The 56,078-nt window shown below is 50.0% G+C and carries 54 protein-coding genes, 2 tRNA genes, 1 pseudogene and 1 riboswitch (2 of these 58 cut by a window edge); of the genes and pseudogenes, 28 read left to right on the top strand and 29 right to left on the bottom strand.

Translation table 11 applies throughout. The features are described from left to right. From parC to CYJ98_RS07405, 5 genes are all read left to right on the top strand, one after another. A protein-coding gene (gene parC / locus CYJ98_RS07425; RefSeq protein ID WP_101756001.1) for a DNA topoisomerase IV subunit A crosses the window boundary here: on the top strand, positions 1-1,095 show its 3' portion. Its footprint begins 1,209 nt before the window's first position; only the last 1,095 of its 2,304 coding nucleotides appear in the window; its start codon lies off the left edge, out of view; its stop codon occupies positions 1,093-1,095. A 70-nt stretch (positions 1,096-1,165) separates the two neighbouring features. Continuing rightward, on the top strand, positions 1,166-2,752 hold the full coding sequence (locus CYJ98_RS07420) for a two-component system sensor histidine kinase NtrB (protein ID WP_101756000.1): 1,587 nt from the start codon (positions 1,166-1,168) through the stop codon (positions 2,750-2,752). After that, a complete protein-coding gene (locus CYJ98_RS07415) occupies positions 2,745-4,373 on the top strand; it encodes a sigma-54-dependent transcriptional regulator (protein ID WP_101755999.1) in 1,629 nt (542 codons plus the stop codon). The genes CYJ98_RS07420 and CYJ98_RS07415 overlap by 8 nt, the downstream gene beginning before the upstream one ends. Positions 4,374-4,421: 48 nt before the next feature. Further along, on the top strand, positions 4,422-5,174 hold the full coding sequence (locus CYJ98_RS07410; protein ID WP_101756095.1) for a class I SAM-dependent methyltransferase: 753 nt from the start codon (positions 4,422-4,424) through the stop codon (positions 5,172-5,174). A 102-nt stretch (positions 5,175-5,276) separates the two neighbouring features. Continuing rightward, a complete protein-coding gene (locus CYJ98_RS07405) occupies positions 5,277-5,960 on the top strand; it encodes a 2,3-diphosphoglycerate-dependent phosphoglycerate mutase (protein ID WP_101755998.1) in 684 nt (227 codons plus the stop codon). Between the two features lie 136 nt (positions 5,961-6,096). Here the strand turns inward: CYJ98_RS07405 and CYJ98_RS07400 are convergent, their stop codons facing one another. Further along, on the bottom strand, positions 6,097-6,888 hold the full coding sequence (locus CYJ98_RS07400) for a DsbC family protein (protein ID WP_101755997.1): 792 nt from the start codon (positions 6,886-6,888) through the stop codon (positions 6,097-6,099). A 135-nt stretch (positions 6,889-7,023) separates the two neighbouring features. Here CYJ98_RS07400 and CYJ98_RS07395 point away from each other — a divergent pair, with 135 nt between their 5' ends. Then, the gene (locus CYJ98_RS07395; protein ID WP_101755996.1) at positions 7,024-9,213 is read left to right on the top strand and encodes a primosomal protein N'; all 2,190 of its coding nucleotides are present in this window, start codon (positions 7,024-7,026) and stop codon (positions 9,211-9,213) included. A gap of 80 nt (positions 9,214-9,293) precedes the next feature. On the opposite strand, the gene CYJ98_RS07390 is transcribed toward CYJ98_RS07395, so the two are convergent. The 3 genes from CYJ98_RS07390 to CYJ98_RS07380 all read right to left on the bottom strand — a co-directional run bounded on the left by CYJ98_RS07390 (position 9,294) and on the right by CYJ98_RS07380 (position 11,461). Further along, positions 9,294-9,968, bottom strand: a complete 675-nt coding sequence (locus CYJ98_RS07390; RefSeq protein WP_101755995.1) for a hypothetical protein — start codon at positions 9,966-9,968, stop codon at positions 9,294-9,296. 336 nt (positions 9,969-10,304) lie between these two features. Further along, positions 10,305-10,643: an iron-sulfur cluster insertion protein ErpA gene (gene erpA / locus CYJ98_RS07385; protein ID WP_003680162.1), complete on the bottom strand. Its 339-nt coding sequence runs from the start codon at positions 10,641-10,643 to the stop codon at positions 10,305-10,307. Positions 10,644-10,774: 131 nt separating this feature from the next. Then, positions 10,775-11,461, bottom strand: coding sequence for a S24 family peptidase (locus tag CYJ98_RS07380; protein ID WP_101755994.1), 687 nt, complete (start codon positions 11,459-11,461; stop codon positions 10,775-10,777). Positions 11,462-11,722: 261 nt separating this feature from the next. Between CYJ98_RS07380 and CYJ98_RS07375 the strand changes: the two genes are divergently transcribed. Then, the gene (locus CYJ98_RS07375) at positions 11,723-11,998 is read left to right on the top strand and encodes a hypothetical protein (protein ID WP_003748371.1); all 276 of its coding nucleotides are present in this window, start codon (positions 11,723-11,725) and stop codon (positions 11,996-11,998) included. Between the two features lie 77 nt (positions 11,999-12,075). On the opposite strand, the gene argC is transcribed toward CYJ98_RS07375, so the two are convergent. Both argC and CYJ98_RS07365 read right to left on the bottom strand, forming a co-directional pair. Further along, the gene (gene argC / locus CYJ98_RS07370) at positions 12,076-13,122 is read right to left on the bottom strand and encodes an N-acetyl-gamma-glutamyl-phosphate reductase (protein WP_101755993.1); all 1,047 of its coding nucleotides are present in this window, start codon (positions 13,120-13,122) and stop codon (positions 12,076-12,078) included. Between the two features lie 47 nt (positions 13,123-13,169). Then, positions 13,170-13,355 carry a hypothetical protein gene (locus CYJ98_RS07365; RefSeq protein WP_143485308.1) on the bottom strand — a complete coding sequence of 62 codons (186 nt, stop codon included), beginning with the start codon at positions 13,353-13,355 and terminating at the stop codon, positions 13,170-13,172. Between the two features lie 899 nt (positions 13,356-14,254). On the opposite strand from CYJ98_RS07365, the gene serB reads away from it, so the two are divergent. Next, complete coding sequence (gene serB, locus CYJ98_RS07360; RefSeq protein ID WP_079454243.1) at positions 14,255-15,085, top strand: phosphoserine phosphatase SerB; 831 nt, start codon at positions 14,255-14,257, stop codon at positions 15,083-15,085. 70 nt (positions 15,086-15,155) lie between these two features. On the opposite strand, the gene lpxH is transcribed toward serB, so the two are convergent. The 6 genes from lpxH to rpsT form a co-directional block, all read right to left on the bottom strand. Next, positions 15,156-15,866, bottom strand: a complete 711-nt coding sequence (gene lpxH / locus CYJ98_RS07355) for a UDP-2,3-diacylglucosamine diphosphatase (RefSeq protein WP_199903538.1) — start codon at positions 15,864-15,866, stop codon at positions 15,156-15,158. Between the two features lie 153 nt (positions 15,867-16,019). Next, a complete protein-coding gene (locus CYJ98_RS07350; protein ID WP_101755991.1) occupies positions 16,020-17,405 on the bottom strand; it encodes a PIG-L deacetylase family protein in 1,386 nt (461 codons plus the stop codon). A gap of 239 nt (positions 17,406-17,644) precedes the next feature. Further along, positions 17,645-19,453, bottom strand: coding sequence for an aspartate--tRNA ligase (gene aspS, locus CYJ98_RS07345; protein WP_101755990.1), 1,809 nt, complete (start codon positions 19,451-19,453; stop codon positions 17,645-17,647). A gap of 65 nt (positions 19,454-19,518) precedes the next feature. After that, positions 19,519-20,220: a DUF502 domain-containing protein gene (locus tag CYJ98_RS07340; protein WP_101756094.1), complete on the bottom strand. Its 702-nt coding sequence runs from the start codon at positions 20,218-20,220 to the stop codon at positions 19,519-19,521. Between the two features lie 152 nt (positions 20,221-20,372). Next, positions 20,373-21,512 (bottom strand): phospholipase A, encoded by a 1,140-nt coding sequence (locus CYJ98_RS07335; RefSeq protein WP_101755989.1) that lies wholly within the window; start codon positions 21,510-21,512, stop codon positions 20,373-20,375. Positions 21,513-21,680: 168 nt separating this feature from the next. Next, entirely contained in the window at positions 21,681-21,944 is a 264-nt protein-coding gene (rpsT, locus tag CYJ98_RS07330; protein ID WP_002212556.1) for a 30S ribosomal protein S20, read from the bottom strand. Positions 21,945-22,252: 308 nt separating this feature from the next. On the opposite strand from rpsT, the gene CYJ98_RS07325 reads away from it, so the two are divergent. Further along, complete coding sequence (locus tag CYJ98_RS07325) at positions 22,253-23,395, top strand: extracellular solute-binding protein (protein WP_101755988.1); 1,143 nt, start codon at positions 22,253-22,255, stop codon at positions 23,393-23,395. A gap of 74 nt (positions 23,396-23,469) precedes the next feature. Here CYJ98_RS07325 and CYJ98_RS07320 read toward each other — a convergent pair. The 3 genes and pseudogenes from CYJ98_RS07320 to CYJ98_RS07310 form a co-directional block, all read right to left on the bottom strand. After that, positions 23,470-23,586 (bottom strand): annotated as a pseudogene (locus CYJ98_RS07320) (EamA family transporter); the annotation flags it as partial. Between the two features lie 20 nt (positions 23,587-23,606). After that, positions 23,607-24,485, bottom strand: a complete 879-nt coding sequence (locus CYJ98_RS07315) for a hypothetical protein (protein ID WP_101755986.1) — start codon at positions 24,483-24,485, stop codon at positions 23,607-23,609. Positions 24,486-24,646: 161 nt separating this feature from the next. Then, positions 24,647-25,078, bottom strand: a complete 432-nt coding sequence (locus CYJ98_RS07310) for an EamA family transporter (protein WP_003680126.1) — start codon at positions 25,076-25,078, stop codon at positions 24,647-24,649. Between the two features lie 178 nt (positions 25,079-25,256). On the opposite strand from CYJ98_RS07310, the gene CYJ98_RS07305 reads away from it, so the two are divergent. Further along, positions 25,257-26,933 carry a formate--tetrahydrofolate ligase gene (locus tag CYJ98_RS07305; protein WP_101755984.1) on the top strand — a complete coding sequence of 559 codons (1,677 nt, stop codon included), beginning with the start codon at positions 25,257-25,259 and terminating at the stop codon, positions 26,931-26,933. A gap of 65 nt (positions 26,934-26,998) precedes the next feature. Here CYJ98_RS07305 and CYJ98_RS07300 read toward each other — a convergent pair whose 3' ends face one another. Together CYJ98_RS07300 and fba are read right to left on the bottom strand one after the other, a co-directional pair. Continuing rightward, positions 26,999-27,928, bottom strand: coding sequence for a glycosyltransferase family 2 protein (locus CYJ98_RS07300; protein WP_101755983.1), 930 nt, complete (start codon positions 27,926-27,928; stop codon positions 26,999-27,001). 128 nt (positions 27,929-28,056) lie between these two features. Continuing rightward, complete coding sequence (gene fba / locus CYJ98_RS07295) at positions 28,057-29,121, bottom strand: class II fructose-bisphosphate aldolase (protein WP_003686828.1); 1,065 nt, start codon at positions 29,119-29,121, stop codon at positions 28,057-28,059. Between the two features lie 150 nt (positions 29,122-29,271). Between fba and CYJ98_RS07290 the strand changes: the two genes are divergently transcribed. The 8 genes from CYJ98_RS07290 (at position 29,272) to CYJ98_RS07255 (ending at position 35,969) form a co-directional block, all read left to right on the top strand. Further along, positions 29,272-29,700 carry an acyl-CoA thioesterase gene (locus CYJ98_RS07290; RefSeq protein WP_101755982.1) on the top strand — a complete coding sequence of 143 codons (429 nt, stop codon included), beginning with the start codon at positions 29,272-29,274 and terminating at the stop codon, positions 29,698-29,700. A gap of 1 nt (position 29,701) precedes the next feature. Then, positions 29,702-30,598: a tyrosine recombinase XerC gene (locus CYJ98_RS07285; RefSeq protein WP_101755981.1), complete on the top strand. Its 897-nt coding sequence runs from the start codon at positions 29,702-29,704 to the stop codon at positions 30,596-30,598. Between the two features lie 352 nt (positions 30,599-30,950). After that, positions 30,951-31,886: an energy transducer TonB gene (locus CYJ98_RS07280; RefSeq protein ID WP_101755980.1), complete on the top strand. Its 936-nt coding sequence runs from the start codon at positions 30,951-30,953 to the stop codon at positions 31,884-31,886. 83 nt (positions 31,887-31,969) lie between these two features. After that, the gene (locus CYJ98_RS07275) at positions 31,970-32,629 is read left to right on the top strand and encodes a MotA/TolQ/ExbB proton channel family protein (RefSeq protein ID WP_049321979.1); all 660 of its coding nucleotides are present in this window, start codon (positions 31,970-31,972) and stop codon (positions 32,627-32,629) included. A gap of 3 nt (positions 32,630-32,632) precedes the next feature. Beyond that, positions 32,633-33,070: an ExbD/TolR family protein gene (locus tag CYJ98_RS07270; RefSeq protein ID WP_101755979.1), complete on the top strand. Its 438-nt coding sequence runs from the start codon at positions 32,633-32,635 to the stop codon at positions 33,068-33,070. Between the two features lie 132 nt (positions 33,071-33,202). Continuing rightward, complete coding sequence (locus tag CYJ98_RS07265; RefSeq protein ID WP_101755978.1) at positions 33,203-34,864, top strand: electron transfer flavoprotein-ubiquinone oxidoreductase; 1,662 nt, start codon at positions 33,203-33,205, stop codon at positions 34,862-34,864. Positions 34,865-34,948: 84 nt separating this feature from the next. Then, positions 34,949-35,800, top strand: a complete 852-nt coding sequence (gene folP, locus CYJ98_RS07260; RefSeq protein WP_101755977.1) for a dihydropteroate synthase — start codon at positions 34,949-34,951, stop codon at positions 35,798-35,800. 93 nt (positions 35,801-35,893) lie between these two features. Further along, positions 35,894-35,969: transfer RNA gene (locus CYJ98_RS07255), tRNA-Ile, on the top strand. 597 nt (positions 35,970-36,566) lie between these two features. Here the strand turns inward: CYJ98_RS07255 and CYJ98_RS07250 are convergent. Next, positions 36,567-37,025, bottom strand: coding sequence for an RrF2 family transcriptional regulator (locus tag CYJ98_RS07250; RefSeq protein ID WP_101755975.1), 459 nt, complete (start codon positions 37,023-37,025; stop codon positions 36,567-36,569). Positions 37,026-37,171: 146 nt separating this feature from the next. On the opposite strand from CYJ98_RS07250, the gene CYJ98_RS07245 reads away from it, so the two are divergent. Beyond that, on the top strand, positions 37,172-37,552 hold the full coding sequence (locus CYJ98_RS07245; RefSeq protein WP_101755974.1) for a hemerythrin domain-containing protein: 381 nt from the start codon (positions 37,172-37,174) through the stop codon (positions 37,550-37,552). Positions 37,553-37,638: 86 nt separating this feature from the next. Further along, positions 37,639-38,850, top strand: a complete 1,212-nt coding sequence (locus CYJ98_RS07240; RefSeq protein WP_101755973.1) for an NnrS family protein — start codon at positions 37,639-37,641, stop codon at positions 38,848-38,850. Positions 38,851-38,951: 101 nt separating this feature from the next. On the opposite strand, the gene CYJ98_RS07235 is transcribed toward CYJ98_RS07240, so the two are convergent. The 3 genes from CYJ98_RS07235 to ispB form a co-directional block, all read right to left on the bottom strand. Then, a tRNA-Arg gene (locus CYJ98_RS07235) sits at positions 38,952-39,026 on the bottom strand. 18 nt (positions 39,027-39,044) lie between these two features. Continuing rightward, positions 39,045-39,491: a DUF441 domain-containing protein gene (locus tag CYJ98_RS07230; protein ID WP_101755972.1), complete on the bottom strand. Its 447-nt coding sequence runs from the start codon at positions 39,489-39,491 to the stop codon at positions 39,045-39,047. A 4-nt stretch (positions 39,492-39,495) separates the two neighbouring features. Then, entirely contained in the window at positions 39,496-40,470 is a 975-nt protein-coding gene (gene ispB, locus CYJ98_RS07225) for an octaprenyl diphosphate synthase (protein WP_101755971.1), read from the bottom strand. Between the two features lie 262 nt (positions 40,471-40,732). Between ispB and rplU the strand changes: the two genes are divergently transcribed. The 3 genes from rplU to ubiM all read left to right on the top strand — a co-directional run bounded on the left by rplU (position 40,733) and on the right by ubiM (position 42,800). Beyond that, a complete protein-coding gene (rplU, locus tag CYJ98_RS07220; protein ID WP_002216394.1) occupies positions 40,733-41,041 on the top strand; it encodes a 50S ribosomal protein L21 in 309 nt (102 codons plus the stop codon). A 27-nt stretch (positions 41,042-41,068) separates the two neighbouring features. Further along, positions 41,069-41,341, top strand: a complete 273-nt coding sequence (rpmA, locus tag CYJ98_RS07215) for a 50S ribosomal protein L27 (RefSeq protein WP_002212328.1) — start codon at positions 41,069-41,071, stop codon at positions 41,339-41,341. Between the two features lie 274 nt (positions 41,342-41,615). Further along, a complete protein-coding gene (gene ubiM / locus CYJ98_RS07210; protein WP_101755970.1) occupies positions 41,616-42,800 on the top strand; it encodes a 5-demethoxyubiquinol-8 5-hydroxylase UbiM in 1,185 nt (394 codons plus the stop codon). Between the two features lie 167 nt (positions 42,801-42,967). Here the strand turns inward: ubiM and CYJ98_RS07205 are convergent, their stop codons facing one another. From CYJ98_RS07205 to CYJ98_RS07195, 3 genes are all read right to left on the bottom strand, one after another. After that, positions 42,968-43,948 (bottom strand): alpha/beta hydrolase-fold protein, encoded by a 981-nt coding sequence (locus CYJ98_RS07205; RefSeq protein WP_101755969.1) that lies wholly within the window; start codon positions 43,946-43,948, stop codon positions 42,968-42,970. Positions 43,949-43,978: 30 nt separating this feature from the next. Next, positions 43,979-44,425 carry a tetratricopeptide repeat protein gene (locus CYJ98_RS07200; RefSeq protein ID WP_101755968.1) on the bottom strand — a complete coding sequence of 149 codons (447 nt, stop codon included), beginning with the start codon at positions 44,423-44,425 and terminating at the stop codon, positions 43,979-43,981. An 87-nt stretch (positions 44,426-44,512) separates the two neighbouring features. After that, complete coding sequence (locus tag CYJ98_RS07195) at positions 44,513-45,391, bottom strand: LysR family transcriptional regulator (RefSeq protein ID WP_101755967.1); 879 nt, start codon at positions 45,389-45,391, stop codon at positions 44,513-44,515. Between the two features lie 213 nt (positions 45,392-45,604). Here CYJ98_RS07195 and CYJ98_RS07190 point away from each other — a divergent pair, with 213 nt between their 5' ends. After that, on the top strand, positions 45,605-46,693 hold the full coding sequence (locus CYJ98_RS07190; RefSeq protein ID WP_180947877.1) for an alkene reductase: 1,089 nt from the start codon (positions 45,605-45,607) through the stop codon (positions 46,691-46,693). 165 nt (positions 46,694-46,858) lie between these two features. On the opposite strand, the gene CYJ98_RS07185 is transcribed toward CYJ98_RS07190, so the two are convergent. Both CYJ98_RS07185 and queF read right to left on the bottom strand, forming a co-directional pair. Further along, the gene (locus CYJ98_RS07185) at positions 46,859-47,536 is read right to left on the bottom strand and encodes a 7-cyano-7-deazaguanine/7-aminomethyl-7-deazaguanine transporter (RefSeq protein ID WP_101755965.1); all 678 of its coding nucleotides are present in this window, start codon (positions 47,534-47,536) and stop codon (positions 46,859-46,861) included. Between the two features lie 101 nt (positions 47,537-47,637). Next, complete coding sequence (gene queF, locus CYJ98_RS07180; protein ID WP_003748427.1) at positions 47,638-48,111, bottom strand: preQ(1) synthase; 474 nt, start codon at positions 48,109-48,111, stop codon at positions 47,638-47,640. Between the two features lie 3 nt (positions 48,112-48,114). Further along, a riboswitch (PreQ1 riboswitch) is annotated at positions 48,115-48,159 on the bottom strand. A gap of 147 nt (positions 48,160-48,306) precedes the next feature. Here queF and rfaQ point away from each other — a divergent pair. Beyond that, on the top strand, positions 48,307-49,389 hold the full coding sequence (rfaQ, locus tag CYJ98_RS07175) for a putative lipopolysaccharide heptosyltransferase III (RefSeq protein ID WP_101755964.1): 1,083 nt from the start codon (positions 48,307-48,309) through the stop codon (positions 49,387-49,389). A gap of 6 nt (positions 49,390-49,395) precedes the next feature. On the opposite strand, the gene CYJ98_RS07170 is transcribed toward rfaQ, so the two are convergent. After that, on the bottom strand, positions 49,396-50,376 hold the full coding sequence (locus CYJ98_RS07170) for a hypothetical protein (protein ID WP_101755963.1): 981 nt from the start codon (positions 50,374-50,376) through the stop codon (positions 49,396-49,398). A 362-nt stretch (positions 50,377-50,738) separates the two neighbouring features. Here CYJ98_RS07170 and CYJ98_RS07165 point away from each other — a divergent pair, with 362 nt between their 5' ends. Together CYJ98_RS07165 and pncB are read left to right on the top strand one after the other, a co-directional pair. Next, entirely contained in the window at positions 50,739-52,034 is a 1,296-nt protein-coding gene (locus CYJ98_RS07165) for a M23 family metallopeptidase (protein WP_003748435.1), read from the top strand. A gap of 94 nt (positions 52,035-52,128) precedes the next feature. Next, the gene (gene pncB / locus CYJ98_RS07160) at positions 52,129-53,349 is read left to right on the top strand and encodes a nicotinate phosphoribosyltransferase (RefSeq protein WP_101755962.1); all 1,221 of its coding nucleotides are present in this window, start codon (positions 52,129-52,131) and stop codon (positions 53,347-53,349) included. 39 nt (positions 53,350-53,388) lie between these two features. Here the strand turns inward: pncB and mtgA are convergent, their stop codons facing one another. Both mtgA and aroE read right to left on the bottom strand, forming a co-directional pair. Then, positions 53,389-54,090, bottom strand: coding sequence for a monofunctional biosynthetic peptidoglycan transglycosylase (gene mtgA, locus CYJ98_RS07155; RefSeq protein ID WP_003684244.1), 702 nt, complete (start codon positions 54,088-54,090; stop codon positions 53,389-53,391). Positions 54,091-54,092: 2 nt separating this feature from the next. Further along, the gene (gene aroE / locus CYJ98_RS07150) at positions 54,093-54,902 is read right to left on the bottom strand and encodes a shikimate dehydrogenase (protein WP_101755961.1); all 810 of its coding nucleotides are present in this window, start codon (positions 54,900-54,902) and stop codon (positions 54,093-54,095) included. Between the two features lie 197 nt (positions 54,903-55,099). Between aroE and glnA the strand changes: the two genes are divergently transcribed. Next, positions 55,100-56,078, top strand: the 5' portion of a protein-coding gene (gene glnA / locus CYJ98_RS07145; protein WP_101755960.1) for a type I glutamate--ammonia ligase. It continues 440 nt past the right edge of the window; 979 of the gene's 1,419 nt are visible here — the first part of the coding sequence; it begins with the start codon at positions 55,100-55,102; its stop codon lies off the right edge, out of view.

Genomic DNA, 56,078 nt, shown 5'->3' with positions numbered 1-56,078 from the left:
CGGCTGCACATCCTCGAAGGCCGTCTGAAAGTCTTTCTGCACATTGATGAAGTGATTAAAGTCATCCGCGAATCAGACGACCCGAAAGCTGATTTGATGGCGGCGTTCGGGCTGACCGAAATCCAAGCGGAAGACATTTTGGAAATCCGCCTGCGCCAGTTGGCGCGTTTGGAAGGGTTCAAACTCGAAAAAGAATTGAACGAATTGCGAGAAGAACAAGGCTGTCTGAATATCCTTTTGGGCGACGAAAATGAAAAACGCAAGCTGATCATCAAAGAGATGCAGGCGGACATGAAGCAGTTTGGTGATGTGCGCCGCACGCTGGTGGAAGAAGCCGGACGCGCCGTGCTGACGCAGACCACCGCCGATGAGCCGATCACCCTGATTCTGTCGGAAAAAGGCTGGATACGCAGCCGTGCCGGACACAACCTTGATTTGAGCCAGACCGCGTTCAAAGAAGGCGACCGCCTCAAACAAACCCTTGAAGGCCGCACCGTTTTGCCTGTCGTCATCTTGGATTCATTGGGCAGAACCTACACGCTCGATGCCGCCGAAATCCCCGGCGGACGCGGCGACGGTGTACCGGTTTCATCGTTAATCGAGTTGCAAAACGGCGCGAAACCCGTCGCCATGCTCACCGGCCAGCCCGAACAACATTACCTGCTCTCAGGCAGCGGCGGCTACGGCTTCATTACCAAGTTGGCCGATATGGTCGGACGCGTGAAAGCGGGTAAAGTGGTCATGACCGTGGATAGCGGCGAAACCGTCCTGCCGCCGGTTGCCGTCTATGCCTCCTCGCTCATCAATCCCGACTGCAAAGTCGTACTGGCCAGCAGCGACCACCGTCTCTTGGCGTTTTCCATCGGCGAACTTAAAGTCATGCCTAAAGGACGCGGTTTGCAGTTGATGTCGCTGACCGACGGCGCGTCTTTGGAACACGTCCTCGTGACCACGGCTGCGGAATTTATCGTTGAAACCGTCGGCAAGCGCGGCGCCGCACATCAGGAAAAATTGCGCATTTGCGACATTGACGGCAAGCGCGGCAAAAAAGGGAAGGTATTGGAAATATCAGGCCGTCTGAAAAGTTTGTCCTGAAACAAAAACAAATATATCTAAATAAATTAAATTTATACGACATTGCATGATAATAAAAAAAGGTTCACTTATGAACAGAGCCAATCTTCAAGAACTGGGTAATCTGAGGGAGCGGATTCCCGGTGTAATCAACATTGCCCGAATAGCCATCGTCTTACCGCTTTTGGTTTTGCACGCTTTCGGCAGCTACACGGGCGGCAACCTGATTGGTGTTTCGTTGCCGGACATTGAGTTTTATATCTGGGTAACGCTGTATTTCTTCCTAATTATGCTCTCTGTGTTCCGCCCGGGCTGGCAGTGGCAGTCTTTGGATTTGCCCAATGCCAGTGCCGTGGTCGACATCACCATGATGATGGTTTTGGTGTATATCTCCGGCGGTACTGCTTCCGGTTTCGGGATTTTGGTTTTGCCGTTTGTTGCAACCTCGTGTCTGCTCAGTTATGGACATTATCCCATGCTGTATGCAGGTTATACGGCAATGTTGTTTATTTTGAACCTGTTTTTAGACGGCAGTATGCGTTTCGATTCGTTTAATTGGGACGCGAAATCAATGTTGAATTCTTTGATGCTGATCGGCGCAGGCTATCTGGTGGCGATGCTGACATCGTTTGCCGCCCGTTATCTGGAGCAGGCCACGGAGTCCGCCAGCCGCCATCAACTGGCTTACCGCCGTATCAGCGGCTTGAACCATTTGGTTTTGAACCGCGTGCAGGAAGCGGTTGTGGTGATTGATGCGACCCAACGCGTGTGGCTGTTTAACAAACAGGCAAAAATCTATTTCCCCAGCTTGATTATCGATCAGCAGGAAATCGTGTTTGGCGAACTGGTGGCACGCTGGCAGCGTCAACCCGACAAACCTTTTGAAACCGATATCCATATTTTCCAACACGCCATGCACGTCCGTGCCGTTCCGCTGATTCAGGAGCAAACCGAGCTGCTGATGTTATACGTCCGCTCATTGCGTGAAGTGGCTGCGGAGGCCATGTCCACCAAGCTGACTTCGCTCGGACAGTTGACTGCCAACCTTGCCCACGAAATCCGTAACCCGATGTCCGCCATCCGTCATGCCAGCGATTTGTTGCAAGAGGGCGACGAGGCAGATCCGCTCAAGGCCAAGCTCTACAACATCATCGACAGCAATATCCAACGTATCGACAAGATGTTGGAAGACGTATCCCTGCTTAACAAACGAGACAACATCAGCCGCCAGCCGATTAACCTGATGAAATTCTGGTTGGAGTTCAAGCAGGAATTTACCTTGAACAATCCCGATGCCATCGGCTGTCTGCGCATGAATATGGACGGCAACAACCTGACCGTATTGGTTGACCCCATGCACTTGCAGCAAGTGATGTGGAACTTGTGCAACAATGCTTGGCGACACAGCCGTCAGGACGAAAACGCCATTACCGTCCTTATCCGCTCTAGCGGCAGGATGCACATTTCTATCGTAGTGGCGGACAACGGCAAAGGCGTGCCGCCCGATGTACGAAATCATCTGTTTGAGCCGTTTTACACCACCGAAAAACAAGGCACCGGCTTGGGGCTTTACGTCGCCCGCGAGTTGGCACACGCCAATATGGGGCAGCTGCATTATCACCCTGAAATGAACGGGTTTGAACTGATTTTACCGAAGGAGCAAGCGCAGGATGAATAAATTGCAAGAGCCGGTTTTGGTTGTCGATGACGAGGCAGACATCCGCGACCTAATGGAAATGACCCTGATGAAAATGGGTCTGCGCGTCGATACTGCGGCTGGTGTTGAAGAAGCCAAAGACAAGCTGGACAACAACGATTATTCGCTGGTGTTGACCGATATGCGTATGCCAGACGGCTCGGGTCTCGAGGTTGTCCAATACATTGATGAACTGATGCTCGACACGCCTGTCGCCGTGATTACGGCTTTCGGCAATGCCGACCAAGCCGTTGAAGCTTTGAAAGCAGGGGCGTTTGATTATTTGCAAAAACCGATTACGCTGTCTCAGTTGCGTTCATTGGTTAAATCGGCAGTATCGGTTTCCGATAATACTGCCGAACCCACGCCGTCTGAAAAAGTCAAATCACAGCCTGCGCCTGTTTCTGCCGCCCTGTATAAACCCGAACCTCAGCCGGCCAAGCCTGTCGTTACGCCTCCTAAGAGCGTACAGAGCGAATTTAACCGGCCTTTGACTGTTCCGGAAGGGCTCAATTCCTTAAAAGAGCGTTTTTCAGCCGGCAGCATCAATCCTGCTCTGCAACAAGATGCACCTATATTGGAAGGCGAGGACGATATGCCGCGCCTGTTGGGTACTTCGCCGCAAATGGTCGAAGTACGCCACCTGATTCGCAGATTGGCCCGCAGCCTTGTTCCCGTTTATATCTCCGGCGAGTCCGGTACGGGTAAAGAGCAGGCGGCGCGCACAATTCATGAGCTGTCCGACCGCGCCGACAAACCGTTTATTGCCGTCAACTGCGGTGCCATTCCTGAAAACCTGATGGAAAGCGAATTTTTCGGTTATAAAAAAGGCAGCTTTACCGGCGCGGATCAAGACCGTTTAGGTTTTTTCCAACACGCTGACGGCGGCACTTTGTTCCTTGACGAAGTTGCCGATTTGCCGCTTGCCATGCAGGTCAAACTTCTGCGCGCCATTCAAGAAAAAGCCGTGCGCCGTATCGGCGATGCGCGGGAAACTCCTGTGGATGTGCGCATTATTTGTGCGACCCACAAAAACCTCGAAGCTTTGGTTGAAAGCGGCGCATTCCGTCAGGACTTGTATTACCGCCTCAACGTTGTCTCCCTGCACATGCCGCCTTTGCGCGAAATGCGCGAAGACTTGGGCGCGCTGATTTTGTATCTGCTGTATAAACACCGTCACGGCAATCAAACCTACAAACTCAGCCCGAAAGCCCAAGAAGCCCTGTTGCATTACAGCTATCCCGGCAACTTCCGCGAGTTGGAGAATATCCTCGAACGCGCCGTCGCACTGACGGTCGGCCAAGTGATACAAGTGGATGATTTGCAGATTCAAAATACCCCACAGGTTAAGGCTGAACGCAGCGGCTTCTCTTTTGATGATATTGCTGAACCTGACACGCGCGAAACTACGCTCAATCACAGCCCCATTCCACCGTTTGATCCGCGTACCATGCAGATACAGGATTACCTTGACCAAGTGGAGCGCAGTATCATCGAGCAGGCTTTGCAGCAAACCCGTTACAACCGTACCCAAGCCGCCAAACTTTTGGGCATCAGCTTCCGCTCTATGCGCTACCGCATGGAACGCTTGGACATCAATTAAAACGTTCAGACGGCCTGAGTTTTCAAGGCCGTCTGAAACATGGGCATCATGTACAAGATTTATTTTGACGAAACCGCATCTGTCGAACTTCGCAGCATTGCCGCGCCTTTCGGGCTGACCGTTATCGACCGGCAGCCTGAAGAAGGCAGTTTCCTTATCGCTGACGAAAGCGGCATCAGTTTGTGCCGCGCCGGTGAAAAAGGCTGTGTCCGCGTTGATTTTGATGGCGGTGCCGCCCATTACCGGCGCACTAAAGGCGGCGGCGAGTTGATTGCCAAAGCCGTCAACCACACTGCGCAACCGACTGTCTGGGACGCTACCGGCGGACTGGGACGCGACAGCTTCGTGCTTGCCTCGTTGGGTTTGAATGTACACACTTTTGAACAAAATCCTGCGGTTGCCTGTCTACTTTCAGACGGCCTCAATAGGGCGGGGCAAAGTGAAGAGACACGGGAGATTGCCCAACGCATTATTTTGCATTTCGGCAATTCCGTTGATTTGATGCAGAAATTGGCTACTCAAAACGGCAGGCCCGATGTGGTGTACCTCGACCCGATGTATCCGGAGCGTCGCAAAACCGCCGCTGTGAAAAAAGAAATGGCTTACTTTCACGACTTGGTCGGCTCGGCACAAGACGAAGCCGAGTTATTGGACGCAGCATTGAATACCGCCAAAAAACGCATTGTCGTCAAACGTCCGCGCTTGGGTGAGTTTCTCGACGGGCGCAAACCTGCTTATCAATACACCGGCAAAAGCACGCGGTTTGATGTTTACCTTCCGACAAGGCCGTCTGAAGATTAGAAGCAAACTTGCAACATATCAAAAGAAACCGCCGACGTTATCAGCGCGGTGGCAAAGTGTGCTATAAATACCTTTTCCCAAACTTCATTGGAGCAAACTATCATGGAATTAGTATTCATCCGTCACGGACAAAGCGAATGGAACGCGAAAAACCTTTTCACCGGCTGGCGCGACGTCAAGCTGAGTGAGCAAGGTTTGGCAGAAGCCGCGGCAGCAGGTAAAAAGCTGAAAGAGAAGGGCTACGAGTTTGACATCGCCTTTACTTCCGTTCTGACCCGTGCCATCAAAACCTGTAACATCGTTTTGGAAGAATCCGACCAACTGTTTGTTCCACAAATCAAATCATGGCGTTTGAACGAACGCCACTACGGCCAGCTGCAAGGTATGGATAAAAAACAAACCGCAGAAAAATACGGCGACGAACAAGTCCACATCTGGCGCCGCAGCTACGACACCCTGCCTCCGCTGCTTGATCCTAAAGACCCTCACTCCGCCCACAATGACCGCCGCTATGCCAACCTGCCTAGCGATGTTATTCCCGATGGCGAAAACCTTAAAGTTACCCTCGAGCGCGTCCTGCCTTTCTGGGAAGACCAAATCGCTCCGGCTATCTTGAGCGGCAAACGTGTATTGGTTGCGGCACATGGCAACTCCCTGCGCGCTTTGGCCAAACACATCGAAGGCATTTCCGACGAAGACATCATGGGCTTGGAAATCCCAACCGGTCAGCCGCTGGTGTACAAATTGGACGAAAACCTGAAAGTAATTGAAAAATTCTACCTGTAAGGTAAAGGGAAAAAAGGACGTGTTGGACACGTCCTTTTTTATCTTTGTCTGTATCGAGGCCGTCTGAAGGCAGTTGATGGCGGGCGACATGAAAAAAGGACGCGTAAAGCGTCCTTGATGGAGATTAAACCCTGTATTACTGGTTTTTCTCGATGATTTCTTTGAGGTGGGGCATAGGGCTGTAACCGCTTTGGCTGCGGCCGTTAGGAAAGACCAGGGTCGGCGTGCCGTTGAAGCCGAATTGTTCGCCCAATGAAGTGGTTTCTGCAACAGGGTTTTCGCAGTTTGCTTTGCCGCTTGGGAGTTTGCCTTTGCGCATCCAGTCGATCCATGCCTGGGTCGGATTAGGCTGACACCACAACAGCTCGGCTTTGCGCGCGGCATCAGGGTGCAGGCTTGGAATCGGCATCATGAAGGTATAAATCGTGATGTCGGTCATTTTTTCAAACTCATGCTCCAAGCGTTTGCAGTATGGGCAGTCCGGATCGGAGAAAACAGCGACTTTCAGTTTGCCGTTGCCGCGTACTTCTTTGATGGCTTTGTCCAAAGGCAGGGAAGCGAAGTCGATTTTGTTCAAATCGGCGGCGCGTTCTTCAGTCATGCTTTGGCGCGTGTTGACGTTGATGAGGTCGCCGACGAGCATATAGTCGCCTTTGGCATCGGTATAGATGATTTGTTTGCCGCTGACGACAACTTCGTAAATGCCTTTAATCGGTGTTTCATTGACGCTCAAAACTTTCAAATCTTGGGCGGCATAGACTTTTTCCAAACGCGCTTTCAAGGAAGCGGCAACGGATTTGTCGGCAGGCGCTTCCGCTTTGGCAGCCGGCGCAGGCGCGGCGTTGGCGTTGGATACGGCAGGTTGACCGCATGCCAACAAAGGAAGGGCGGCAAACGGTGTTAAGATTTTGATTAACTTGGTTTTCATGCGAGAGACTTGCGTGTGTTAAAAGTAAGGCATTGTATCAAACCTCTGTCATGCCTGCATTGTATTGAGGCTCAATTTATCGTCTGAAAATAGCTTTCGGCTGTTAAAATACGAAAAAATGATTTGATTGTTTGTATGATTTACCACCGTATTGCCGTAAACGTGCCGCTTTCAGACGGCCTTTTGACTTATTCGCATTCCGAGCCGCTTCCTCCGGGAACGCGGGTGCTTGTGCCTTTTCGCAATAAAACCGTGGTCGGGATTGTGTGGGAAACGGATATTGCGCCCGATATGGACGCGGCGCGGATTTTGAGTGTTCAGACGGCCTTTGTGGAAGAAAAGCCGTTGCCTCAAAGCTGGCGTGATTTGTTGGCGTTTACGTCGCGTTATTACCACTATCCGACCGGGCAGGCTGTATTTGCCGCATTGCCGCAAGGTTTGAAGGAAACGCGCGCGGTGGAAATGCCGCAGCCGCCGTTGTTTTATGCTTTGAACGAAGTGGGCAGGGCACAAACGCCGCCGCCGGCTCGGTTCAACAAAAAAGCGGCTTTGTGGGACGCGCTGCTGTCGGGTGGAATGACGATGGCGGCGTTGAAGCAGGTAAATGCGCAGGCGGCGAAATTAATCGAAGATTGGGCGGAGCAGGGTTGGATTGAAACGACGGAAGTGGCGAAGCCTGTATTGAGGTCGTACCACGGGCAGGCTTCGCACTCTGAATTTGTGTTGAATGCCGACCAGCAACAGGCTTCCGATGAAATTCAGACGGCCTTCGGCAAATTTCAGCCGTTTCTGCTGTACGGCATCACCGGCAGCGGCAAGACCGAGGTGTATTTCGATGCGATGGCGAAAGTGTTGGCGCAGGGCCGGCAGGTGTTGTTTCTGTTGCCCGAAATCAACCTCACGCCGCAGCTTTTGAAGCGGGTGGAAAACCGTTTTGCCGACGTACCGACCGCCGTGTTGCACAGCCAGATGGCGGCAGGCAAGCGCACGCAGGATTATTTGCGCGCGATGTTGGGGCAGGCGAAATTGGTCATCGGCACGCGGCTGGCGGTGTTCACACCGATGGATGATGTCGGGCTGATTGTGGTCGATGAGGAACACGACGGCTCGTTCAAACAGGATAACGAATTGCGCTACCATGCCCGCGATTTGGCGGTGTGGCGGGCGAAGCAGAGCGGCTGTCCCGTCGTGTTGGGCAGTGCCACGCCCAGCTTGGAGAGTTGGCACAAGGCGCAAAGCGGCGCGTACCGCCTGCTGCAACTGACCGAGCGCGCCCATGCTTCCGCGCAACTGCCGCAAGTGGAAATCCTCAACGTAGGCCGTCTGAAACTCGACAACGGCTTCTCGCCGCAAGCCTTGCAGCTTTTAAAACAGAACTTTGAAGCGGGCGGCATGTCGCTGGTGTACCTTAACCGGCGCGGCTTCGCGCCCGCGCTGTTTTGCGGCGACTGCGGCCATACCTTCGGCTGCCCGAACTGTTCCGCCAAAATGGTGCTGCACCAACGCGCCCGCCAACTGCGCTGCCACCACTGCGATCACCGCGAACCCATCCCGTACAAATGCCCCGACTGCGGCAACCAAGACCTGACCGCTGTCGGACACGGCACACAGCGCGTCGAAGAAACACTGCGCGCCTTCCTGCCCAAGGCCGCCGTCGTCCGCGTCGATAGGGACAGTACGGCGCACAAAAACGACTGGGCGGATTTGTACCGCCGCATCGCCAACGACAAAATCGACATTCTGGTCGGCACGCAGATGCTTGCCAAAGGCCATGATTTCGCGCGGCTCAACCTCGTTATCGTGTTGAACGCCGACGGCAGCCTGTACAGCGCGGACTTTCGCGCGCCGGAAAGGCTGTTCGCCGAGCTGATGCAGGTGTCCGGCAGGGCGGGGCGCGCCGACAAACCCGGCAAGGTGTTGATACAGACCCAACTGCCCGAACATCCCGTCTTCGCCGCCGTCAAAGTGCAGGACTACGCCGTGTTTGCCGAAAACGAATTGAACGAACGGCAAATGTTCGCCATGCCGCCCTTCGGTTTTCAGACGGCCATCCGCGCCGACGCGCCGCGCGTTGCCGATGCGATGGAGTTTCTCAACGCCGCCAAAGAAACCCTCGCCCCGCTTTTGCCTGAAAGTGTTTCCCAGTTTGGTGCCGCCCCCATGCTGATGGTGCGCCTCGCCGAACGCGAACGCGCGCAAATCTTCCTCGAATCGACATCTCGACAAGATTTGCATCGTGCCGTGAGTTTGTGGGTGCAGGTGTTGCAGCAAAACCGCGACGGCAAAATCAGATGGTCGGTGGATGTGGATGTGCAAGAGGCTTGATTGGAATGATGCAATCAATATAAATATAAAAGGCCGTCTGAAAATCTGTTTTTCAGACGGCCTTAAGTTTTGAAATCAGTTTAGAAGAATTTTGCAGCAATATAGCCGAGTGCAAGCAGGCTCAAAACGGCGAATACGATGGCCATTGTAAGCAGAAACTGTGTTTTCTTCCTCGCTGCAAGTGCTGCCAGCTCAGGATTTTGGTCTAACTCTTCGCGTAGTTGGGATTCCAACTCGGCACGGATTTTTTTGCGCAGTTTTTTCTCTTCCTGCTCGCGTTCGTATTTGAGCTTGTGGGCAATTTCGGTTTGTTTTTTATGCTCGAAAGAGATTTTTTCCTGCCATTCAATGCGCTTACGCTGGATGGCCAGCTCATTTTTTTCTGTCAAATCAAAGTGACAGGTTTTGCATTCCTGTGCATCTAGTTCGTCAATAATCGTCATGCAGACGGGGCATTGGATAGGGGCGGGAGTATTGGCTGCCGACATAGTTTCTTCTTCAACTGCTTCCAATTCCATAGACTGACGGACGATCACGTCCAAACCCAAATAGCTGAAGTAATGCTGCGCATTTTCGCGCTCGTCTTGGGTGCATTTCTCGGCCACAATGGCTTGCGGACGCTCGGCCAAGGCTTGAATCAGGCTCTCGACTTCGTTTTCAGGCAGGTTCTCATACAGGCAGGCGTGGATGAGCTCCCTATCCGTGTTCGGCGGATAGGAAACGTATACGTCGAAAAATTTTTCTTGTTTGCTCATTGATATCCCATGAGTATTTCGACTGCGTCAACCAAATGGGTTTAGCCTAAGGTTTTGTTATTGTGTTTGAGCTGTCTTGGCTTCTGATACGAGCCGGAACAGAGGCTGCAGTCTCAGGCAGACCAAGTACGGTTTGCCTTTGTGTCGTTAATCGGCTGGACAATAATTTTTTATTTATATGGAAATATGCATGTCCAATGTTATGTCTATTGTAGAGTAAATATTCACGCCCGATATTATTATTATAAGGTAAATCTGATATTGTTTAAAATAAATTCACACAAAAGGCCGTCTGAAGATACAGACGGCCTGTTTTTTGTGGCAAAAACGGATTGTTTATACGGAGAAGGACGAACCGCAACCGCAAGTTGTCTCTGCATTCGGATTGCGGATGACGAATTGAGAACCTTGCAGGCTTTCGGTGTAGTCGATTTCCGCACCAACTAAATATTGGTAGCTCATCGGGTCAACCAAGAACGTCAGGCCGTTTTTCTGGATTTCAAAATCGTCGTCGTTTTTGATTTCATCAAAGGTAAAACCATATTGGAAGCCGGAGCAACCGCCGCCGTTGACGAATACGCGCAATTTCAAATCTGGATTGTTCTCTTCGGCAATCAAGTCGGCAACTTTGGTGCAGCAGCTGTCAGTAAAGATAATAGGGCTTTCGTCTGACATGATGTGATTCCTTTTATATGAATATTTTTACTATTGTCGCGCAAACCGTTAGTCAAGGCAAGTTTGTGCAGACAGGTCTGCCTGCTTACATGGAGGGCATGGCAGAAATTTCAAGCGCCAGTATGTCAGATTTAGATGCTTCTGCCAAACCATTCGACTCGGCCGATGATGGCAACATCGTCGGTCGGGTTTTTCAAGTCGATTTCAAAAGTAGGGTAGGCTTCGTTGGCAGAAATGACGTTGACGATGCCGCCGGGTATCAGTTGCAGGCGTTTGACCAAAAGGTTTTCGTTGAGGCGCAAAACATAGAGGCCGTCGCGCGGCATGGTTTGGCCGTGGTTGATGAGGATGGTGTCGCCATCATTCAGTACACCTTCCATCGAGTCGCCTTTGACTGAGATAACGGAAAGATTTTTGATGTCGCGCGTCACATAATTTTCAATCCAATAGCGTCGGAACGCCATGGCGAACATAGGCTGTTCGTCGCCGACGAGCTGGCCGTGTCCAGCCGCGGCCTGGATGTCGTAACGCGGTACGAAGACAAATTCGTCTATATCGACTGGATTACCCAGTGTGTCGGTTGCCGTGGCTTTTGGGGCTTCGGAATCAGGAAAGGGAGAACCCTCGCCTGTCAAAAGCCAGTCTATGCTGCAGCCTTTAAGTTGTTTGATTTTTTTTAGCGTTTCCGATTTCGGCAGGCCGCCTTCGTTCCAGATACGGCTGAATCCGGCGATGGTCATATCAATATCGGCGGCAATTTTGGCTTGGCGGGCTTCATCTTTCCATAAGAAAGCCAGGCGGTCTTTAAAGGTATCCATGTTTATGCCTTTATGGAGGTATGTTTTTTATATGGTTTGGACGATTTGAGTGTATTTTACCTTAGTTTTTATAAAATTGTAAGAAAAAAATTACTCAATCTAAGAAAAAGTATTGCATATTTTATTTTTTCTTAGTATTATTCGTTTTGTCTTAGATAAATCGATATTTCTAGTTTTATATTTGATTTTTCTTAGTTTGGTTTTATTTGGTTTAGTTTTTCTGACTTGAACCTGCTATATGATTATGATGAGAGGTGTGAAATGACTCGTTCGCGTAAAAATATTTTTTGGGTGCTGCTGGCGTTGGTACTGGGTTTTTTTGCCCTGCCTTTCGGATCTTCGGAAGCGCATGAAGCGGACGGTAATTTGACGGCTTCGGAATGCGAACGCTTGGGCAGCTTGAGTTTGGATCAGATGGACGGCAGGCTGCTGGCTTTTGCGAAAGAATGCGATATGGTGGAGGCTACCCACGATTGGGAGCAACAGTACGGCAACTTGAATGAAGAAGAAATGCTTGCCGGCGTGGTGTATGAGTGATGTTTGTGAATGAATCGATAAAGGCCGTCTGAAAAATCATTGTTTCAGACGGCCTTGTATTTTGAATAAGAATGGTATTAAGGCATTAATGGTGCATTAGTCAGGCCGGTGGTTTCGGGCAGGCCGAACATGATATTCATATTTTGCACGGCTTGACCGGCTGCGCCTTTAACCAAGTTGTCGATGACGGAAAGAACGATCCACACATCGTCTTGATCGGGCGCTCTTTGAGCGCTGATACGGCAAAGGTTGGCGCCGCGCACGCTGCGGGTTTCAGGTGTCGAACCTGAAGGCAAAATATCGACAAAAGGACTGTCGCGGTAGTATTCGCGCAGCAAAGCTTCAGGATCGGTATGTTCTTGCAGGTGCAGATATAGGGTGGCGTGCATACCGCGTATCATCGGAACAAGGTGTGGCACGAAAATCAGGCCGTCTGAAACATGGTCTTGCAGTCCGGACAGGGTTTGTCGGATTTCAGGCAGATGGCGGTGGCCGCCGACACCATAGGCTTTGAAGTTGTCGCCTGCTTCGCATAATAGGGCGTGGGTACTGGCTTTGCGGCCTGCACCGGAAACACCGGATTTACAGTCGGCAATCAGAGGCGCGTTGGCTTTCAGACGGCAAGCCTGAAGCAGCGGCAATAAGGGCAGGGAAACGCAGGTAGGGTAGCAGCCCGGATTGGCCACCAGCATGGCTTTGGCAATGTCGTCTTTGTGAAGTTCGCACAAACCGTACACCGCTTGGGAAACGAGTTGCGGCGCGGCATGGGTCATTTTGTACCATTTTTCCCATGTGGGGATGTCTCGAATGCGGAAGTCGGCAGACAGGTCAATCACGCGTACGCCTTTTTCTACAAGGGCTGGTGCTTCTTTCATGGCCACGCCGTTGGGCGTGGCAAAGAACACGAGGTCGCAACGGTCAAGCCCTGCATCTTCGGGCGTTTGGAATGCAAGGTCGTAAATGCCGCGCAGGCTGGGGAAGTAGTCGGCAACCGCAATATCGGCTTCGCTTCGGCTGGTGACGGCAGTAACCTCTGCGTTGGGGTGGCTGCTGAGCAGGCGCAACAATTCAACGCCTGTATAACCGGTTGCACCGACGATACCAATTTTAATTTTTGTGGTCATGGTGTGGCTCCTTTGTAGGGGTAACAATGCGTTTGATTATATAGTAATTAATTGCCGTCAGTCAGCGCTGCTTGTGCCAAGCTTTGCAATAGAGGGTTAAACAGGCCGTCTGAAATATGGCATGAATAATATTCGATAGCGGGTTTCAGACGGCCTGAGCGTTTGGAAAACGCAGTTTGCGGTTCGATTTGTCTGTTGATTTGTGGTGGGTGTTTCGTCTTTATCCTATCCATACGAACACAAAATAAAAATGTAAAAAAATGCCCCCGGGTTGGAGGACCGGAGGCAAGTATCCAAGGAATAGCTCTCATTAATAAGAACTAGTTACTTAGTACTATATCTTTTGTTAGGATTGAAAGCAAGCGTTTTGCACATTTTAACGGTTAAATAATTTTTTCATTCAAATTCAGTGAACTATCAGATAGGGATTGAATCTTGAGATGATGGTAATAGAGGGTAGGCTAAGGACAATTAAAACGGCAGGCATCAGTGATTGGGAGTAGCCATACTCTGAGCATTACTCTGATGTATGTGTACATTGCCATATTGATTGAGTCGGTCGGGGGGAAAAGCTGAAACCTTCTGACTAACCGAGTTGAGCTAAAGTGAGGCCTTCTTCAAACTGATTGATAAAATAGCTGAAAGGCATGAAATGCGTGCGCAGATAAGGAAGGGTTTGTTTTTAAATATAAATTTTCAAATCATTTATTTCATTCAATTTTGATATTGTTAAACCATCGGGCCAAAAAAAGGTTGCCATCGGAAGGGGAGCCGTTGGCAACGAATGGAGGTGGTAATGCAATGAAAGCTAGATATAAGGAGTAGCACCAAACTAGCTATAAGTAACTATATCGAAACTGTAAGAAAAATCAACAGAAGTTGCCTGTTACTGGCAAAAATTTTTAGTCGGCTTGCCTAAAATCAAATTTTTGAGTAATTGCTTGGTTAGTTGATGCAGGGATTGGTAGCTAGAGCTGAATTTGTTTACAGGCCGTCTGAAAATTGCCGGGGTTGTTCGGCTATAATGCTGTTTTGGTTTTTTTAAGGCCTTTGCAAAAATACGGTTTCGGGGTTTTAGGCTGAATGTGTACCCGATATGTTTGCAAAGGTTTTGGGGTATGAGGAGAATGAGATGAAGAAAGTTTTGGTGTTGCAACATAGGGATTTGGGCGCGTGCGACTGGTCGGCGTTTGGCGGTTTGGTGTCTGCGTCATCAGGGAAGTCGGTGTTGCGTGTGCCGGTTGATGATGATTTTGAATTGACGGACGAGATGCGTGCGGCGTTGATTGCGCAGCAGATAGATGGTGCGGTGTTGCCGGATGTGGCTTTTGCTGATTTGGGACTGATTGTCAGCGATATGGATTCGACGCTGATTACGATTGAGTGTGTAGATGAGATTGCGGCCGGTGTTGGGCTGAAGGATGAAGTGGCAGCGATTACGGAGCAGTCGATGCGCGGCGAGCTGGATTTTGAGCAGTCTTTGCGTAAGCGTGTGGCTTTGCTGGCCGGTTTGGACGAGCGCGTGTTGGAAGAGGTGTACGAGAATGTGTTGCAGCTGTCGCCGGGCGCGGAATTTTTGTTGGAAGCGTGCAAACGGAATGATGTGAAGTTTATGCTGGTGTCGGGCGGATTTACGTTTTTTACGGAACGCCTGCAACGGCGTTTGGGCTTGGATTTCCATTTTGCGAATGTGTTGGAAGTGGAAAACGGCAAGCTGACAGGCCGTCTGAAAGGGCGGATTATCGATGCGCAGGCTAAGACGGATTTATTGCGTGAATACCGTGAGCGTCTGGGTTTGGCTCCGTGGCAGGTGGTGGCGATGGGTGATGGTGCGAACGATATTCCGATGATACGGGAGGCGGGATTCGGCATTGCTTATCGGGCGAAACCGAAAACTGAAGCGAATGCGGATGCGTGCGTGCGCTTTGGTGGTTTGGAGCGGATACGCGGTTGGTTTGCGTAAACTGTTTGAGAATATTTGTCAGTCAGGTCGTCTGAACAATCGGGAAACCGGTTTCAGACGGCCTGATGTTTTATAAGGCGATAAAACGGTAGCCTTCGGCATCGACTTCGAGAATGGAGGCGTAATTGTTGCGCCAGTCGCCAAGTACGATGCGGGTGTAATCGGCGTTGCGATGGATGTTTTCGCGGTGGGTATGGCCGTGGATGAGCAGGGGAGTGTGGAAGCGTTGGACGGTTTCGTGGGTAAAGGTTGGATTAACGTCCATGATGTCGGCGGTTTTGTGTTGCTTGTCCTGTTTGCTCTGCTTGCGGATTTTGGTGGCGATGTTCAGCCGGAGTGTGAGTGGCAGGAGCAGGAACAGGCGTTGCAGCCATTTTTGATGGACGGTACGGCGGAATTTTTGATAAGAATGGTCGTCGGTGCAAAGGGTGTCGCCGTGACAGAGTAGGGTGGGTGTGCCGAATAGGTCGATCACGGCGTACTCGGGCAGTAAGGTCATGCCGGTATCGCGGGTGAAGGTTTTGCCGATGAGGAAGTCGCGGTTGCCATGGATAAAATAGCAGGCGACGCCGCGCTCGGTCAGGCTGCGGATGGTTTGCTTGATGGTTTGCACCAAAGGGCTGTTTTCGTCATCGCCGATCCAAAAATCGAAAAGGTCGCCAAGAATGTATACGGCTTGGGCATGAACGGCTTTTTCTTGCATAAATTTCTGGAAGAGTGCGGTCAGTTGAGGATAGGATTCGCTCAGGTGCAAATCGGCGATGAAGTAAATCGGCATGATGATGTGGGACGTATGGGAAGGGTTTTATTATAACTTGGGTTGCCGCGTTTGGATTTGGGCTTGGTGTTTTTCGTTTGTAATGCGGTGATTTTATTGTTTTGATTTGGTGTGATAAAGGCCGTCTGAAACATCTTTTCAGACGGCCTTTGTGGTTTATTGGGCTTTGCCCTGATAAGTGATTTGTTTCAGTGTATCTTCTTGGTACAAGTCGCTGATGGGGACGGTATAGAAGAATTCGTTGCTACGAACAAAGCGGTTGACCAAGTCTTTGTCGAGATGGAGGATGTGGTGCCGCAGTTTGTTTAGGCCTTTGAATATCATGGTGCTCCAACGCATATAGCCGTCTGAATTGGGGCGGATGTCGTTCATGGCATCAAGGGCGAGGAGTTTGCGGTTTTGCTCTTCTTTATCTAAAGGATGGGAATAGATGCTTTGGAAGTAAAACGGTTGCTCGGTGGATGGCGGCAGGCTGAGGGAGGAACCTACTTTGCCGATAGGGAAGTCGTCGCTCAGATAATGTATGGTGTGTAAAAACAGATTGCCACGGCGGTAATCGATTTTGCGTAGGGCTTCGATGGCGGCCAGCGCAGTATGTTGGTGGTCGGGATGCGCATCAATATTTGGGGACGGCGACACGATAATATCCGGCTGGAACGTTTCTATCAGATAGCCAAGGTTGTCCACCAAGCTGTTCCAAGTTGAGCCGGGCTTGAAGTGTTTCGCCAATGGGGAGGTATTGGCACGACGGAAAATATCGACGTCGGTTGTATCGATTTTGGTCGATTTAATCTCTGTTTCCGGATTTTGGCGCATGGCGGTCAAAGTGCTGTCGAAGTAGCCCAGTTGCAGGATGTTTTCAGACGGCACACCGGCCAAAAGGGGAACGGTCAGGCTGTTCCAAACGCGCATTCGGCCTTTTTGCAGATATTGTGCCTGAGTATCGCAGTCGCATGTGCTGTAAAGATTGCCATAGTGAAAGCTGCCGCCTTCGCTGGCGGTTAAGGTGCAGATCATTGAATTGGCCGCGTGTTTTTCGTACAAACCGTATGCGCTGAGTTCGGCATCGTCGGCATGAGGCGCGAGGACAAGGATTTTTTTCCCATCTAGGTTTTCACGTGGGTAAACAGAGAGTTCGATTTCTTGATCGGACAAGGTTAGGTATTTGCCTTCCAAGCGGATGGTTTTGTCGCTGTCGGAGAAGGTGTCGCTCAGATTGATATAGCGCACGCCTTTTGCGCCATATTCGAAATATTGCTTCCATTTGCCTTTGGATGAAATGGTTTCAACAAAAGGCAATACCAGCAATCCTGCCCAAGTGGATTTGATACGGATTTTGGCAATGACGGTATCTTGCCCGCTGATAGTGGCAGGTAAAGTCAGGCTGCCACCCTTGAGGGTAGCATGCGCGGTAGAGGGGAGGGAGGGATAGTTATAGTCTTGGTGTGTGTTATAGGCAAACTGTTTTTTATGAATAATTGAAGTAATAATAAACAACAAAACAAAAAAAGTCAGTATCAGCCCCGTCAGTATCAGAAACATTGTTGGGTTCCTTTATTGTTGTAACAGTCATGATATTGCTTGTGGAGCCTATTTGTTTGTTTTTCTTACAAACGGTTGTTTTTTATACTCTAACGTCATTGAAGTGAACATTTAAAATAAAACAGTTTATTAGTTGATTATATATAAACGACTAAAATACAGAAAGGCCGTCTGAAAAGTTTGAAAGAAATTTCAAAAATTTCAGACGGCCTTGATATTTTAAAGGTTAAGCCGATAAATTACGCTTCTTTTGTTTCAACTGCTTTCTGACGCAGACGCAGGCTCAACTCGCGCAGCTGTTTGTCGTCGACCACATTAGGTGCATTGGTCAGCAGACATTGTGCACGTTGTGTTTTCGGGAAGGCAATCACGTCGCGGATAGATTCGGCACCGGTCATCAGGGTAACCAGACGGTCGAGGCCGAATGCAAGGCCGCCGTGAGGAGGCGCACCGAATTTCAGATTGTCCAAGAGGAAGCCGAATTTCTCTTGTTGCTCTTCAGGGCTGATTTTCAGCGCGGCAAACACTTTCTCTTGTACGTCTGCACGGTGGATACGGATAGAGCCGCCGCCGATTTCCCAGCCGTTCAATACCATGTCGTAGGCACGAGCCAGGCAGTTTGCAGGGTCGGAAACCATCAGGTCTTCATGACCTTCTTTAGGCGCGGTAAACGGATGGTGTACGGCAACGTAGCGGTCGGCTTCTTCGTCGTATTCGAACATTGGGAAATCGACAACCCACAAAGGTTTCCATTCGTCTACGAAGTAGCCGTTGTCTTTGCCGTGTTCCAAGCCAACTTTGATACGCAGTGCGCCGATGGCTTCGTTCACGACTTTGGCTTTGTCTGCGCCAAAGAAGATGATGTCGCCGTTTTGCGCGCCGGTACGCGCGATGATTTCTTTCAGGGCGTTTTCAGACAGGAATTTCACAATTGGAGATTGTAGGCCGCTGTCTTCGCCGTTGGAGAGGTTGCTCACATCGTTTACTTTGATGTATGCCAGACCTTTCGCGCCGTAGATGCCGACAAATTTAGTGTATTCATCGATTTCTTTGCGGCTGAATTTCGCACCGTTAGGTACACGCAGAGCGACTACGCGGCCGCCTTTCATGTCGGCTGCGCCACGGAAGACTTTGAATTCTTCCGTTTTCATCAGGTCGGTCAACTCGGTGAATTTCAAGTTGATGCGCATATCCGGTTTGTCAGAGCCGTAGTAGAACATGGCTTCAGAGTAAGGCATGCGTGGGAAGTCGCCCAAATCTACGTTTAAAGCATCTTTGAAGACTTGTTTGGCCATGCCTTCGGAGATGTCCATGATTTCATCCTCGTTCAGGAACGAGGTTTCCAAGTCGATTTGAGTGAATTCAGGTTGGCGGTCGGCACGCAAGTCTTCGTCACGGAAACATTTGGTGATTTGGTAGTAACGGTCGAAACCGGCAACCATCAACAGTTGTTTGAATAATTGCGGAGATTGCGGCAGAGCGAAGAATTCGCCCGGATGAACGCGGCTTGGTACGAGGTAGTCGCGCGCGCCTTCCGGAGTGGAACGGGTCAGCATCGGCGTTTCGATGTCGATGAAGCCTTGTGCGTCCAAGTAGCGGCGAACGCCCATGGCCACTTGGTAACGCAGGCGCAGGTTGCGTTGCATGGCAGGACGGCGCAAGTCGATAACGCGGTTGGTCAGGCGAACGTTTTCGCTGATGTTTTCATCGTCGATTTGGAACGGAGGCGTAGCGGCAGCGTTCAAGACTTCGATTTCTTTGGCAAGGATTTCGATTTTGCCGGAAATCATTTTGTCGTTGGTTGTACCTTCAGGACGATTGCGTACGCGGCCGGTAATGCTCAAAACGTATTCGTTGCGGGAAGAGTCGGCAGCGGCAAATGCTTCCGGAGTGTCAGGGTCGATAACGACTTGAACGATGCCTTCGCGGTCGCGCAGGTCGATAAAAATTACACCGCCGTGGTCACGTCGGCGGTGTACCCAGCCTTTGACGGTAACGGTTTGGTCTAAGTATTGCTCGCTGATAAGGCCGCAATAGTTGGTACGCATAAAATCACCTTTTTATATTGTTCAATTTGAAAAGAAGGAAAGGCCGTCTGAAAAAAAAGAAGACCTTAATTGTTGTGTTCGGTATCACCGTCTTTAGACGGTTTTTGGGCAGGTAGGGCTTTAACCGGTAAGTCGTCCGGCATGACCATGCCCAGTGAAATCACATATTTCAATGCCTGATCCACACTCATGTCCAGCTCGCGCACATCGCTTTTTTTCACCATGATGTAATAGCCGCCGGTCGGGTTGGGTGTGGTTGGTACGTAAACGGAAATATAGTCGTCATCTTGCGGCAGGCTGCCTTTGAGTTTAGCAGGGATATGGCCGGAAACAAAGGCTATCGTCCAAATGCCCGGTTGCGGAAAGGGAACCAGTACGGGGGTTTTGAACGAGCGGCTGCTGTCGGAGAGCAGGGATTCGGAAACTTTTTTAACGCTGGAGTAGATGGATTTGACGACGGGAATGCGTCCCAAAAGGCTGTCCCACGCGCCTAGAATCCGTCTGCCCAATACGTTGGCGGCAAATACGCCGGTAACGAACAAGACGACTGTGGCGGCAACAATGCCCAAACCGGGTATGTTGAATCCCCAGAAATGCTGGGGCTGCCAGCTTTCCGGCAATAGGCTGATCAGTCTGTCGGCGGCGGATATGATGTAGGTCATCGCCCAGATGGTTACAGCAATCGGCAACCAAACCAGTACGCCTGTAATCAGGTATTTCTTTAAAGCCTTGGCGATTTTTCCGCTTTCGGCTGCGGCTTCTGTCATCTTTGTTTCATTCCGGCAAGTTTTGCCCAAACTTTGCATTATACGCGTTTGGACGCTAGGAAACGAGTATTTTAAACGAATGGCTTGTTTTGTTTTATTGTTTCAGACGGCCGCCTTGATTGCAAAGGCCGTCTGAAACAATATGGGGTCATTTAGATGCCGTCCCAGTCGTTGAACATCAGGCCGAAGCCGATGCCGTTTTGTTTGTGGTTGTAGTCAATCAAGCTTTCGCCGTAGCCGTGGAAGCCGCGGACAACGCCTTTGAGTTTGCCTTTGATGGGGAAAGTATAGGCCGCTTCAACGGCGCCACGTCCACTTTTCGGATTGTAACGCAGGACGGAATAAACATTTTGTTTGTCATTGAGGCGGTATTGGACTTTTAAGTCGCCATAACCCATGTATTTGTTGATGTCCGGATTGTCATCGTCGTCTCCTTTTTGGTCGAAGGCACGCATCCAAACTCTAGGAATAACGGTCAGCTTGCCCCATTCCATGCCTGCCATGGCGTAAACCCGGTTCCATGAGCGTGATTCGGGGCGGCTTTGACCGTTGGACTGGTGAACAAAACCTGCGCCAACCATACGCAGTTTGCCGCCAAAAGGCAGGTCTGCTTTAACGGGTTGGGTAATGAAGATTTCGGGCTCGTAGTCGGTGTTGCGGAACGGAGCGGATTTGCGGCCTTGGTTGAAGATTTGCCAGTCGGATTTTTGGGTGTAGCCAAACCATACGTCGGCACGGGTTTTGAATAAATCTTCGGCAATCTTGCTTTTGAAGGAAACCTGCATTTTAGTTTCGAGACGTTTTTGCTCGCTGAATTTTTCCTGTGTGGTTACGCCGCGGCTGGGGGATTCCGGGTAATAGTTGGGGCTGCTGTTGTACCAAACGGGCATGAGGTACATAGGGTTGTGCTCGCGTACGCTCAACAGGCCGCGTGTGTCGTTTTTATCCAAATCGTACATCAGGCTTAAAGGTGTGTAGCTGTCGGCAGTTTCGCTTAATACGTCGTCTGAAATATTCGGATGGGTAGGGTTGTCGAATACGATGGCCGCTTCTTTTTTCTCGATGCTCTTGCGGACGCTTTGTTCGAGGTCAACTGGTGTTTTGGCGGTTTCGGTTTGCGCTTGCGGCAGTGGGGATTGAGGGGGGAGTTGCGCCGAGTAGATGTTGTCGTAACACGCCAAACGGGTGGCGTTGTCTTGAATGGTGGTGCAGTGTAGGGCGGTATCGGCGGCGGCCAGCTGGGCTGCGGCAATGAATCCGATACTTAGGGAATGTTTCAACATCTTGTTCATGAGAGTTTCCGTTGTTTTTCAGACGGCCTGATGAAAGGGTAAATGGTTTTGTTTAGTCGGTTTGGACGGTGAATACGGCAATGCCCCTGAAAGGGAAGACCTCAGGGGCATCGTATCAGCTCGATTATCCTGCTTTAGTTGTCAGGATTTCCGGCATCTGCGTCAGTATTAAGCCAAAGCTTTTACTTTAGCAGACAGACGGCTTTTGTGACGGGCTGCTTTGTTTTTATGGAATACGCCTTTGTCAGCGATACGGTCGATGACTTTAACGGATTCTTGGTAAACTGCTTGAGCAGCAGCTTTGTCGCCGGCTTCAACTGCTTTCAACACTTTTTTCACAGCGGTACGGAATGCAGTACGCAGGCTGGCGTTGTGGGCGCGTTGTTTAACCGACTGGCGGGCACGTTTGCGGGCTTGTGCGCTGTTTGCCATATTGAATATCTCCTGAAAAATAAATTCTGTAAACGCGCAATTTTAAAGACAGATTTCCTTATATGCAAGCTTTTTCTCTATAAACGCGCGCAAATCAGCCGTATTTTGCCCAAAAACGACAGCCGGTGCAACGCTTTTGGTAAAAAGATGGTGTTGCTTTGCCTTATTTCAATAAAAATCAGATGGATATTGCTTTGCGTTTGCTTACGTTTCCATTACAATAGCCTAACTCTGCGCCGGGGTGTTTATGGGGTGCAGGGTTTCTTATTTATTAACATTAACCACTCTTTCATCAGGAATCTGCCCGTATGAAAAAATCTGTATTAGCCGTATTGGCCGCATTGTCTTTGGCCGCGTGCGGCGGTGGCGAGAAAAAAGCCGAGCAACCTCAAGCAGGCAGCGCGCCTGCTGCCAATGCCGAGGCAGCCGCTACCGATACTTTGAATATCTACAACTGGTCAAACTACGTTGACGAAAGTACAGTCGAAGACTTCAAAAAAGCCAACAATTTGAAGCTGACTTACGATTTGTATGAAAACAACGAAACGCTGGAAGCCAAAATGCTGACCGGCAAATCCGGCTATGACTTGGTTGTGCCCGGTATTGCCTTCCTGCCACGTCAAATTGAGGCAGGTGCATACCAAAAAATCAATAAGGATCTGATTCCGAACTATAAAAACATCGACCCTGAATTGCTGAAGATGTTGGAAACCGCCGATCCGGGCAACCAATACGCCGTCCCATATTTCTCAGGCGTGAATACGATTGCGATTACGGCGAAGGGCAAGGAGCTTTTGGGCGGAAAATTGCCTGAAAACGGCTGGGATTTGCTGTTTAAACCTGAATACACCAACAAGCTGAAATCTTGCGGCATCGCTTTGTGGGATACACCGAGCGAAATGTTCCCAATCTTGTTGAACTACTTGGGTAAAGATCCTAAAGGCTCGAATCCTGAAGATTTGAAAGCGGCGGCGGAAGTGTTGAAGTCTATCCGTCCTGATGTAAAACGTTTCAGCCCTTCCATCATTGACGAACTGGCGCGCGGCGATATCTGCTTGGCGGCAGGTAACGGCGGCGACTTGAACTTGGCCAAAGCGCGTTCTGAAGAAGTGAAAAACAATGTCGGCGTCGAAGTATTGACGCCGAAAGGTATGGGCTTCTGGATTGAATCTTGGTTGATTCCGGCCGATGCGAAAAACATCGTTAATGCCCACAAATACATCAACTACACGCTTGATCCCGAAGTGGCCGCGAAAAACGGTATCGCCGTAACCTTTGCACCGGCCAGCAAACCTGCACGCGAAAAAATGCCTGCCGAGCTGGTGAACACACGTTCTATTTTCCCAAACGAGCAAGACATGAAAGACGGTTTCGTTATGCCTCAAATGAGCGCAGATGCGAAAAAACTGTCTGTCAACTTGTGGCAAAAAATCAAAGTCGGTTCAAATTAATTTTGAGCTGATTGTTTGAAGCAAAGCAAAGGCCGTCTGAAATTTTTCAGACGGCCTTTTTGATCTTCCAATCTTTATCGTTTCAAAGCCAAAGTCAATACGCCTGCGGTTACCAAGCCTAAACCTATCCATTCCTGCATACTTGGGCGTTCGTCTAAGAAAACGACGGCCATCAGGGCGACTAAAATTAGATGGATAAGATATCATGGCATTAGAAGTCATCAAGGGACAATTTGTGAAGCAAACAATCCACATGACCGCAGGGTTTGAAGCCTAAATGCTCCAATACCTCCTTATTTACGTCATCACTATGGTTTTTCTCTGCTACTTTGTAGTAATACGCTAAAAGGGCATTGGTCATCCGATTTTTGAATTCCCTTTGGAATGTTGCCATCAATTTATTTAAGGCTTGATTGTCCATGCCTGGAAATGACAAGCCTTTTTGCGTGCTGCGACGTTTGAACGTTTCTACGGATTTACGCTCTGTATCGTTCAATACATTATTCAGCCATTGGGTATATTGCTCCATCAAATAATTGATGTAGCCATGAATCTCTTCCTCGGTAGAATAATCAAATACGTGCACACCACTATTTTCTTTGCGTTCTAATAGTACAGAATGCCAAGAAACCTGAGGCCACAAGGCTTCGCATTTTATTTTGAAACGCTCGGGATCGTGCTCCAAGACATCGAAATTTAGCCATTTACGAAAACGGATAACACCTGCTTCACCATATATTTCTACAAAGCCGACAGGTAGCTCGAAATCACGGAAAGGTTGGTGTAAGCCTTCACAAGCTTTATTGATATGATAGCTTGGGGCTTTGGGTTTGGTGGCACGGCGAAAGTTATCTGCCGGTGTGTAAATTTTCAGCCACTTTTGATGAATCATTTGGGCAAATAAAGCGTGGCCCGGTTCCAGCAATAAGATTTTGCATAGGAATAAACGGGTTGCCTCCAAATCGCTGAACCAATCAATTTTTTTGTGCGGATACAGCAATTCCTCGCAATTTTCCATCATCAAGCCTTTGCCAACTGTTTCGGGATTAGCGTGAATGCGCTTGAAATTGTACTTTGTGATGAATGCCATAATTTGCTCCCATAAATCATTGGGAACATTATGGCGTGAATGCTTTTTGCATTCCTTAAATACAAATTTGTGAGAAAAATGTTACCTGAAAAAGTATGGGTAATTTTGGGGCTATCAAAATATAGGTTACCCTGATTGTGAGGTATTTGTATTTTGAATCTTTATCGTTTCAAAGCCAAAGTCAACACACCTGCCGTTACCAAGCCTAAGCCTATCCACTCCTGCGTGCTTGGGCGTTCGTCTAAGAAAACGACGGCCATCAGGGCGACCAAGACCAGGCTGAATTTGTCGACGGGTGCGACTTGTGAGGCGTTGCCCAGTTGCAGGGCTTTGAAGTAGGCAAGCCAAGATGCGCCGGTAGCGAGGCCGGATAGGATGAGGAATGTCCAGTTGCGGCCGGTAAAGCCGTTCACGCCCTGCCATTTGCCGGTGTAGGTTAAAAACAATACCAAAGCGGCGAGGATGACCAAGGTGCGGATAAAGGTGGCGAAATCCGAATCTATGCCCTGTAAACCCATTTTGGCGAAGATGGCGGTCAATGAGGCGAAGCCTGCCGATGCCAATGCCCAAAACAGCCATGCGTTACTGCTCATATTTTATTCCTTTGTTTCAAATTGTTGACAATATGAATCCGCTTGTTGATGAAATATCGAAATTTTCACTGCGGTTTGTCTTTGGAAAACGCTATAATAGAACTAATATTCTTTTTCTTCCAGCCGTCTTTATTATATTGTTTCAGACGGCCTTTCCCTCTCTCAATAAAGGAAAATCATGAGCTTCAAAACCGATGCTGAAATTGCCCAGTCTTCCACCATGCGCCCGATTGGTGAAATTGCCGCCAAGCTGGGTTTGAACGTTGACAACATCGAGCCCTATGGTCATTACAAAGCCAAAATCAATCCTGCCGAAGCATTCAAGCTGCCGCAAAAACAAGGCCGTCTGATTTTGGTTACCGCCATTAATCCGACTCCTGCGGGTGAGGGTAAAACCACTGTAACCATCGGTTTGGCGGATGCATTGCGCCATATCGGCAAAGACTCGGTTATCGCCCTGCGCGAGCCTTCTTTGGGTCCGGTGTTTGGTGTTAAAGGCGGCGCGGCAGGTGGTGGCTATGCCCAAGTGTTGCCGATGGAAGACATCAACCTGCACTTTACCGGCGACTTCCACGCCATTGGTGCGGCGAATAACTTGCTCGCTGCCATGCTTGATAACCATATCTACCAAGGCAACGAGTTGAACATCGATCCGAAACGTGTGCTGTGGCGTCGCGTGGTCGATATGAACGACCGTCAGTTGCGCAACATCATCGACGGCATGGGTAAACCTGTTGACGGCGTGATGCGTCCTGACGGTTTTGATATTACCGTTGCCTCCGAAGTGATGGCGGTATTCTGTCTTGCTAAAGACATCAGCGATTTGAAAGAGCGTTTGGGCAATATCCTTGTCGCTTACGCTAAAGACGGCAGCCCTGTTTACGCCAAAGATTTGAAAGCGAATGGCGCGATGGCGGCATTGCTCAAAGATGCGATTAAGCCTAACTTGGTACAAACCATCGAAGGCACGCCGGCCTTTGTACACGGCGGCCCGTTCGCCAACATCGCCCACGGTTGTAACTCTGTAACGGCCACCCGTTTGGCGAAACACCTTGCCGATTATGCTGTAACCGAAGCAGGCTTCGGCGCGGATTTGGGCGCGGAAAAATTCTGCGACATCAAATGCCGCCTTGCCAGTTTGAAACCCGACGCAGCCGTCGTCGTCGCCACCGTCCGCGCCTTGAAATACAACGGCGGCGTGGAGCGTGCCAACCTCGGAGAAGAAAACCTCGAAGCGTTGGCAAAAGGCCTGCCTAATCTGCTGAAACACATTTCCAACCTGAAAAACGTATTTGGCCTGCCTGTGGTGGTTGCCATCAACCGCTTCGTATCCGACTCCGATGCAGAATTGGCCATGATTGAAAAAGCCTGTGCGGAACACGGAGTTGAAGTTTCTCTGACCGAAGTATGGGGCAAAGGCGGCGCGGGTGGTGCAGACTTGGCGCACAAAGTCGTCAACGCCATCGAAAACCAACCGAATAACTTCAAGTTTGCCTACGATGTCGAGTTGAGCATCAAAGACAAAATCCGTGCGATTGCCCAAAAAGTGTATGGTGCGGAAGATGTTGATTTCAGCGCGGAAGCGTCTGCCGAAATCACTTCACTGGAAAAGCTGGGCTTGGACAAAATGCCGGTCTGCATGGCGAAAACCCAATATTCTTTGAGCGACAACGCCAAACTGTTGGGCTGCCCTGAAGGCTTCCGCATTACCGTGCGTGGCATTACCGTTTCTTCCGGTGCGGGCTTCATCGTTGCGTTGTGCGGCAATATGATGAAGATGCCGGGTCTGCCGAAAGTTCCGGCTGCCGAGAAAATCGATGTGGACGCAGACGGCGTGATCCACGGCTTGTTCTGATTTAGATTGATTTTGAAATAGACAAAGGCCGTCTGAAACTTAGGTTTCAGACGGCCTTTTATGATTTAAGTGAATTTCAACCGGCTTTTTAAGAAATTGAAGAAATTGTCTATCATGTCGAACATCGTATTGCGGTCTTCGCCAAACAATGAAATGCTGCGGTCTTTGCTGATTCTGTCATAGGCGGCAAAAATGGTTTTCAGCTCTTCAGTGGTCAAGCGCAGTTGCTTTTCGTACAAGATGCGGCTTAAGAGCGTTACTTCCGTCGCGTTCAAATCAGGGAAGAGATGACTGATCCACAACTCCATGGTGTATTGGACGGATCTGTTGATTTTGTCTCTTTTTTTGCTTTCTTGAGTTGTGTGTATCCTGTATGACAGCAAAGGCTCGGGCAGGTTGGCAAAGGTTTTGCCATGTAGGGCGCATTGCACCCACATATGGAAATCGGGCGCGGTCTCTGTCGCAGTGTAGTTTATCCCGAGGTTTTTAATGCTGTCGTGCCGCCACATGGTGGTGGGGTTGAACATGTTTTGGGCGGCAAAGGAGAGAAAGGCTTTGATGTCTTTGTCGAGCAGGGGGAGGTCGCTTAAAACGGGTTCTCTTCCGGTTTGGTCATCAAAAAAGATGGTGGCTTGGCTGCCGACAATATCGATTTCGGGATGGCTGTCTAAAAACTGAATCTGTTTTTCAAAACGATCCAAGGCGCAAATATCGTCCGCGTCCATTCGTGCCACATATTCGACCTCTACGTCTTTGAGCATATCCATGGCAAATTGGCAGGCAAACGGCTCGCCCTTGTTTTCCGGAAGGTGGAAAACCTGCAAACGTGAATCTTTAGCTGCGTAAGCTTCGAGGATTTCGCCGGTTTTATCTGTTGAAGCATCATTGATGGCGATGACGAAAAAGTCGCGGAATGTTTGATTCAATACCGAATCCAAGCATTCGGGCAAATAAGCTTCGGCGCAATAGGCCGGCAAAATAACGGCGAGTTTCATGTTTGCTTTCGATGTGTTTTGATGTGTGGTCGGTGGAAGATTTTACTATAAATTTCCCAAAAGCTAAGGCCGTCTGAAACCTTATTGCCAAGTTTTCAGACGGCCTTAGTGTGAATCCGATATACGGATTATTTAACGATTTGGTTCAATTCGCCTTTTGCGTATTTGGTTGCCATTTTTTCCAAAGAAATCGGTTTGATTTTGTCGGCTTGGCCTTCGCAACCGAATGCGAGGTAGCGGTCAAGACAGATTTGTTTCATGGCTTCGACGGTTTTGCTCAAGTATTTGCGCGGGTCGAATTCGGATGGGTTTTCTGCCATGAAGCGGCGGATGGCACCGGTAGAGGCGAGGCGCAAGTCGGTATCGATGTTGACTTTGCGGACACCGTGTTTGATGCCTTCGACGATTTCTTCTACGGGTACGCCGTAGGTTTCACCGATTTTGCCGCCGTGTTCGTTGATGACTTTCAGCCATTCTTGCGGAACGGAGCTGGAGCCGTGCATCACGATGTGGGTGTTCGGCAGAGCTTGGTGGATTTCTTTGATGCGGTCGATACGCAATACATCGCCTGTGGGCGGACGGGTGAATTTGTATGCGCCGTGGCTGGTACCGACGGCAATCGCCAGTGCGTCAACGCCGGTATCTTTAACGAAACGTACGGCATCTTCAACGCTGGTCAGCATTTGGTCGTGGGAAAGTTTGCCCACTGCGCCTACGCCGTCCTCTTCGCCGGCTTCGCCGGTTTCGAGGTTGCCCAATACGCCGATTTCACCTTCAACAGACACGCCGCAAGCGTGGGAGAAGTTAACGACGGTACGGGTGGCGTTGACGTTGTATTCGTAAGAAGAAGGGGTTTTGCCGTCTTCCATCAGCGAGCCGTCCATCATCACGGAGGAGAAGCCTAGTTGGATGGAGCGTTGGCACACATCAGGAGATGCGCCGTGGTCTTGGTGCATTACGACAGGGATATGCGGGAATTCTTCGACTGCGGCCAAAATCAGATGGCGCAGGAATGGGGCACCTGCGTATTTGCGTGCGCCTGCGGATGCTTGAACGATAACGGGGGCGTTGACTTGGTCGGCCGCCTCCATGATGGCGCGCATCTGTTCGAGGTTGTTAACGTTGAATGCGGGCAGACCGTAGCTGTTTTCGGCAGCATGGTCCAACAGTTGGCGCATGGATACGAGTGCCATGAGAAGCTCCTGAAGTAGTGAAGGGTAAATTTATCCGATAAATTATAATGTTTTTTGAAATGAAAAACTACAAGCTGCTACATTGTTTTTATATATTAACGAACAGGGTCTCGGTTTATAATGGTAGAGTATTGAAAACGGGTGTGCAAAATGGATAGGATTTTGGTGGCCAAGTGTGATAAGCCTTTGTTTCAGACGGCCTTGACGGTGCAGGTGGGCGATGTGAACTATGGTGGCCATCTGGCGAACGATGCGGTGTTGCGTTTGTGCCATGAAGTGAGGATGCGTTGGCTGGCGAAGCTGGGTTGGAGTGAAATGGATGCTGGAGGGGCTGGCCTGATTATGGCGGATGCGGCGGTACAGTATTTGGCGCAAGGTCATCATGGCGATGAGTTGTTGATAGAAATGGGGGCTGCAGGCGTGGCCGGTGTGGGCTTTTCTTTGCTGTACCGTATCCGTAGGATTTCAGACGGCCTTGTGCTGGCGAAAGTGCAGACAGGCATGGTGTGTTTCGATTATGGCAAGCAACGAGTTTGCCGTTTGCCTTCGGCCTTGAAAACAGCATTGGAGGCCGTCTGAAATGGCGGTATCAAGCAATTTTGCGCTTCATCTTGAGCGCTATCTGAAAACCTTGCTGCAACAAGGCAAGTCGGAGCATACCGTTTCCGCTTATCGGCGCGATTTGAGTGAATTGATGCGCCTGTTGCCCGATAATCTGGAAAACGGCCTGCCGACGCGCCGTGATTTTGTGGCGGTATTGAAAAAGCTGTCGCAAAAGGGCTTGAGCGAAAGCAGCTTGGCGCGGAAATTGTCGGTGTGGCGGCAGTATTGCAGTTGGCTGGTGCAGATAGAAGTCATGGAAAGCGACCCGACATTTAATATGAAAGCGCCACGCCTGCCCGAACGCCTGCCTAAAGCCCTGCCGCAAGAGCCTTTAAACCATATCCTTGACCATGCGCCGGTTGATGACGAGTTGGACGTGCGCGATAAGGCCATGTTTGAATTGATGTATGGCAGCGGTTTGCGCCTGAGCGAGATACAAGGTTTGAATCTAGACGGTATTGTCTTGGGCGAAGGCTGGGTCAGCGTGAAGGGTAAAGGCGGCAAGCAGCGGCAAGTGCCTTTGGTGGGCAAGAGCATTGCGGCATTGCGCGATTATTTGGCAGTACGTATTGCCAAAGAGGGCGAGCAGGCCTTGTTCACCAATAAGAACGGCGGTAGGCTGGGGCAACGTCAAATCCAAAAACGCCTGCAGGCGTGGGCAGTGCGCGTGGGCAGCGCCAGCCATATCTCGCCGCACATGATGCGCCACAGCTATGCAACCCATCTTTTGCAGGCATCGGGCGATATCCGCGCTGTGCAGGAATTGTTGGGACACAGCAATCTTTCTGCTACGCAAGTTTATACAAAGCTGGATTTCGACCATTTGGCGCGTGTTTATGATGAGGCGCACCCAAGGGCAAAACGGAAAAAATGATTTTGTTTGAATCAGGCCATCTGAAAGAATGTTTTCAGACGGCCTGATGTTTTATGGATAAAAAATACAGATGATTTGAAACCATTTGAATTTTTATCGGTCTGATGAGGTTTCAATATTGGCCTGATGTGCGGATGGCATAAAGATTGTAAGAGTCGATGGCTTTTTTAATACCGTTTATCTTTTCAGATGGCCGCTTGTTTGATAATATTAGTAATGAGAGCTAATATCATATTATGATATGCAGCCTTTAAAACAGCAGGTCTATAAACTTTCTCTATAAGCATTAATGCTTATTTTGACTGTAAAACGACTTGCAAACGGGAATTGTTGCTATTAACATAACGGAATTATGGATAAAAAACGAATTTTAACTCCAGCCGTCGTGACTTCCGTTGCGTTGATTCACGTCGGCTTGGTTGCACTTTTATGGCACGCGCACAAACCACCTCCTGTCGAAATGGCGAATATTGAATTTGTCGATTTGGGCGATTTCGGCGGTGGCGACGGTAGCCCTGAGGGCGAAGGCGCACCTGCCGCCCCCGAGCCTACCCCCGAACAACCAAAACCCAAGCCGAAACCCAAACCTAAGCCTGTCGAGCCGCCCAAACCTGTTATCAAACCTGTGGTAACGAAAAAAGAAAAAGCGGATATCGTACAGCAAAAGGAAAAACCGAAACCTATCGAGAAACCTAAGCCCGAGCCTAAGCCGGAACCCAAACCTGAGCCGAAGCCCGAGCCAAAACCTGAACCAAAACCAGAGCCGAAGGCAGAACCTAAACCATCTCCCAAAGCATCTGAATACTCAGGCAGCAAAACCGGGCCGAATACTGCGGAAAACGGTAAAGGCAACGGCGAAGGCAAGGCCTTGAGCGGAGAAGGAAAAGGCAACGGCGGCGGTACGAAAGGTACAGGCAGTGGCCGTGGCGAAGGCAGCGGATCCGGCAGCGGCGGCTCGAAAGGTGAACATGGTTCCGGCACCGGCGGTAGCGGAGGTGGTAGTGGTGATGGATCAGGCCATAACGGTCCTCCCGCTATTGTGGATAAAGGTGTTTTACCTGCGCCTAAGTATCCTTCCATGTCTTTAGAAAATGGTGAAGAAGGAACTGTTCATCTTTCTATTACAGTAGCACCTGGAGGGAAAGTACTCTCTGTCAAAGTAACAAAGAGTAGTGGACATCAGCGGTTGGACAATGCAGCCAAGAAAGCTGCATATTCACAGGGAGCCCGATTCCCAACAAATCGTTTAACTGAGTATCGAGGCAAAATAGTATTTGATATTAATTAATATTAAAGCCGATTGTTACGATAACTTAGGTTTTATATTTCAGTATCGGTCAATTTTAATTTTATTTTTAACTTGGAAAAATTATGGATTTAAGTTTAGTTTTCAAATCAGGTGATGTGGTACTGATTGGTGTATTTGTCCTGATGTTGTTGATGAGCGTGGTAACATGGAGCGTTATCGTGATCCGCTGCATCAAATACTGCAAAGCGAAAAAAGGCAATGCTCAGGTAAAAGAGTTGATGCTGAATGCGTTTACTCTGGCCGATGCTGTACAGAAAGCCAAAGCGGTAGAAGCACCAATGAGCAATGTTGCCGATGAGTCTCTGCGCGCATACCAAAACTACCGTCAAACGACAAGCAAATCGCTGATTGACGAATTGCCTTTGAACGAATACTTGGTTGTTCACATCCGCAACAGTATGTCCCAAACCATGCGTCAGTTCGACTATGGCATGACCGCGTTGGCCTCCATCGGCGCAACCGCTCCGTTTATCGGTCTGTTGGGTACTGTTTGGGGTATTTACCATGCCCTGATCGGCATCAGCGAAAGCGGTCAAATGAGCATTGCTGCGGTAGCCGGTCCGATTGGTGAGGCTTTGGTATCGACTGCTGTCGGCCTGTTTGTGGCGATTCCGGCCGTATTGGCGTACAACTTCCTCAATCGCGGTACAAAAACCATCGCGCAAGATATGGACGCATTTGCACATGACCTGCATGTCCGCCTGCTGAACCAAAAGGATTAAACCATGGCTTTCGGATCAATGAATTCCGGCGATGATGCGCCGATGTCGGATATCAACGTTACGCCTTTGGTGGACGTGATGCTGGTGTTGCTGATTGTATTTATGATTACCATGCCGGTGCTGACCCACTCAATTCCTTTGGAGTTGCCGACTGCTTCGGAAAAAGCAGCGAAAGAGGATAAGCAGCAGCCTAAAGATCCTTTGCGTTTGAATATTGATGCCAACGGTGCTTATGTCGTTGGCGGCGATTCCGATACCAAAGTGGATTTGGCAACGGTAACTGCCAAGCTGAAAGAAGCCAAAGCGAAAAACGAAGATGTGATTGTGGCGATTGCGGCGGATAAAGCGGTTGAATACGATTACGTCAACCAAGCCCTGCAAGCGGCGCGCGAAGCCGGTATCAGCAAAATCGGTTTTGTAACGGAAACTAAAGCGCAATAATCTCTTTGAATAAGTAAAGGCCGTCTGAAATTTGAGTAAAGTTTCAGACGGCCTTTTGTTGTATTTGGTAACTATATGTCCAAGCTGTATAATTAGCGGATTAAATTGAATAATGACAATACAGGAACCACTATGACAGAAACCATCGAGCGCGACAGTATGCAATACGATGTCGTGATTGTCGGCGCAGGCCCGTCGGGTTTGTCTGCCGCCATCAAACTCAAGCAGCTTGCCGAAAAGAATGGACGTGAAATCAGCGTTTGCGTGGTGGAGAAGGGTTCGGAGGCCGGTGCGCACTCGCTTGCCGGTGCCATCATCGATCCGATTTCTTTGAATGAGCTGATTCCTGATTGGAAAGAAAAAGGCGCGCCGCTGACGCGTACAGTGACGAAGGACAGGGTTTTGTTCCTGACCGAGAAAAAAGCCTTCAACTTGCCGGTTACCCCGAATTTCGACAACCATGCGAACTATATTGCCAGCTTGGGCGAAGTCGTGCGCTGGCTGGCGGAGCAGGCGGAAAATTTGGGCGTGGAAATCTATCCGGGCTTTGCCGCCGCCGAAGTGCTGTATCACGAAAACGGTTCGGTCAAAGGCATTGCGACCGGCAATATGGGCATCGGCAAAGACGGCGAGCCAACCGACAGTTTCCAACCCGGCATGGAGCTTTGGGCGCAGCAAACCATATTTGCCGAAGGCTGCCGCGGTTCGCTTTCCAAACAAGTCATAGAACGCTTCAAACTCGACCAAAACAGTCAGCCGCAAACTTACGGCTTGGGCATCAAAGAGATTTGGGAAGTGCCGTCTGAAAAACATCAGCCAGGTTTGGTGATGCACAGCGCAGGCTGGCCGCTCGACAGCAAAACCTACGGCGGCTCGTTTATTTATCATTTTGACGACAACAAAGTCGCTGTCGGCTTTGTGGTCGGTTTGGATTATCAAAACCCGTATCTGTCGCCGTTTGAAGAGTTCCAACGTTTCAAAACCCATCCTGAAATCCGCAAAACCTTTGAAGGTGGCCGCCGTATCGCGTATGGCGCGCGTTCGCTGATTGAAGGCGGTTTGCAAAGCCTGCCGAAACTCTCGTTTAAAGGCGGCGTTTTGGTCGGCGATGCCGCAGGTTTCCTGAATATGCCACGCATCAAAGGCATCCATACGGCCATGAAATCCGCCATGCTTGCCGCAGAAGCAGTGTTCCCTATGTTGGAAAACCTCGAAGAAGTGGAAAGCTTCGACAGCGGCAAAGAGGCCACCGATTATCAGCAACGCTTTGAACAAAGCTGGCTGTATCAAGAGCTTTACGCCGCGCGCAATGTCCGTCCGTCATTCAAATGGGGTGTTTACCTCGGCTCAATCTATACCGGTATCGACCAAATGATTTTCAGAGGCAAAGCCCCTTGGACTTTGAAACATCACGGCAAAGACAACGAGCAGCTCAAAAAAGCCTCCGAATGCAAGCCGATTGATTATCCGAAGCCCGACGGTGTTTTGACCTTTGACCGTTTGAGTAGTGTTTTCCTTGCCAACCTTGCGCACGAAGAAAACCAGCCCGACCATTTGGTGCTGAAAAATCCGCAGGTCATGATAGACGTAAACTACAAAGAATACGCCTCGCCCGAAACGCGCTATTGTCCGGCCGGCGTATATGAGATCGTCGAAGAAAACGGCAGCCCGCGCCTGCAAATCAACGCCGCCAACTGCGTTCATTGCAAAACGTGCGACATCAAAGACCCGACGCAAAACATCACTTGGATTTGTCCTGAGGGTGCGAGCGGACCGAATTACGGCGGAATGTAATTTACTGTTTTGAAGTCAAAACCTAAAGGCCGTCTGAAAAGTTTCAGACGGCCTCTATCCTATTATTTCATCAATGGAAGCATTATGAACACACGCATTTGGCAGGCAGGCCGATTTGAAATCGCCTTGGACAAACCGAAAATCATGGGCATCGTCAATCTGACCCCCGATTCATTTTCCGATGGCGGCACCTATTCGCAAAATGTCCAAATAGCATTGGCACATGCCGAGCAGCTGCTGAAAGACGGTGCGGATATTCTCGATATCGGCGGCGAATCTACCCGCCCGGGTTCGGATGATGTTTCTCTCGAAGAAGAATGGTCCAGGGTGCAGCCGGTTTTGGCGGAGGTGGCCAAGTGGAATGTTCCCGTCAGCTTGGACACGCGCCGCACGGTGATTATGGAAAAAGCCTTGGCGCAAGGCGGCATCGATATTATCAACGATGTTGCCGCATTGAGTGATGAAGGTGCAGTCGCATTGCTGGCGCAACAGCCGAAGACAGGCGTGTGTCTCATGCACATGCAGGGTTTGCCCAAAACCATGCAGCTTAATCCGCAATATCAAGATGTCGTCGAAGAAGTTGTGCGTTATTTAAAAGCACGCGCGGCAGAATGCGTTCAAGCAGGTATTGCCCCTGAACGCATCACGCTAGACCCCGGCTTCGGTTTCGGCAAAAACCTGCAACACAACATCACCCTGATACAACATTTGCCTGAGTTGATGGACGCAACCGGATTCCCACTTCTGATCGGCGTATCGCGCAAACGTATGATTGGCGAACTGACAGGCGAACAAGATGCCGCCAAACGCGTACACGGCAGCGTTGCAGCCGCTTTGGCCACAGTCGCCCGAGGCGCGCAAATCATCCGTGTTCACGATGTCAAAGCAACGGCTGATGCCTTGAAAGTTTGGGAAGCATTGGGCGTATCGGCATAATGCCCGAATAGAAAACCAACAGGCCGTCTGAAACATTTGCCCGGCATCTTGAACAAGCAACAAGTTATGCTATAATCCGCATCTACTCTTGACGGGTCTGTAGCTCAGGGGTTAGAGCAGGGGACTCATAATCCCTTGGTCGTGGGTTCGAAACCCACCGGACCCACCAAATATTAAAAATGCCCGAGGCTTTTGGCTTCGGGCATTTTTGTATTTATTGGTTTGTGAAGGGTTGGAATATAATGTCGACAATAGCAATTCGGTTATGTCGTCCAATATGTTTTTTAGGGAAAATTCTTTTTAAAAAGAAGGAGTAGTTTGGTGGAGTTATTGCCTTATTTTCTGTTTTGTTTAGTATTTTTGTATTTTATTGCAATTATCATTAATCTAGTAATGCTATATAAAATATTAAAATCAGAAGGGATGGATATAGGTTTTTTTGAATATCTATTTACTCATAAAAGTATGGAATTAAAATTTTACAAGATACTGTTTGGAATACAAAAAATATCTAATAAATTTTATTTGAAAATATTAAGAATAAATTTTACGGTTGCGATGATTATTCTTATTTTATGTTTTTCTATTGTCTTATATTCGACATATTTAGCATAAAAATTAACCTATCGAATGAAAGTCAGCTATTTAAGCTGTAGAGTGTTTTGTAAAAAATGCCGTCTGAAAATCTTAATTTTAGACGGCATTTTTTATTTTTTAAGTAATACTATTTCAGTATGGCTGGATTGTTTTCAGACGGCCTGAAGATTTAGTCGGCCGTTCCGCGTATTTCGTTGATTGGGATGCGCGGTGTATAAAGTATGTCGTAAGTCGGCTTGTCCAGCAGATCTTGCAGTGAGTATTGATCTAAATGATTGAAGAAGGCTTTGATGGCGCCGGTGATGATACCGGTCAGTCGGCAGGAAGGGGTGATGAGGCATTCGTTGTTATCGCCCATGCATTCGACAACCTGCATCGGCTCAAGATGGCGGATGACTGCGCCGATGTTGATGTTTTCAGGATTGTCTGCCAAGCGCAAACCGCCGCCTTTGCCGCGCACGCTGACCAGAAATCCACCTTTGACTAATGAGGTAACCACTTTCATCAAATGGCTTTTGGAAATATTGTAAGTCTCGGCAATGGTGCTGATATTGACGAGGGTGTCATCGTTGATGGCGGTATAAACCAATACGCGCAATCCGTAATCGGTATGTTGGGTCAGATACATGGCTGGCTCTTTAGATATTTTTATTATATGTCAAAAGCGTAGTGCTTGGTGAGGGGCTGTTTGACTTTATGTGGGATTGGGTTTCATAATATCTGAAACATTTGAATTAATCCAGTTTGACAAACTGTTACCATTATAACGAACTTATGAAGCCCTTGAAACGCCATCCTGCCTTAATAGAACTTTCCCGCGAACATCATGGCTCGCTGTCGTTGTGCGTCCGTCTTCTGCGTACGCCCGATCAAAGCCATCAGGCGGAGCTGGAGCCTCATTTTGTTGAGCTTGAGCCACATTTTTTGGAAGAGGAAACCATGTTTGCGCCGTATTGGGATAAAATTGACCCTGCGTTGCGGCAGCGTTTTAAAGGCGATCATGCCAAATTACGCGCGATGATGGCGCATCCTGAATATATGAATGAATCATGGAATAAGGAGTTTGCTGTCACTTTGCGCGATCATGCGCGCTTTGAGGAGCGCGAGCTTTTCCCTGCAATTGAACCTTTTTTGCCTTTGCCTGAAAATGTGTAACAGGGAAAGGAGTCGATGGCCGTCTGAAAAGTTTCAGACGGCCTCTGTTGCTGTTTTATGATGATATAAAAATTGAAGGAACCACCATGACCGATTTGTTCAAACACCCGGTTTGGGCAATGGCCTTCCGCCCGTTTTATTCGTTGGCGGCTTTGTATGGCGCATTGTCTATACTGCTTTGGGGCTTCGGCTTTCAGGGTACGCCTGAGTTGCCGGGTTTATATTGGCATGCTCATGAAATGATTTGGGGCTACGCCGGATTGGTTGTCATTGCATTCTTGCTGACTGCCGTGGCAACTTGGACTGGCCAGCCGCCGACACGCGGTAAGGCGTTGGCCGGTTTGACCGCATTTTGGTTGCTTGCGCGTTTGTGTGCATTTATTCCCGGCTGGGGTGCGACGGCAAGCGGTATATTCGGTACGATCTTTTTCTGGTATGGCGCGGTGTGTATGGCTTTGCCGGTAATTCGTTCTCAAAACAAGCGCAACTATGTTGCCGTATTTGCTATTTTTGTTTTGGGCGGTACCCATTTCGCGTTCCATATGAAAATGCAGCCGTTTGATGCCATTGCGCTGATGACCGGTTTGCAATCCGGTTTGATTATGGTGGCCGGCTTTATCGGTTTGATTGGTATGCGGATTATCTCGTTCTTTACGTCCAAACGCCTGAACGTGCCGCAAATCCCTAGCCCCCAATGGGTAGCGCACGCATCGCTTTGGCTGCCTATGCTGGCTGCATTGTTGATGCTGTTCCCACCAGCTTCTAATTGTTCCCCGTTGTGGAATACAAAGCAGTTAACTGTAGGATGCCTGCTACAACCGTTTGCTTCTGTATTTTCCTTTTCTGCCGGTGTGATTTTTACCGTGCAGGTGTACCGCTGGTGGTATAAAGCCGTACTGAAAGAGCCTATGCTTTGGATTTTGTTTGCCGGCTATCTGTTTACAGGCTTGGGCTTGATTGCTGTCGGTATTTCTTATTGGATTTCAAGTTTCCTGAATTTGGGCGTACACCTTATCGGCGTTGGCGGTATCGGCGTGCTGACTTTGGGCATGATGGCGCGAACTGCGCTTGGCCATACCGGCAACTCTATTTATCCGCCGCCTAAAGTGGTTCCTGTTGCCTTTTGGTTGATGATAGCCGCAACGGTTGTCCGTGTTTTGGCTACCTTTGTGAGCGGTACGGCATACACGCACAGTATCCGTTGCTCCGCCGCTTTGTTTGCCGCTTCTTTGCTGTTGTACGCATGGAAATATATTCCTTGGTTGATCCGTCCGCGTTCGGATGGTCGTCCGGGTTAACGGTTTGGCGAAATGAGAAGGCCGTCTGAAAAGTTTCAGACGGCCTTTATTATTGATAATAAAAAAGCCTTTCAGAATATGAAAGGCTTTTATTGAAACTGTGGCCTCGCCAACAGGAATCGAACCTGTATTTTACGCTTAGGAGGCATACGTTCTATCCGTTGAACTATGGCGAGGCGGTAAAGGAGGGGATTTTAAACCTTTCCGGCAAAAAAAGACAATAAGCCGGCGGCAATCAAAGGGCCGACCGGAATGCCGCCGACAAAGGCAACGCCGATGACCGTGCCGATTAATAATCCGGTTACCAGAACAGGCTGTTCGCTCATCAATGGAACGTCGCGTCCGGCAAGCCAGGCAACCAAAATGCCGATAAGGACGGCGGCAATCATTTTGAAATTGATAAACTCGGAAACCGGCGGAATCTGGATTTTACCGGAAACCAGCGGGCTCAATACACCGATGGTCAGCAGGATGATGCCCAGATGCAAACCGTGTTTTTCCACCAAGGGAAGATATTGCGACAAGGCCGTCTGCTGCATGAGCAGCAATACCGCCGCCGAAATCGTAATCGAGTTGTTGTTGCTGACGACGCCCAAAAAAATCAGCGTAACCAGAAACAAAGGGACAAAGCTGAAATTCATCGGATTAAGATACTCGGGCCAAAGATTCTTTTGCCAGTTGGATCATGGCTTCTTTGACTTCACTGTTAGGCAACACGTCCAATGAAGCGATGGCTTTGTCGACAGCTTTTTTCGCTTCGGAAATCGAATATGGCAAAGCGTCGGAATTAACGACATAGTCGTGGATTTTTTCAAAATAGCTGCGGTCGGCATTTTCCAAAGCATGGCGCACATCGTTGGCTGTCTGCTCGGAGCCGTTTCGCATCAGGTAAATCAATGGCAGGGTAGGTTTGCCTTCTGCCAAATCGTCGCCGACGTTTTTGCCGATTTCTTCGGTTTCGCCTGAATAGTCCAATACATCGTCAATGATTTGGAAAGCCGTACCGACGTACATGCCGTAGTCTTTCAAGGCTTGCTCGTGTTCGGGGGAAGCCTTGCCCAAAATTGCGCCGACTTGCGCGGCCGCTTCAAACAGTTTTGCTGTTTTGTATTGGATAACTTGGACGTATTGCTCTTCGGTAATATCCGTATTGCCGATGTTCATCAGCTGCATGACTTCGCCTTCGGCGATGATGTTGGTCGCATCTGCCATCACTTCCAAGATACGCATGCTGCCAGAACCAACCATCAGTTGGAAGGCGCGTGTATAGAGGAAGTCGCCGACCAAAACAGCCGCCGCGTTGCCGAAGAGGTTGTTTGCCGTTTTACGGCCGCGGCGCAAATCGCTTTCATCGACGACATCGTCGTGCAGGAGGGTGGAGGTGTGGATGAATTCCACCATCGCTGCCAGCGAGTACAGTTTTTCATCGTCGTGCCCGACTGCTTTGCCTGCCAAAATGGTAATAATCGGACGCAGGCGCTTACCGCCCGCGCTGATGATGTATGTGCCGATTTGTGAAATCAGCGCAACATCGGATTGAACAGCTTGGTTGATGACCGCATTAACTTTGGCAAGGTCATCGGGCAGGTGGCGTTGGAAGTAAGGCAGGTTTTCGAGCATAAAACATTCTCTGTTGACAAAACGGAGCGGGGCTCCAATGAATCTGTTTAAACCCGTACATTCGGTCGGGGTAATAACGTTGCATAAAGATATCAGCAATCCAGCGCGTGATTATATCAGTTAAAAAGCATGCAACATATCTTTCAGACGGCCTTTTCACTTGTAAATAAAATAAATTTTGACAAAACAGGCAAATAGAAATAGAATAGCTCGTTTCGCACATGGTGTGCGGAATGTTAACCTAATTCTCATGGAGTTGAGTATGTACGCGGTCGTAAAAACCGGCGGTAAACAATACAAAGTTTCCGTTGGCGAAAAATTGAAAGTAGAACAGATACCAGCCGAACTCGACAGCCAAATCGAACTGACTGAAGTTTTGATGATTGCTGACGGCGAATCTGTAAAAGTAGGCGCACCTTTTATCGAAGGCGCAAAAGTAACAGCTAAAGTCGTTGCTCATGGTCGTGGCGAGAAAGTACGCATTTTCAAAATGCGTCGTCGCAAACACTACCAAAAACGCCAAGGCCATCGCCAAAATTTCACCCAAATCGAAATCGTGGCAATCGCCTAATTTCAAGTAAGTTCAGGAGTATTACAAATGGCAAGTAAAAAAGCAGGCGGTAGCACCCGCAACGGTCGCGATTCAGAAGCCAAACGCTTGGGCGTTAAAGCCTACGGCAACGAGCTAATTCCGGCAGGCTCTATCATCGTTCGTCAACGTGGTACTAAATTCCACGCAGGTGACAACGTAGGCATGGGCAAAGACCACACTTTGTTTGCTAAAGTCGACGGTTACGTTGAATTCAAAACCAAAGGCGCGCTGAACCGTAAAACCGTCAGCATCCGTCCTTATACCGGTTCTGAAGAATAATCGTTTTACGATTGAAAGCCGCATTCCTTTTCGGAATGCGGTTTTTGTTTATCTGACGGTTTTGTCTGTTTGATAAAATCCGTATGTCGTGAAGCTTGATTTATATTAAGGCCAAAGTAAAAACGTGCTTATAATCGATAGTCTTTGTTTTATTCTATTGACTCTTTCTATATAATCTATCAAATGCCTTTGATTTACCCTCTTGTAGCTAAACACAGTAAACTTAAGGCCGTCTGAAAAAATCCGTATCAGTTGAATACAAGGAATTCCTCCCATGAGCTTACACAGTGATATTCTCGTCGTCGGCGCAGGCCCTGCCGGATTAAGTTTTGCCGCAGAGTTGGCCGGAAGCGGCTTGAACATAACCCTGATTGAAAGAAGTCCTTTAGAAGTGTTGCAAAATCCGCCGTATGACGGCCGTGAAATCGCACTGACGCATCTGTCGCGCGAAATCATGCAGCGATTGGGTATGTGGGATTTGATTCCAAAAGACGAAATTTATCCTTTGCGCGATGCCAAAGTGTTGAACGGCCATTCCGATTACCAGCTCCACTTCCCGCAACCGACTCAGGCGCGTGGCGAGCCTGCGGACTGCTTGGGCTATTTGATCTCCAATCACAATATCCGCAAAGCCGCTTATGAAGTCGTGTCCAAATTGGACAACGTGAAAATCCTGGCCGGTACCAATGTTAAAGAAGTCAAAACTTCTGACGATGAGGCGCAAGTTATTTTGGAAAGCGGCGAAGTATTGACCGGCCGTCTGTTGTTGGCCGCCGATAGCCGCTTCTCGCAAACGCGCCGTCAATTGGGCATTTCTTCCGATATGCACGATTACAGCCGCACCATGTTTGTGTGCCGCATGAAGCATACTCTGTCCAACCTGCATACCGCATATGAATGCTTCCACTATGGCCGCACCATTGCGTTGCTGCCTTTGGAAGAACACTTGACCAATACAGTGATTACGGTGGACAGCGATAAGGCCGAAACGATTAAAAACATGTCGCCGGAAGAATTGGCGGCCAGCGTGAAAGAGCAACTCAAAGGCCGTTTGGGCGATATGGAATTGGTCAGCACCATTCACAATTATCCTTTGGTCGGCATGATTGCCCAACGTTTCTACGGCAAACGCAGCGCATTAATCGGCGATGCCGCAGTCGGTATGCATCCGGTTACTGCGCACGGCTTCAACTTGGGTCTGGCAAGTGCTGATCTTTTAGCTAAATTGGTTCTCGAAGCCGATCAACGCGGTCAGGATATTGGTGCGAAGAGCCTGCTGGAAAAATACAGCACCAAGCATATGTTCCATGCCCATCCGATTTACCACGGCACTAATATGCTGCTGAAACTCTTTACCAATGAAACTGCTCCGGCGAAACTGCTGCGCGGTTTGGTATTGCGTGCAAGCAATAACTTCCCGCCACTGAAAAAACTGATTACCAAACAATTGACCGGTTAATCATTTGAAAATATAAAAGGCCGAGACCTTTGCAAAATTCCCCCAAATCCCCTAAATTTCCACAAAGACATTTAGGGGATTTCTCATGAGCACCTTCTTCCAGCAAACCGCCCAAGCCATGATTGCCAAACACATCGACCGAGACCTTTGCAAACTGTGCTGGCGGCTTACTTACCGCGCTGCTGCTGCATCAGCCAATCGCGGGCGGGTTCGAGCAGGTAGGCGTAATCAAACGAATACATATGCTCTGCGCCTTTGTGGGTGGTGTTTTCTGGAATCACCGTATTCGGCGTGAAGCGGATGAAGTTGATGCGTTTGCCTTGGGCGAGCATTTGTTGGACTTTTGCGTCTTGTTCCGCCTGCGGCAATTTGGCGGAAAATTCGGTTTCGGCGTAGGCGACTTTGTTTTGTTGCAGCATTTCGCCGACTTGCGCCATGCCTGCCGATGCCTTCGGGTCGGCGGCGGAAACGGTGTAGATGAACTTCGCCCGCGTCAGCGGTTTCAATACGTTGATGTCCCATTGGCTGCCGACGAACATGGAAGCGGCAAAGAAGTTTGGTTCGATGCTGTTGAGATAGAAGGAAATCATGCCACCCATGGATTGGCCTGTGGTGTAAACGCGGTCGGGGTCGATCGGTTTTTGGGTCATCAGGCTTTTGACGAGGCGCAGGGTCATGCCGACTTCGTCTGAGGTTTGCCATTGGTCGTTGACCGCCGTTCCGGTGTAGGACGGCACGAGGACGAAGGCGGAGTGTTTTGCCTGCGCTTCGTCGGTTGCCCAAATAATGCCGCCGTAGCCCTGCATCAGCGGGGCTTTCACGCCTTTGCCTACGGTGCTGGCATCGGCAATAAACATCACCAGCGGGTATTTGCGGCCGGGCTCGAGGTTTTTGGGCGTGTACAGGTTGTACTGCATTTCTTTGCCTGTTTGCGGGTCTTTGAAGGTCAGCACTTCAAAACGCGGGGCGATTTGTTCGCGTAGGGCGAGCAGGCGGCTGTCGTAGGATTTGTCCGCGCCGCCGTATTGTTTGTCCCAAGCGGGATTTTGCGCGCTTTGGGCGGCAGGGCTGTTTTCAGCGGTGTTTTGCGTGGCGGTGCAGGCTGCCAGCAGCAGGCCGGTGGCGATGACGGAGAAGGTCTTTTTCATGGAAACTCCTTGAAAGATTGAGGGAAACGGTTAATTTGTTTTTACGCCCAAGCGGTTCAGCGCGTCAATGGCAGGCTGGGAAACATGGTCGCCGCGTGCGGCGGATTTTTGATACCAGCGCACGGCTTGGGTCGTGTCTTTCGCCGTGCCGACGCCGTTTTCGTAGCAATAGCCCAGCCAGTATTGCCCGGTAATGTCGCCCGCTTTGGCAGCCTGCGTGAAGTAGGCGAAAGCGGTTTGCGCATTTTGGGCGACGCCTTTGCCGTTCAGATACATCAGCCCCAGATAACGCGGTGCTTTCATATGCCCCGCCTGTTGCGCCTGCTCAAAGTAGGGCTTGGCGTGTTGGTAATCCTGTTGTTGATACAGGGCGATGCCTTCGTCCAGCAGGGCTTTCGCCTGTTCGTTATGATGCGGAACGGCAGAACAGGCTGCGAGAAGGACGCTAGCGACGAGCGTGGATAGTTTGGATTTCATGGGCGTTTCTTTAAAAATGGGGAAAGGGGGATTGCGGGAATATCACTCGGTTACAGCAAGCGGCAAGTGCAGGCTGCTTTTATGCTTTCAAGCAGCCTTCGTTTTGCTGCGCAAAAATGCAATAAAACATTTTGTTTTTGCCGGCAGCAGACGCGTGGCAGTTAAGGCGTAAATGGGGACGCTCTGTCCTTTCCAGTCAGGCAGTATGCGTTTCAGATGACCTGACGTTTCGTATTGTTCTGCCATTATTGCCGGTATAAAGGCAACCCCCAAGCCATGCGCAGCCATGCGTGCCAGCATGCCCATGCTGTTGACGGCATAGGGCGATTGCGCGGTGATGAGTACGGTTTCACCTGCCCTGTTTAGCAAGGTCCAATTTGAGGCCGTCTGAAAACGTAGGCAGTCGGCAGCGGGTAAATCCTGTGGTGTTTGCGGCTCGCCGTGTTTGGCCAGATAGCTTGGAGAGGCATAGAGATAACGTTCATCATGCATCAGCACTGTGGAAATATACCCTGAATCGGGCTGTTCTCCCGCGCGGATGACCAAATCGAACGGCTCACCAATCAAATCGACTTTACGCGGCGTAACATCCATTTCCAGCTTGATTTCAGGGTATTGCGCGGCAAATTCGGGGAGTAGGGGCGCAAGAAATTCATAAGAAAAATCAACGGGGAGCGATACACGCAGCACGCCGTACGGACGCACCAGCATCCCGCTTAGCTCGTCATGAATCCGTCGCGCTTCTTCCATAATAGGCTTTACCCGCTCGAAATAACGCCTACCGGCTTCGGTCAGCTCAACCCGCCGGGTCGTGCGGTTCAAAAGCTGTAAACCCAGCTGCTTTTCCAATTCACTGACTCTGCGTGATAACGTTGATTGCGGCATCCCCAGTTTCGCGGCTGCTTTGCTAAATCCCTTGGCTTCCGCCACTTCGGCAAATAACGCCATTTCGTTTAAATAATCCATTGATAATTGTCTATTGCTGATTTCAGGTAACCTATTATATCTAAAAATGGATAAGTGTTATCTATAAAACCATATTTATCTGAAAAGCAATCTTCTCTACAATACGTTTCATAACATCTCAACCACACTTTTTCGATTTTTCAGTATTTATCCTAAAAATCAGACCCGTTACAATACGCACATCTTAACCATTCAGCCCAAACGGAGCCCATCATGAAACTTCTATCCCCCGGCAAAATCGGCAATGTGTCCTTAAACAACCGCATGGTGATGGCGGCGATGACCCGCAGCCGTGCCACCGCAGACGGCGTGCCGACCGACCTAATGGCAGCGTATTACGCCCAACGCGCCGCCGCAGGCCTGATCATTTCCGAAGCCATCAACATCTCGCCCGACGCCGTCGGCAGCCCGCTCACACCAAGCATTTACACCGACGAGCAAATCGCCGCTTGGCAAAAAATCACGCAGGCGGTACACGCCCAAGGCGGCAAAATCTTCGCCCAACTTTGGCACACAGGGCGCGTCGCCCATTCCACCGACCGCCAAGGCAAACTGCCCGTCGCCCCGTCTGCCGTAAAAATCGAAGGCATGCAGCACTTTACTTCGCAAGGCTTGCAGGATTTTGAAACCCCGCGCGCGCTGACGCTGGGCGAAATCAAACAAACCCAAGCCGACTACATTCAGGCGGCCAAAAATGCCATCAAAGCCGGCTTCGACGGCGTGGAGCTGCACATGGCAAACGGCTACCTGCCGCAGCAGTTTTTCGCCGACAGCAGCAACCTGCGCGATGACGAATACGGCGGCAGCATCGAAAACAAAGCCCGTTTTACGCTGGAAATCATGCGTGGTTTGATTGACGCGGTGGGCGGCGACAAAGTCGGCATCAAAATCGGCATCAAAATCTCGCCCCTGCACCCTTACGCGGGCATGGCGTTTGACGACCCTGCCGCCAGCTACGATTATCTGATCGGCGAGCTCAACAAACTTGATTTTGCCTTTGTAGAACTGATGAAGCGCAGCCCGATGTTCCCGCTGCTGCCGCATTATCCGCAAGACGACGAAATCGAACGCTTCGGCAGCCAAATCAAACACACCCTGATTGCCGGCACGGCATACGACCGCGAAACGGGCGAAGCGGAGCTGCAAAAAGGCATCGCCGACTTCATCGCCTACGGCGTACCGTTTCTTGCCAATCCCGATTTGGTCAAACGCTTTGAGCTGAACGCCGAACTCAATCCCGCCGACAAAGCCACCATGTTCGGCGGCGGCGAGCAGGGCTACACCGATTACCCGACTTTGTAATCCTTGCAAACCTTGTCATCAACAAACGCCGTTTTCTCATACCGGGAAAACGGCGTTTGACTTTTCAGGTAGCCTGCAAGCGGTGGGATTGCGGTGGAATTTTGCAAAGGTCTCAGGCCGTCTGAACGATTAAAGTTTCAGACGGCCTTGTTTTTTATCTGCTGCTTATTTGGCTAAAACCGATTCGGGCATTTCTTGACGGACGTTTAAGGAAGTCAGTTTTTTGGTCAAGATGCTCAATACGATGCCGTATGCAGGCAGGAAGAAGAGGGTGCAGATGGCGAGTTTGAACAGATAATCGACAAATGCGATGCCCTGCCAATTTGCCGCCATAAATTCATCGTTGCTCGCATAAAAGGCAACGGCGAAAAACACCAGCGTGTCCAAAGCATTGCCGACAACGGTGGAAGCAGTAGGGGCAATCCACCATGATTTCAGACGGCGTAATCTGTTGAACACGAAAATATCGAGGATTTGCCCGAGCGCATAGGCGGAAAAGCTGGCCAATGCGATACGGCCGACGAAGGTGTTAAATTCGGTTAAAGATGCCCAGCCTGTCCAGTTGCCGTCATGAAAGAGGACGGAGAAGACGTAAGAGAGCAGCAGGGCGGGGAACATCACCCAAAAAATAATCCGTCTCGCCAACGGCGCGCCGAAAATGCGCACGGTCAGGTCGGTAGCGAGGAAGATAAAGGGAAAGGAAAATGCGCCCCAAGTGGTAAAGATACCGAAAATTTGAAAGGGGAACTGAACCAGATAGTTGCTGGCGGCAATAATAAAAATATGGAAAAGCACCAGCCAGAAGAGTGCTTTCTTCTGCTGTGCGGCGGTAAATTCGTACATGGAAATCTTTCGGAAGTTTTTTCAGACGGCATGAGTCCTTGCGAGACTGTGCAATAGAGAAAGTCTTGCAATGAAAAGGGCGTTAGGCCGTCTGAATAGGATTATTGTGCATCGTGCTCAAACAGGCGTTTGCGTGCCAAAGCTTCAAACTCTGTGCCTGCTTTGCCGTAGTTGGCAAACGGATGAATGGCGATGCCGCCGCGCGGTGTGAATTCACCGAATACTTCGATGTATTTTGGATCCATCAGGGCGATGAGGTCTTTCATGATGATGTTGACGCAGTCTTCATGGAAGTCGCCGTGGTTGCGGAAGCTGAAGAGATAGAGTTTCAGTGATTTGCTTTCCACCATTTTGATATGGGGAATATAGCGGATGTAGATGGTGGCAAAGTCGGGCTGGCCGGTCATCGGGCAGAGGCTGGTGAACTCGGGGCAGACGAATTTGACGAAATAGTCGTTGTCAGGATGTTTGTTGTCGAACGCTTCCAAAATTTCAGGCGCGTATTCGCTCGGGTATTGGGTTTTCTGGTTGCCCAAAAGGGAGATGCCTTGCAGCTCTTCGTTGTTGCGGGACATGAGGTTTCCTTAGTTTTTTAATGTGGGAGGTTTTCGAACCACGGGGTGCGGATTGTAATATAAATTGCATGGCTTGTGCGGATTTTATAGCGATGAATCAGCAGGATAGCTTTCAGACGGCCTGTTTTGTATTTTATGAAACCTGTTTTCCGCTTTACAATAGCAGCCAATCAACAGGCCGTCTGAAAGTTTCGTATGTCTTTATCCCAACCCAAACGCATCCTGATCATCAAATTGCGCCATCATGGCGATGTGCTTTTGAGCACGCCGGTGGTTGATGCACTGAAAACCCGTTTCCCCGATTGCGAAATCGATATGCTGGTGTATGCCGGTACGGAGCAGCTGATTGCCGATAATCCGCAGATTGCGCAGATTTTTACCATTGATCGAAATTGGAAGAAGCTGGGCATATTCAAGCAGTTGGCGTGTGAGAAAAACCTTTTTTCAAAGCTGAAGACACGCGATTATGACTGGGCTTTCAATCTGTCCGACCAATGGCGCGCGGCAATAATCGCCAAACTGTGCGCCCGTTGCAGCGTGGGTTTGGACTGCATCAAGCGTGACGGTTTCTTGTGGCGTTTCTGTCATGATTTTATCAACCATGAGCTGGATCCCAGCCATCATATCGTTGAAAACCAGTTGAATATCCTTGCGCCGCTTATCCAACCGGAAGACGTGGCCGATGCGAAGGTGCGCCTTTGGGTGGCGCAAGATGCAAGGGAAAGTATGCGGCAGAAATTGCGTGCTCAGGGTTGGAGCGGCGAAGATTATGTATTGATGCACCCGGGTGCGCGTTGGCATTTCAAATGTTGGGAAGACGGCAAGAATGCCGCCATCGTACAGCTTCTGCTCAACAGCGGGCAGAATGTCGTATTGACCGCTTCCCCCGACAATGTCGAACAATACATGCTTCAGGAAATTATAGGCCGTCTGAATATTCCGGAAGGCGGAAAAGTTTGGGTGTTGTCCGGATGCTTGAGCCTGCGTGAATTGGCGGCAGCCATTGAGGGCACTAAACTGTTTATCGGTGTCGATTCCGCACCGATGCACATCGCCGCTGCTTTGGATAAACCGCAAATCGCTTTGTTTGGCGCGTCATGGGTGGACAAATGGCGTCCGTATTCCGAGCAGGCGGAAGTCATTTATGCCGGCGATTATGCCGAATTGCCCAACCCCGACAGCATCGATACCAACGATCCGACCCGTTTGTTGAAAGCGATTCCGTTGCAGGATGTGTGGGATAAAATTTCGGCCAAATTGGAGGCGTTGGAGGTTTAAAACCGCTTACCATGATCCGTTAAACGTTTTGGCTTTGCGCCAAAATGCCCATTTGGAACGGCAGCCGATTGCCAGCGTGCCGCCGTTTTCGCCGTCTGTGGCAATGTACACGGCTTTCAGACGGCCTGAAGCGAGTGCGTCCCATAAAGGCGCAAACCAACGGGTTTCCCAGCTTTCCAAAATATCTTTGTATGCCCAAACATCGCCTGTCTGTAAGGTGGAAACCAAGTCGTCCAAAAAGATAAGGCCGTCTGAAACCGTGTTGCCTGTTTCTTGAACCATCTCAAACCAAGCCTTCAAATCATACGGCGCATTGAGTTTGGGCGTATCCGAAAAACGCGCCCATGCGCTGTCTGAAGCGACGATATCCGCAGACTGTGTACCGTTCGCATCGTTCCACAGCCACAAACCGTTGATTTCCGGTAATCCTTGTTGTTCACGCTCCTGATTAATCGGATGCGAGTGGAGAAACATTTGGATTTCCGTCTGCATGGCCAACCAAGACACCGCATCTTTGCCGTGTGCCTGACCGTCCATTTCCGGCTGCCCACACACATCCAAAACACATTCCGCGCCCCAATCTTCTATCCTCGGCATACTGAGCAACCACATGCTTTCGCAAAGCGGCTCGAATTGCCAATCTTTATCTTGATAAAACGCCGACAAATCCGCACATAACCGTTGCGCCTCCTCTTTTTGGATGCCGATAAACTCGCCGCTGATAATGTTGACATGGTGCATGCCCATCTGTTGCCAAACCGGAGAGGCAAAAGCGGCTGTGCGTTTTTGGCTTGTGTGGCGTAAACGTTGCACTTGGGCAATGAGGCTGCCGCCCCACAAATGGCGTCCGTAAAATTCAGACGGCCTGAGTGTTTCTTTGCGTAATGTGCCGTAACGCAAAAGACGGTTAAAAGCAGGTAAGGCAAGCTCAGGGACGGATTCGTCGGCAAAGCGGTTGAGCGAGGGGAGGGCGAGGGTCAGCTTCATAAGCGCAAATAGATAGAAAAACCGTTATTTTACGCGACAAATGATGCGTTTCGGAACCTTGCCCTCATGTACCCCAAAAGAGCCGTTCAGACGGCCGGTTTGGAAAAAACGGGCTGTCATGCTAAAATGCGTGGCGTAAATTTCAGAAAAACAGGGTGTAAATCAACACAATAGCCCTGATAATAACGTCAATCTCAAACACGACCTCATTCATTCCGAATGAAAACCTGATTTTCAGATCGGAAAAAAGACTCAAAGTCCTTTATCCCCAAAACTGTTTAAACCAGCAGGCGGTCGCAGCAGGCCGGATGTGCCGGCATTCTGCAAACCTCAAAAACAGACCGCCCCATTAAGGATAACGCGTGATTAAAAACAAATATTCCACTCGATTCAAAGCAACCCTCTTAGCGTTTCTGCTGCCGGCTTCAGGCATCATGACCGCATACGCCATTACCGACCCTCAACCTGCACAAACCGATTTCAAAGTCGAGCGTATTTCCGAAGAGCTGCCTGCCGTTTATGTGGAAACCAATACCTACCAATCCAGCTATTGGGCGCAAGAAGCCGTCCAAGCCGGCGACTCTTTGGCAGACGTTTTGACGCGCATGGGTGTCAACCAAGAAGACATCAAGCAAATCATGGCGAAAAATAATGCCAACCTCGACATGAAAAACCTGCGGACCAACCAATCCGTCAACATCCGCATCGATTCTTCAGGCCAAGTGACCGACGTTCAATTCTTTACCGATGAAGAATTGGAACGCAACTTGGTGGCTTTGGAAAAAGTCAAAGGCAAATGGCGCATCTCCAATGCCGAAATCGACATGAAAACCATGCCGACCCTGCGCTCCGTACAAATCCGCACTTCCGCCATCGGCGATATGCTCCGTGCTGAAATCCCTTCCGAAGTGTATATCCAGCTCAAAGAAATCTTTGCCGACTCGTTCAATATGAGTGATTTGAAAGAGGGCGATACCGTACGCCTTTTGTACAACAGCATGTATTTCCGCGGCCAGCAAATGGCGGTTGGCGATATTTTGGCGGCTGAAGTGGTTAAAGACGGCAAAACTTATCAAGCCTATTATTACAGCCAAGGCAAAGGCGACGAAGAAAGCGGCAGCTACTACGACCAAAACGGTAAGTCCCTGCAACAAAAAGAAGGCTTCAATACCGAGCCTGTTGCATACACGCGTATTTCTTCCCCGTTCGGCTACCGTGTCCACCCGGTTCTGCATACCGTCCGTATGCACACCGGTATCGACTATGCCGCGCCGACCGGTACGCCGATTAAGGCTGCTGCCGACGGCGAAGTGATTTTCAAAGGTTGGAAAGGTGGTTACGGCAATACCGTGATGATCCGCCATGCCAACGGTGTGGAAACCCTGTACGGCCACATGAGCGCATTCAGCCCTGCCGACGGCAGAGTCCGTGCCGGCGAAGTGATTGGTTTTGTGGGTACAACCGGCCGTTCGACCGGTCCGCACCTGCATTACGAAGCACGCGTCAACGGCCAGCCGGTCAACCCGACTACCGTCGCTCTGCCAACGCCGAAATTGACCCCGACCAATATGGCCGCGTTCCGCAAACAGCAAAAAGATGCCAGCACGATGTTGTCTACCATCCGCTCTTTGCCGGTTTCCGTAGCGCAGTTGGATTAAATTAAGATAAAGGCCGTCTGAATAAGGTTTCTTTCAGACGGCCTTTTCCATTAAAATCGATACCTCAACGCCCACGTTTACTCAGAGAAAGCTTATGTCTGCTCATCAGCCCATTATCCAATCCCTGCTTGATACCGACCTGTACAAATTCACCATGCTGCAAGTCGTGTTGCACCAATTCCCGCAAACCCACAGCCTCTACGAATTCCGCTGCCGCAACAAAGAGATGGTGTATCCGCTGGCCGATATTCAAGAAGACTTGGAACGCGAACTCGACGCCCTGTGCCAGCTGCGCTTTACCCATGACGAACTCGACTATCTGCGTAGCCTGCGCTTTATCAAAAGCGACTTTGTCGATTATCTCGAACTTTTCCAACTCCAACGCCGCTTTGTCCAAGTCAGCCCTGACGATCAAGGCCGTCTGAACATCCGCATCGAAGGCCCGATGATACAGGCGATGTTCTTCGAGATTTTCATTCTTGCCATCGTCAACGAACTCTATTTCCGCCGCTTGGAAACGCCCGCAGTCATTGAAGAAGGCGAGCGCCGTTTGCAGGCCAAAGCGCAACAGCTGAAAGAAATTGCAGCTACACAAAATCCGAATGATCCGCCGTTCCTTATTTCAGATTTCGGCACACGCCGCCGCTACACCCTCGCATGGCAGGAACACGTTATCCGCACTTTGCTGGAAGCTGCTCCTGATATCGTGCGCGGTACCAGCAACGTTTATCTGGCCAAAAAACTCGGCATCACACCCATCGGCACCATGGCGCACGAGTTCCTCCAAGCCTTCCAGGCCTTGGACGTACGTTTGCGCAATTTCCAAAAAGCCGCGCTGGAAAGCTGGGTACACGAATACCGCGGCGACCTCGGTATCGCCCTGACCGACGTAGTCGGCATGGATGCCTTCTTGCGTGATTTCGACCTTTACTTCGCCAAACTCTTCGACGGCCTGCGCCACGACAGCGGCGATCCTTATGTTTGGGGCGACAAAGCCTACGAGCATTACAAAAAACTCAAAATCGACAGCCGCACCAAAATGCTGACCTTTTCAGACGGCCTCGATATTGAGTGTTCATGGGCGTTGCACCAATACTTCAAAGACCGTTTCAAAACCAGTTTCGGTATCGGTACCAACCTGACCAACGACTTGGGACACACGCCTTTGAACATTGTTTTGAAGCTCGTCGAGTGCAACGGCCAATCCGTTGCCAAGCTCTCCGACTCCCCGGGCAAAACCATGACCACCAACAACACCTTTCTCGCTTACCTGCGTCAAGTGTTTGACGTACCGGAGCCGGAAGAGAAAGCCTAAAAACAAAGGCCGTCTGAAATGTTCAGACGGCCTTTTTAATTAATCCATATCGCTTTCGGGCAATTCTGCCGAACCCATACGGCGCAGGATGATATTGGTTTTGTTGTGCATCCGTTTGCTCTTAGGATGGTCTGCATAAAACAGCGGAGCCGGAACGCGCGCCGTGAGTTTGGCGGCTTGTTGGCGGGTGAGGGCGGAGGCAGGTTTCTTGTAGAAATACTGGGATGCCGCTTCCGCGCCGAATACGCCGTAGTGCCATTCGATTGAGTTCAGATACAGCTCGAAAATGCGGTCTTTGTCGGTAACGGCTTCCATCATCGCCGTAATCGCCGCTTCTTCGCCTTTGCGGATGTAGCTGCGGCTTTCGTTGAGAAACAGGTTTTTCGCCAGTTGCTGGCTGATGGTCGAACCGCCGGCTTTGACTTCGCCGCTTTGCTTATTGCGTTTCATGGCGTATTTGATGCCGTTCCAGTCAAAGCCGCTGTGTTCGGCAAAGTTGGCATCTTCGGAAGCAATCAGGGCTTTTTTGAGGTTGACGGAGATTTGGTCGTAAGGCACCCAGCGGTAATCCAGCTCGACATCGCGGCCTTCTTTTGCAAACTGGCTCATGCGCATGGACATGAAAGCGGTTTTGCTAGGTGCGACGGCGCGGTAGGTAATGATGTTGCCGTACACATAAGCGTTGAAGAAAATGAAGATGCCGATGGGCAGGGCAATCAGCCATTTGATGATGCGGAACATGGTTACAGGGCTTTCATGTATTCGATAACAGGGCGGATATCGGGCGTAAATCCGCGCCAAATATGGTAAGAGGCGGCAGCCTGACCGACCAGCATGCCCAGGCCGTCTGAAACTTCGGCCGCGCCGTTGCTTTGGGCAAAGTTCAAAAACGCCTGCGCCGCGTCGCCGTAAACCATATCGTAGGCAAGGAGGCAGTTGCGAAAAATTTCAGGGCTGACGGCAGGAAGCTGACCGCTCAAGCCGCCGGACGTGCCGTTGATGATGATATCGAAACCGCCGTTCAAATCCGCCATCGGGATGGCTTCAGTGCCGAAAAGCTGCGCCAATTCCTCGGCTTTGGCATGGGTACGATTGGCAATGACGATACGGGCAGGGTGGTGTTCTTTCAACACCGGAATCACGCCGCGCACGGCGCCGCCTGCGCCCAAAAGCAAAATGGTTTTGCCTTCGATGGCAATATTTTTGACCTGCGTGATGTCGTTGGCCAAACCGATACCGTCGGTATTGTCGCCGCGTATTCTGCCGTCTTCCAACCACACCAGCGTATTGACCGCGCCGGCAGCCAAAGCGCGGTCGGAATGCTCGTCCGCCAGCGCAAAAGCTTCCTGCTTGAACGGAACAGTTACATTCGCACCTTGCCCGCCCTCGGTACGAAACGCCGCAACAGCCTCAGCAAAACCGCCGATTTCGGCACAAATGCGCCCATATTCGATGGCCGCACCTTCCTGCAGCGCAAATTGTTGATGGATTTGCGGCGATTTACTGTGTGCAACGGGATTGCCGAAAACGGCGTAACGCGGAGTGTTGTTCATAAAACGGGTCTGAAAAAACAAAAGAAAAGAGTGCTTATTATAGCGGTCTTTATGTTAAGAAAGCGTAATGTAAAATTGTTGACAATTAAACAGTCTGAAACTATATTTCATTGCGTAAAAACGGGTGCCCTGATGTATTTCAGACGGCCTTACCGTGGTAGAATAACAACTTAAACCCATTCCCTCAGGAGCTGAAGATGTCCATCAAAGACGCTGTAAAACTGATTGAAGAAAGCGAAGCCCGCTTCGTAGATTTGCGCTTTACCGATACCAAAGGCAAGCAGCACCACTTTACCATCCCCGCCCGCATCGTCCTCGACGATCCCGAAGAATGGTTTGAAAACGGTCAAGCGTTTGACGGTTCGTCCATCGGCGGCTGGAAAGGTATTCAGGCTTCCGATATGCAGTTGCGTCCCGATGCGGCTACAGCCTTCGTTGATCCTTTCTATGACGATACCACTGTTGTCTTTACCTGCGACGTTATCGACCCGGCCGACGGCCAAGGCTATGACCGCGACCCACGTTCTATCGCGCGCCGCGCCGAAGCCTATTTGAAATCTTCCGGTATCGGCGACACCGCCTATTTCGGCCCCGAGCCTGAATTCTTCGTTTTTGACGGCGTAGAATTTGAAACCGATATGCACAAAACCCGTTACGAAATCACTTCCGAAAGCGGCGCATGGTCAAGCGGCCTGCATTTGGACGGTCAAAACACCGGCCACCGCCCGACCGTCAAAGGCGGTTACGCACCTGTTGCGCCGATTGACTGCGGTCAAGACCTGCGTTCTGCCATGGTCAATGTTTTGGAAGAACTCGGCATCGAAGTGGAAGTGCATCACGCCGAAGTCGGTACCGGCAGCCAAATGGAAATCGGCACCCGTTTTGCCACTTTGGTTAAACGCGCCGACCAAACCCAAGACATGAAATACGTGATTCAAAACGTTGCCCACAACTTCGGCAAAACCGCTACATTTATGCCTAAACCGATTATGGGTGACAACGGCAGCGGTATGCACGTCCACCAATCCATTTGGAAAGACGGTCAAAACCTGTTCGCAGGCGACGGCTATGCCGGTTTGTCCGATACCGCCCTTTATTACATCGGCGGCATCATCAAACACGCCAAAGCCCTGAACGCGATTACCAATCCGTCCACCAACTCCTACAAACGCCTCG

Source organism: Neisseria perflava (genome assembly GCF_002863305.2).
Classification (GTDB): Bacteria; Pseudomonadota; Gammaproteobacteria; order Burkholderiales; family Neisseriaceae; genus Neisseria; species Neisseria perflava_A.
The sequence above is the reverse complement of the archived record's forward strand: the minus strand, read 5'-3'. Positions and strand labels throughout refer to the sequence as shown.

What these genes read in the sequence shown, in the direction of transcription:
- CYJ98_RS07315 (WP_101755986.1), bottom strand. Translation starts at nt 24,485, where the DNA reads ATGGCATTCATCACAAAGTACAATTTCAAGCGCATTCACGCTAATCCC.
- CYJ98_RS07400 (WP_101755997.1), bottom strand. Translation starts at nt 6,888, where the DNA reads ATGAAAACCAAGTTAATCAAAATCTTAACACCGTTTGCCGCCCTTCCT.
- CYJ98_RS07395 (WP_101755996.1), top strand. Translation starts at nt 7,024, where the DNA reads ATGATTTACCACCGTATTGCCGTAAACGTGCCGCTTTCAGACGGCCTT.
- rpmA (WP_002212328.1), top strand. Translation starts at nt 41,069, where the DNA reads ATGGCAAGTAAAAAAGCAGGCGGTAGCACCCGCAACGGTCGCGATTCA.
- CYJ98_RS07270 (WP_101755979.1), top strand. Translation starts at nt 32,633, where the DNA reads ATGGCTTTCGGATCAATGAATTCCGGCGATGATGCGCCGATGTCGGAT.
- CYJ98_RS07350 (WP_101755991.1), bottom strand. Translation starts at nt 17,405, where the DNA reads ATGTTTCTGATACTGACGGGGCTGATACTGACTTTTTTTGTTTTGTTG.
- CYJ98_RS07185 (WP_101755965.1), bottom strand. Translation starts at nt 47,536, where the DNA reads ATGTACGAATTTACCGCCGCACAGCAGAAGAAAGCACTCTTCTGGCTG.
- CYJ98_RS07335 (WP_101755989.1), bottom strand. Translation starts at nt 21,512, where the DNA reads ATGAACAAGATGTTGAAACATTCCCTAAGTATCGGATTCATTGCCGCA.
- rpsT (WP_002212556.1), bottom strand. Translation starts at nt 21,944, where the DNA reads ATGGCAAACAGCGCACAAGCCCGCAAACGTGCCCGCCAGTCGGTTAAA.
- CYJ98_RS07405 (WP_101755998.1), top strand. Translation starts at nt 5,277, where the DNA reads ATGGAATTAGTATTCATCCGTCACGGACAAAGCGAATGGAACGCGAAA.
- CYJ98_RS07390 (WP_101755995.1), bottom strand. Translation starts at nt 9,968, where the DNA reads ATGAGCAAACAAGAAAAATTTTTCGACGTATACGTTTCCTATCCGCCG.
- CYJ98_RS07245 (WP_101755974.1), top strand. Translation starts at nt 37,172, where the DNA reads ATGAAGCCCTTGAAACGCCATCCTGCCTTAATAGAACTTTCCCGCGAA.
- rplU (WP_002216394.1), top strand. Translation starts at nt 40,733, where the DNA reads ATGTACGCGGTCGTAAAAACCGGCGGTAAACAATACAAAGTTTCCGTT.
- CYJ98_RS07300 (WP_101755983.1), bottom strand. Translation starts at nt 27,928, where the DNA reads ATGAAACTCGCCGTTATTTTGCCGGCCTATTGCGCCGAAGCTTATTTG.
- CYJ98_RS07275 (WP_049321979.1), top strand. Translation starts at nt 31,970, where the DNA reads ATGGATTTAAGTTTAGTTTTCAAATCAGGTGATGTGGTACTGATTGGT.
- CYJ98_RS07205 (WP_101755969.1), bottom strand. Translation starts at nt 43,948, where the DNA reads ATGAAAAAGACCTTCTCCGTCATCGCCACCGGCCTGCTGCTGGCAGCC.
- aroE (WP_101755961.1), bottom strand. Translation starts at nt 54,902, where the DNA reads ATGAACAACACTCCGCGTTACGCCGTTTTCGGCAATCCCGTTGCACAC.
- CYJ98_RS07230 (WP_101755972.1), bottom strand. Translation starts at nt 39,491, where the DNA reads ATGAATTTCAGCTTTGTCCCTTTGTTTCTGGTTACGCTGATTTTTTTG.
- CYJ98_RS07375 (WP_003748371.1), top strand. Translation starts at nt 11,723, where the DNA reads ATGACTCGTTCGCGTAAAAATATTTTTTGGGTGCTGCTGGCGTTGGTA.
- mtgA (WP_003684244.1), bottom strand. Translation starts at nt 54,090, where the DNA reads ATGTTCCGCATCATCAAATGGCTGATTGCCCTGCCCATCGGCATCTTC.
- erpA (WP_003680162.1), bottom strand. Translation starts at nt 10,643, where the DNA reads ATGTCAGACGAAAGCCCTATTATCTTTACTGACAGCTGCTGCACCAAA.
- CYJ98_RS07380 (WP_101755994.1), bottom strand. Translation starts at nt 11,461, where the DNA reads ATGGATACCTTTAAAGACCGCCTGGCTTTCTTATGGAAAGATGAAGCC.
- CYJ98_RS07280 (WP_101755980.1), top strand. Translation starts at nt 30,951, where the DNA reads ATGGATAAAAAACGAATTTTAACTCCAGCCGTCGTGACTTCCGTTGCG.
- argC (WP_101755993.1), bottom strand. Translation starts at nt 13,122, where the DNA reads ATGACCACAAAAATTAAAATTGGTATCGTCGGTGCAACCGGTTATACA.
- CYJ98_RS07195 (WP_101755967.1), bottom strand. Translation starts at nt 45,391, where the DNA reads ATGGATTATTTAAACGAAATGGCGTTATTTGCCGAAGTGGCGGAAGCC.
- CYJ98_RS07190 (WP_180947877.1), top strand. Translation starts at nt 45,605, where the DNA reads ATGAAACTTCTATCCCCCGGCAAAATCGGCAATGTGTCCTTAAACAAC.
- rfaQ (WP_101755964.1), top strand. Translation starts at nt 48,307, where the DNA reads ATGTCTTTATCCCAACCCAAACGCATCCTGATCATCAAATTGCGCCAT.
- CYJ98_RS07410 (WP_101756095.1), top strand. Translation starts at nt 4,422, where the DNA reads ATGTACAAGATTTATTTTGACGAAACCGCATCTGTCGAACTTCGCAGC.
- CYJ98_RS07200 (WP_101755968.1), bottom strand. Translation starts at nt 44,425, where the DNA reads ATGAAATCCAAACTATCCACGCTCGTCGCTAGCGTCCTTCTCGCAGCC.
- CYJ98_RS07305 (WP_101755984.1), top strand. Translation starts at nt 25,257, where the DNA reads ATGAGCTTCAAAACCGATGCTGAAATTGCCCAGTCTTCCACCATGCGC.
- CYJ98_RS07250 (WP_101755975.1), bottom strand. Translation starts at nt 37,025, where the DNA reads ATGTATCTGACCCAACATACCGATTACGGATTGCGCGTATTGGTTTAT.
- CYJ98_RS07240 (WP_101755973.1), top strand. Translation starts at nt 37,639, where the DNA reads ATGACCGATTTGTTCAAACACCCGGTTTGGGCAATGGCCTTCCGCCCG.
- ispB (WP_101755971.1), bottom strand. Translation starts at nt 40,470, where the DNA reads ATGCTCGAAAACCTGCCTTACTTCCAACGCCACCTGCCCGATGACCTT.
- ubiM (WP_101755970.1), top strand. Translation starts at nt 41,616, where the DNA reads ATGAGCTTACACAGTGATATTCTCGTCGTCGGCGCAGGCCCTGCCGGA.
- CYJ98_RS07420 (WP_101756000.1), top strand. Translation starts at nt 1,166, where the DNA reads ATGAACAGAGCCAATCTTCAAGAACTGGGTAATCTGAGGGAGCGGATT.
- serB (WP_079454243.1), top strand. Translation starts at nt 14,255, where the DNA reads ATGAAGAAAGTTTTGGTGTTGCAACATAGGGATTTGGGCGCGTGCGAC.
- CYJ98_RS07285 (WP_101755981.1), top strand. Translation starts at nt 29,702, where the DNA reads ATGGCGGTATCAAGCAATTTTGCGCTTCATCTTGAGCGCTATCTGAAA.
- folP (WP_101755977.1), top strand. Translation starts at nt 34,949, where the DNA reads ATGAACACACGCATTTGGCAGGCAGGCCGATTTGAAATCGCCTTGGAC.
- aspS (WP_101755990.1), bottom strand. Translation starts at nt 19,453, where the DNA reads ATGCGTACCAACTATTGCGGCCTTATCAGCGAGCAATACTTAGACCAA.
- CYJ98_RS07325 (WP_101755988.1), top strand. Translation starts at nt 22,253, where the DNA reads ATGAAAAAATCTGTATTAGCCGTATTGGCCGCATTGTCTTTGGCCGCG.
- CYJ98_RS07340 (WP_101756094.1), bottom strand. Translation starts at nt 20,220, where the DNA reads ATGACAGAAGCCGCAGCCGAAAGCGGAAAAATCGCCAAGGCTTTAAAG.
- CYJ98_RS07310 (WP_003680126.1), bottom strand. Translation starts at nt 25,078, where the DNA reads ATGAGCAGTAACGCATGGCTGTTTTGGGCATTGGCATCGGCAGGCTTC.
- CYJ98_RS07170 (WP_101755963.1), bottom strand. Translation starts at nt 50,376, where the DNA reads ATGAAGCTGACCCTCGCCCTCCCCTCGCTCAACCGCTTTGCCGACGAA.
- fba (WP_003686828.1), bottom strand. Translation starts at nt 29,121, where the DNA reads ATGGCACTCGTATCCATGCGCCAACTGTTGGACCATGCTGCCGAAAAC.
- CYJ98_RS07265 (WP_101755978.1), top strand. Translation starts at nt 33,203, where the DNA reads ATGACAGAAACCATCGAGCGCGACAGTATGCAATACGATGTCGTGATT.
- CYJ98_RS07415 (WP_101755999.1), top strand. Translation starts at nt 2,745, where the DNA reads ATGAATAAATTGCAAGAGCCGGTTTTGGTTGTCGATGACGAGGCAGAC.
- queF (WP_003748427.1), bottom strand. Translation starts at nt 48,111, where the DNA reads ATGTCCCGCAACAACGAAGAGCTGCAAGGCATCTCCCTTTTGGGCAAC.
- pncB (WP_101755962.1), top strand. Translation starts at nt 52,129, where the DNA reads ATGTCTGCTCATCAGCCCATTATCCAATCCCTGCTTGATACCGACCTG.
- CYJ98_RS07290 (WP_101755982.1), top strand. Translation starts at nt 29,272, where the DNA reads ATGGATAGGATTTTGGTGGCCAAGTGTGATAAGCCTTTGTTTCAGACG.
- CYJ98_RS07365 (WP_143485308.1), bottom strand. Translation starts at nt 13,355, where the DNA reads ATGGATAGGATAAAGACGAAACACCCACCACAAATCAACAGACAAATC.